The sequence below is a fragment of the Rhodopseudomonas pentothenatexigens genome (genome assembly GCF_900218015.1).
Taxonomy (GTDB): domain Bacteria; phylum Pseudomonadota; class Alphaproteobacteria; order Rhizobiales; family Xanthobacteraceae; genus Rhodopseudomonas; species Rhodopseudomonas pentothenatexigens.
The window spans coordinates 56,519-110,960 of the sequence record NZ_UFQQ01000004.1 but is presented as its reverse complement, the minus strand read 5'-3'; the positions used below and the strand labels follow the sequence as shown (position 1 = coordinate 110,960).

Genomic DNA, 54,442 nt, shown 5'->3' with positions numbered 1-54,442 from the left:
ATATCGGCTACCACGTCTGGCTTCCGCTTTCGTCCGCAGACGCCGAAGCGGTCGATGCCGCCGCCAAGGCGATCGGCATTGTGGTGACGCCGCCGTCCTCGACCTCGGTGGGCGGCATCAGCGCCGGCATTCGTCTTTGTATCGGCGCGCCGCCGCGGGCGGATCTCGAGAAAGCACTCGGCGCGATTAAGTCGATCATCGCGCGTATCGCCGCCCGCAGTGAAGATACCTCGTCGGCGCTCCGCTGAGTCCGACGCCGGCGTCGCCTAACTGCGTTGATCGAACGCCAGCCGCACCCCGAAGGCGATCAGCACCGAACCGGTGACGCCGTCGATCCCGCGGGTGAACGCCCGATTGCGGACCATCCTGGCGAGAGGCCGCGTCGCCGCAGTAATCGCAGCGAACCAGATCAGGCCCATCGCGGCGTGAATGCCGGCGAGGCCGACGCTGAAGGCGATCACCGGCGCGTCCTGCGGAATGAACTGCGGCAGGAAGCTGACGTAGAACACGCCGACTTTCGGATTGAGCAAGTTGGTCATCAGGCCGCGCACGAACCAGCCCGCCGAACGAGCAGCTGGCGGCTCAGGCAGCGCAGCATCCGCGGCCGAATCCGGCACCGCCGGCCGCAGCGCAGCGCGGACCATCTGGGCGCCGAGCCAGACCAGATAGGCGGCACCAACGTATTGCAGAATGCGATAGCCGATCTCGGAGACCGTGAGCACGGCGCCGAGACCGACCGATGCCAATAGTCCCCACGCCAGCACACCGCTCACGACGCCGGCACCGGCTTTCATCGCCGCCCCGCCGCCTTCGACCGTCGCGGTGCGCAGCACCAGTGCGGTGTCCAATCCCGGCGTGATCGTCAGCAGCGCGGCGGCGACGGAAAACGCGGCGATCGCAGACACCCAATCCATCTCAACCTCCGAGGCCGGCGCAGAATGCGTCGAACAGCGACCGGCCCTGCTGCCACTCACCGAGACCGCTTGCGCCGTTGATGTGGCCGTGAGCGCCGGCGATCACCAGACCGGTGTTCCATTCGCCGGCCCGTCGCCGCGCGTAGTCGAGCGAGCCGTAGGGATCGTCGCTGCTGGCGACGATCAGCGCCGGAAACGGCAGCGGCCGCGCCGGCGGATTGCAGAAGCTCGCAGCTTCGGCCGGAAACGCCGGAGCCTCCGGATCAGGCACCGCAACCAGAAAGGCGCCGCGCACGCGGTCCCGAATCTGCTCGGCCGCATGCGCGACCAGCAGGCAGGCCAGGCTGTGCGCCACCAGAACCGCCGGCCGCGGCGCATCGGCCAGCGCGGCGTGCAGCGCGGCTGTCCAGTCGGCGAGATCGGGCGCATCCCAATCCGCCGGACGAAACCGCGAAAACGAGGGGGAGGCGGACTGCCACAGACTTTGCCAATGCGTCTCTCCGGAGCCGCTGATACCCGGAAGGATGATCACTGGTGCCATGGTGCCCGCCTGAGGTTGATCATACGCAAGGTATCACTTTGCAAAACTGAAGCGATCTCATTCGAGCTGCAGCATTTCTCATCTGCTCGACGGGGCGCGAGAGGTCCTGCGGCTTGACATCGAGGTCACTGGTGGCGTCGATGCTGATCGACGACATGTCCGTTCCGGACAGATTATTCGATCAAGCACGCGTCGCTCGCATCCGCCGCGACGTGGTGCGGAGCGCACGATGACACACCTTCCCCGCTCGAAAACCGCCGTCGTGATTCGGCACGTCCTGTTCGAGGACCTCGGTTACTTCGCACCCGTACTCACCGCGGCCGGCTACGACATCCGCTATGTCGATCTCGATCAGGCTCCGCTTTCGGCCATCGATCCCGAACAGCCCGATCTGTTGATCGTGCTCGGCGGACCGATAGGCGTCTACGAAAGCGACGTTTATCCGTATCTGCTCGAGGAGCGCCGGATTCTAGCGGCGCGGCTGGCCGCGAATCGGCCGACCTTCGGCATCTGCCTCGGCGCCCAGCAGATCGCCGCGACGCTCGGCGCCGATGTCGCGCCGATGGGCCACAAGGAAATCGGATTCGGGCCGTTGACGCTGACCGATGCCGGCCGGCGCGGGCCGCTCCGGCATCTCGACGGCGTGCCGGTGCTGCATTGGCACGGCGACGCGTTCCAGATTCCCGCCGGCGCCGAGAATCTCGCCGCCACGGCGCTGTGCGCCACCCAGGGCTTCGCGATCGGCCGCACCGTTCTGGGCTTGCAGTTTCACCCGGAAGTCGAGGTCGAGAGCGGCATCGAGCGCTGGCTCACCGGACATGCGGCGGAGCTGTCGGCAGCCGGCATCGATCCGCGCGCATTGAGGGCGCAGGCGTCGACGATCCCACCTGAAGCACGCATCGCCGCGCAGCGGATGTTCGAGGAATGGCTGTCGCAGATCAATTGACGACCGAAGACATCACACGGTTCGGCAGCGATCCGGCGCGCATGTTCGCCGCCAACCTGCGGACCGTGCAGGAACGCATCGCGGCGGCCTGCCGTCGATCCGGCCGCCGGCCGGAAGACGTACGGCTGCTTCCCGTCACCAAGACCGTCCCGGCGCAGGTGCTGCGGCTGGCGTTTGCCGCGGGCATCACCGACTTCGGCGAGAACAAGCTGCAGGAGGCACGCGACAAGCGGGCCGCCCTCGCCGATCTGGCGATCCGCTGGAGCATCATCGGCCATCTGCAAACCAACAAGGTGAACTATCTGGTTCAGCTCGCGTCGGAGTTTCATGCGCTCCACAGCGTCCGGCTGGCCGAGGAGCTGAACCGCCGGCTCGACGCCCAGGGCCGCGATCTCGACGTCTTCGTCCAGGTCAACACCTCCGGCGAAGCCAGCAAATACGGCCTGCAGCCCGACGAGCTGATCCCGTTCGTCGAGCGCCTGCCGGACTACCCGCGGCTGAAGCCGCGCGGACTGATGACGCTGGCGATCCTGAGCCCCGATCCGCCGCGGGTGCGGAGCTGCTTCCGGTTGTTGCGCGAGCTGCGCGACCGCGCCGCGGCGGTCCATCCCGGCGTGACGCAGTTGTCGATGGGCATGACGGGCGACTACGAGACCGCGATCGAGGAAGGCGCCGACGTGGTGCGGGTCGGCCAGGCGATCTTCGGACCGCGCCCGACCAGCGATGCGTTGTATTGGCCGGACATCGGCAAGGCGCCGACCACGGACCCGCAAACCGGCTCAGCGTGAGGTCGCGCGATGAGGCCGCCCAATTTCCAAGCCTATCCGTCGAAATGGCGCGCCCGAAAGGATTCGAACCTCTGACCCCCAGATTCGTAGTCTGGTGCTCTATCCAGCTGAGCTACGGGCGCGTCTGCCGCGGGTCTCGTCGGGTCAAGCCCTGAGCCGCCGGCGGTCCGCAGCGGCGAAGCGCTGCGAAGGCCGCCATAGCTAGCGGCTCCGATCCGGATTGGCAAGCGCCGTGGCTGCTCTTTTCTGACGGATCGACGACGACGCCCGCCGCGTCGGGTTACCCGCGGGGATCAGCAGCCGGCATCGGCCCCGGGCGAGGCCAACCGATGCGCGGCGCGCCGGATCGCGGCGGCACAGCCCTGCCCGCGCCATCGGCCCGGATCCTGCGCGGAATCGGCGGCTCAATTCGAAAAGCCCAGGCCTTGGTCAGGCACGGGCGCGTTCGTTGCGCAGGCTGTGCAGGTCGACCGGGCGGTCGGGGATCGAGATCCGGAAAGTCGCGCCGATCGTGCCTTCGACCAGCTTGATGTCGCCGCCATGGGCCCGCACTAGCTCGGCCGCGATCGCGAGGCCGAGGCCGGAACCGCCGGCCCGGACCGAGCCTTGAAACGCCTCGAACAGGTGGTCGCGCGCCTTCTGCGGCACGCCAGGGCCGGTATCCGAGACCTCCAGCACCGTCACCGACCCTTCGCGGCGGCCAGTGATGCGGATCTGCTGCAGATTGGCGTCATTGCGCGGCTGGCCTTCCAGCGCCTGCGCAGCATTGCGCACCAGATTGAGCAGCACCCGGAACAGTTGGTCGGGGTCGGCGTCGATGGTGAGGCCGCGCTCGATCGCGCTGACCCAGGTGATCGACGCCTCGTCCGCCAGCCCGGCGGTCTCGCGGACGTCGTTGACCAGCGGCTCGATCAGGATGCTGCGCCGGTCCGGCGCCGCCTCCTGGGCGCGACCGTAGGACAGCGTCGACTGGCAGAACGCGATCGCCCGCTCCAGCGAGCGCACCAGCTTCGGCGCGAACCGCTGCACCCGCGGGTCCGGCACGCTGGAGAGCTGGTCGGACAGAAGTTGCGACGACGCCAGCAGATTGCGCAGATCGTGATTGATCTTGGACACCGCGAGGCCGAGCGCAGCGAGCCGGCTCTTCTGATGCAGCATCGACACCAGATCGCGCTGCATGTCGGAGAGCTCGCGCTCGGCGAGGCCGATCTCGTCGCCGCGCGGACCGGGCACCACGATCGAGGCCGGGCTTTCCGGATCGCGACGGAAGTTCACCATATTGGCGGTCAGCCGTCGCATCGGCCGCACGAACAGGAAGTGCAGCGCCAGATAGATCAGCGCCGTGGTCAGGCTGGTGATGGTCAGCGACACCAGCAACAGATTGCTGGAGAACCGGTACATCGCGTTGCGCAGCGGCGCGGCGTCGATCACCACCTCGATGAACTCGGCATTGCCCTCGGCCGGCCCCACCACCCGGATGCTCTGGTTGCCGCTCTCCAGCATCATCACGAAGGAATCCAGGATCGCGCCCCACGGCGTCACGTTGCGCATGTCGACGACGTGATCGATCTTGGTCGGGAGGTTCGAGCTGGCGAGCAGACGGCGCTGCTGTCCCATCTTGATCGCCACCGCGCGGGCTTCGATCGAATCCAGGATCTGCTGGGCCAGAGAATCGGGAACACGCCCCGACGGAGAGGCGTCCAGCACCAGCACGGCGGTGTTGGCGGCAGCGAGCCGATCGTTCAGCCGGTTCAGCCGGTAATTCGCGATCGAAGGGACGTAGATCAGGATTTCGGCGATCAGGATCAGCGGAATCGTCAGCAGCAGCAGCTTGCCGGACAGCCCGATCTTGGGCTCCAGGCCGCGCCGCCACGCCTGCGTTTCCGGCTGTCTGTCCGCTGTCTGCACCGCACCTCGCTTTCGGCCCTGCGCCTCGCCGGTCGCACCGTGCCGGATTCGCGACGATATCTAATGTCAAGATGCTCTTTTGCCAGAACCAGGTCAAATTACCGTTTTCTCATGCGTGATCTGCACATTGGCCGCGCGCGGTCAGGTGCGTTGCGGCGTGCGCTTCTGGCACGGCTGAAGCGGGCGCGGGCGCAATTGACGAAGCCAGGACGCTCCCGTATAAGCCGCGCCAACTGTCCGCGATGGCCCGGCTCTGCCCGGGGCGGTTCATTTTTGGGCTGCATCGGCTCAGCACTGAGCCGACATCTCCGGGCTTACCCACCAACTTATGAATAACTGACCCGGCAGCGGAGAACGACCCGTGAAGCGGACTTATCAACCCAGCAAACTGGTGCGCAAGCGCCGTCACGGCTTTCGTGCCCGTCTCGCCACCGCCGGTGGCCGCAAGGTGCTGGCGGCGCGCCGCGCCCGCGGACGCAAGCGCCTGAGCGCCTGAGTGGGCTTGCCCGAGATCCGTTGATGGAGCGGTTACGGCAGCGGGCGGATTTCATCGCCGTTGCCGGTGGGCCGCGGATCAACGGAGCTGCCTTCGTGCTGCAGAGCCGGCGCCGCGAGGACCAAGGTCCGATCCGGGTCGGCTTCACCGTGACAAAGAAAATCGGCACCGCGACCGAACGCAATCGAATTCGCCGCAGACTGCGCGAATTGGTGAAGCGGACGGATCGCGGTTTTCTGCTGCCGCACAGCGACTATGTGCTGATCGGACGCCGCGCGGCGCTGAGCCGCGACTTTGCCGTCATGCTCGGCGATCTGCGCACCGCGCTCGAGCGTCTGGCGCGGCGATCGCCCAACCCGCGTGAGTGACGAGACCCGACGATGTCCGACAACCGCAACACCATCCTCGCCGTCGTTCTGTCGGGCCTCGTGCTGCTCGGCTGGCAGTACTTCTTCAACATCCCGCAGATGGAGAAGCAGCGCGCCGCCCAGCAGGCGCAACAGCAGCAGGCCCAGACCACGACTCCTGGCGCCTCGCCTTCGGCGACGACTCCATCGGCGGCGCCCGCTCCAGGCGCCCCGGCGGCCCCGGGCGCACCGTCCCCCGCCAAGCCGAACACCGCTGCCGCTCCGGTGATCAGCCGCGAAGCGGCACTCGCCGCCGCGCCCCGGATCAAGGTCGAGACGCCACGGCTGTCCGGTTCGATCGCGCTCAAGGGCGCGCGGATCGACGATCTGGCGCTGACGCAGTATCGCGAGACGGTCGATCCGAAATCGCCGCCGATCGAACTGTTCTCGCCGTCGGGCAGCGCCAAGCCCTACTACGCCGAATTCGGCTGGGTCGGCGCCGCCGGCGCCAACGTCAAGCTGCCGGACCACAACACGGTGTGGGAACAGGAAGGCTCGGGCGCGCTGACCCCGACCAATCCCGTCACGCTGAAATGGGACAACGGCGAGGGCCTGACCTTCCGGCGCCAGATCGCCGTCGACGACCGTTATCTGTTCACCGTCAAGGACGACGTCACCAATACCGGCGGCGCGCCGGTGACGCTGTATCCGTTTGCGCTGATCTCGCGCCACGGCACCCCGCACGTCGAAGGCTACTACATCCTGCACGAAGGCCTGATCGGCTATCTCGGCGAGCACGGCCTGCAGGAATACAGCTACAGCAAGATCGACGAGGCGAAGTCGGTCGGCTTCAAGGCGACCAACGGCTGGCTCGGCATCACCGACAAATACTGGGCCTCGGCGCTGCTGCCCGACACCAACGCGCAGCTTCAGGCACGTTTCTCGGCCAACAAGACCGGCAACATCACCACCTACCAGACCGATTATCTCGAAGACGCCCGCACGGTCCCGATCGGCGGCACCGCCACTGCCAGCGCCCGGTTGTTCGCCGGCGCCAAGGAAGCGCGCGTGGTCGGCATCAACTTCCCGTTCGCCGGGCTCGGCGGCTACGACCGGCAGCTCGGGCTGAACCATTTCGACCTGCTGATCGACTGGGGCTGGTTCTACTTCATCACCAAGCCGATGTTCCTGGGCCTCGACTTCTTCTTCCATCTGGTGGGGAATTTCGGCGTCGCGATTCTGCTGGTGACGGTGCTGGTCAAGCTGATCTTCCTGCCGCTCGCCAACAAGTCCTACGCCTCGATGGCGAAGATGAAGGCGATCCAGCCGCAGCTGGCCGCGCTCAAGGAGCGCCACCCGGACGACAAGACGAAGCAGCAGCAGGAGATGATGGAGATCTACCGCAAGGAGAAGATCAATCCGGTCGCCGGCTGTCTTCCGATCCTGCTGCAGATCCCGGTGTTCTTCTCGCTGTACAAAGTGCTGTTCGTCACCATCGAAATGCGGCACGCGCCGTTCTTCGGCTGGATTCACGACCTGTCGGCGGCGGATCCGACCAATCTGTTCAACCTGTTCGGCTTGATCCCGTACGATCCGACCGCGATCCCGGTGCTCGGCCAGTATCTGGTGCTCGGCGCCTGGCCGCTGGTGATGGGCTTCACCATGTGGTTCCAGATGAAGCTCAATCCGCAGCCGCCGGATCCGACCCAGCAGATGATCTTCGCCTGGATGCCGGTGATCTTCACCTTCATGCTGGCGCACTTCCCGGCTGGTCTGGTGATCTACTGGGCCTGGAACAACCTGCTGTCGGTGATTCAGCAGGCCTACATCATGCGCCGCAACGGCGTGAAGGTCGAACTGTGGGACAATCTCAGATCGAGCTTCGCCAAGAAGAACAAGGCGACGTGACCTCCTGTCATTCCGGGATGCGCGCCGAATGCGGGCAGACCCGGAATCCAGAGGTTGTTGCGCACAGAGATTCCGGGTTCGCGCGCAAGGGCGCGCGCCCCGGAATGACGGCCGTGCCTGGGGCGCGGCCGGGTCTCTCTCGAACGTTAGCCCGATGACCGACACCATCGACCCGGACCTGATCGAACGCGGTCGCAAGATGTTTGCCGGCGACTGGCATTTCATCTGGGCGTCGCCGTCGATCGAAACGCTGCCGCCGATGGGCAGCGTCGAAATCGCCTTCGCGGGCCGATCGAATGTCGGCAAGTCCAGCCTGATCAACGCGCTGACCGGGCGCAACGCACTGGCCCGCACCTCCCATACGCCGGGCCGGACCCAGGAACTGATCTTCTTCGAAGGTCCGCCCAATGCCGGGCTGCGGCTGGTCGATATGCCGGGCTACGGCTATGCTGCAGCGTCGAAGGCCAAGGTCGCGTCCTGGACCTCGCTGATCCATCATTTCCTGCAGGGCCGCGCCACGCTGGCGCGGGTCTATGTGCTGATCGACGGCCGCCATGGACTGAAGGACGTCGACCTCGATATCCTGAAGACGCTCGACAAGGCCGCCGTCAGCTACCAGATCGTGCTGACCAAGGCCGACCAGGTCAAAGCCGCCGAGCTCGCCGAGCGGGTGACCGCGACGGTCGCGGCGCTGGCCAGGCACCCGGCCGCGTTTCCGGAGGTACTGACCACCTCTTCGCGCACCGGCGCCGGGATGCCGGAACTGCGCGCCGCGATGATCCGCCTGCTCGACGAGCGCCGCTGATGGCAGCCGCCCTGCGCCTCCTGATCGTAATCGCCGGCCTGTACGGGGCCGCGGGTGTGGCGCTCGCCGCCGCGGCCGCCCATGTGCCGGACGCCGGCCGGCTCGGTCCGGCGTCGTCGATGCTGCTGTTTCACGCCTGCGCGATCGCCGCCGCGGTGTTGCTGGTGGAGCGCGGCATCGCCCACCGGATTCCGGGACTGGCGGCGATCTTCGGCTTCGTGTTCGGCACGGCGCTGTTCGCCGGCGACCTGTCGCTGCGCCAGTTCACCAGTCACAGCCTGTTTCCGATGGCGGCGCCGACCGGCGGCTCGATCCTGATCGGGAGCTGGCTGCTGCTGACCGTCGCCGCGCTGTGGCCGCGACGCCGGTCCTGACCCGCAGCCGCGGCCTCTAGGATCGGCCGCGCCGAAATGCTAGCGATCTGTCCCGCCGCAACGGCCCCGGAATCGCCCGTCCAGACCGTCCCTTCAGCTCGAAAGACCGCTTCATGACCGACGTGCCCGTCATCAGCCCGCTCGATCAGGCCCGGATTCTGTCCGAGGCGCTGCCGCACATGCAGCGCTACGACGAAGAAACCATCGTCATCAAGTACGGCGGCCACGCCATGGGCGCCGAGGACACCGCCAAGGCGTTCGCCCGCGACATCGTGCTGCTGGAGCAGACCGCGGTGAACCCGGTGGTGGTGCACGGCGGCGGCCCGCAGATCGCCCAGATGCTCAAGCGCCTCGGCATCAAGTCGGAATTCGCCGCCGGTCTGCGCATCACCGACGCCGCCACCATCGAGATCGTCGAGATGGTGCTGGCCGGTTCGATCAACAAACAGCTGGTCGGCTACATCAACGAGGCCGGCGGCAAGGCGGTCGGGCTGTGCGGCAAGGACGGCAACATGGTGTCCGCCACCAAGGCGACCCGCACCATGGTCGATCCGGATTCGCGGATCGAGGAAGTGATCGATCTGGGTTTCGTCGGCGAGCCCGAGAAGGTCGACCTGACCCTGCTCAACCAGTTGATCGGCCACGAGCTGATCCCGGTGCTGGCGCCGCTGGCGACCTCGGCCTCGGGTCAGACCTTCAACGTCAATGCCGACACCTTCGCCGGTGCGGTCGCCGGCGCGCTGCGGGCCAAGCGCCTGCTGCTGCTGACCGACGTGCCCGGCGTGCTGGATCAGAACAAGAAGCTGATCCCCGAACTGTCGATCAAGGACGCCCGCAAGCTGATCGCCGACGGCACCATCTCGGGCGGCATGATCCCCAAGGTCGAGACCTGCATCTACGCGCTCGAACAGGGCGTCGAAGGCGTCGTCATCCTCGACGGCAAGGTCCCGCACGCGGTGCTGCTCGAACTGTTCACCAACCAGGGCACCGGCACGCTGATCCACAAGTGATGCGAGGCGGCGGCGACAACATCCGTCATGGCCGGGCTCGTCCCGGCCATCCACGTCTTTCCGGGGGCTTCCTCAGCAAGACGTGGATGCCCGGCACAAGGCCGGGCATGACGGGGTGGAGATCGCGCGCCCTCGCCACCATCGTCACCACTCTCTCCCTCACCTCCGCGGCTCACGCCGACCTCAAGCTGTGCAACCGCATGAGCTACGTGGTCGAGACGGCGATCGGGGTGGATTCGAGCGGCGCCACGGCAACGCGGGGCTGGCTGCGAATCGATCCGGCGCAATGCCGCGTCGTGGTGCAGGGTGCGCTGAACGCCGACCGCATCATGCTGAACGCCCGGGTGCTGCCGCTGTACGGCGCCTCGCCGCTGCCGCAGAACGGCACCGACCGGCTGTGCGTCGCCGACGACAATTTCGTCATCGCCGCGGCGCGGCAGTGCCGCGGCAACCAGACGCCGGCCGCCTTCACCGAGATCAAGCCCACCGACACCGAGGACGGCAACAAGATCGCGTATCTGGCCGAGGATTCCGGCTACGACGACGAGCAGGCCAAGCTCGCCGCGATCCAGCGGCTGCTGCTGATCGCCGGCTACGACGCCTCGCCGATCGACGGCGTCGACGGCCCCAAGACCCAGGCCGCGCTGTCCGCCTTCCTGAAGAGCCGCGGGCTGAAGCCGGAGATCGTCGACGCGCCGGATTTCTTCGACGTCATGATCAAGGCGGTGCAGCAGCCGACCGGAAGCGGCCTGACCTGGTGCAACGACACCAAGTACAAGATCATGGCGGCGGTCGGCGAGGACGATGGCAGGACGATCACCAGCCGCGGCTGGTACGGCGTCGCGCCCGGCCAGTGCCTGCGTCCAGACCTCGGCGCGCAGCCGAAGCGGGTGTTCAGCTTCGCCGAAGCGGTCGACGGCAACGGCCGCCCGGTCAGCATCAAGGGCCGCGCACTGAACTGGGGCGGCGGCACCGCGCTGTGCACGCGCGACAGCAGATTCGAGATCGGCGAACAGGGCGACTGCGCCGGCCGCGGCCTCGCCGCCACCGGCTTCGCCGCGGTCGATCTTTCCGACGGCAAGCCCCTCAGGTTCACGGCACCATGATGCAACTCGGCAAACGCGGCTTCGATCACGTCGAGACCTGGGTGTTCGACCTCGACAACACGCTGTATCCGCATCACCTCAATCTGTGGCAGCAGGTCGACGTTCGCATCCGCGACTTCGTCGCCGATTGGCTGAAGGTGTCGGCGGAGGAAGCCTTCCGCATCCAGAAGGATTACTACAAGCGCTACGGCACCACGATGCGAGGGATGATGACCGAGCACAGCGTCCACGCCGACGATTATCTCGCTTACGTCCACGCCATCGACCATTCGCCGCTCGAGCCGAACCCGGCGATGGGCGACGCGATCCAGCGGCTTCCGGGACGCAAGCTGATCCTGACCAACGGCTCGGTCGCGCATGCCGGCAAGGTGCTGGAGCGGCTCGGCATCGGCCATCATTTCGAGGCGGTGTTCGACATCGTCGCGGCCGAGCTCGAACCGAAGCCGGCGCCGCAGACCTACCGCCGCTTCCTCGACCGCCACGGCGTCGACCCGGCGCGCGCCGCGATGTTCGAAGACCTCGCCCGCAACCTCACCGTGCCGCACCAACTCGGCATGACCACCGTTTTGGTGGTGCCCGACGGCAGCCAGGAGGTGGTTCGCGAAGACTGGGAGCTCGAAGGCCGCGACGCCGCCCACGTCGACCATGTGACGGATGATCTGACGGGGTTTTTGAAGACGCTGAGCCCCGCGAAGTAAGGCACCGCGCCCTCCCCAGTAACGACGTCATCGCCCGCGCAGGCGGGCGAACCAGCATTCCAGAGAGGCCGCGACCTCCCCTCCTATGCTCTGGCATACTGGATCGCCCGGACAAGCCGGGCGACGACGTGGGAGAACGAAAGCCGGCGCCACTACATCCCCAACCGTCATCGCCCGCGAAGGCGGGCGATCCAGTATTCCAGAGCGCCGCTTAGGGCGGACCGGCGATCTCCGGGTACAGATCATTCCAATCCGGATTGTGCTCCTCGATCAGCCTGATCTTCCATTCGCGCGGCCACTTCTTCAGCCGCTTCTCGCGCCGGATCGCATTCTCGACATCGTCGTACACTTCGAAATACACCAGCCGATCGACGCCGTAGCGCAGCGTGAAACCCTCGACCTCTTTGGATTTGTGCTCGAATATGCGACGGACGAGATCATTGGTGACGCCGACGTAGATCGTCCCGCCGATCCGACTGGCCAGGATATAGACGTAGAACTGCCGCGGCATCGGCGGCCTCCCCAATAGTCCAACGCTCTAGGATACTAGATCGCCCGGACGAGCCGGGCGACGACGTGGGGGAATGGGAGCCGGCGTCGCCATATCCCCAATCGTCATCGCCCGCGCAGGCGGGCGAACCAGTATCGCAGAGCGCTCGCGATCTTCCATCCATCGCCCTTGAATACTGGATCGCCCGGACGAGCCGGGCGACGACGTGGGGGACGCGGCGGCGCCTTGACTCCGACCCGGCGAATCCGGACAAAGCCCCAACGTCCGCGTTGACAGTCAACGCCTTTCCGACACTCGCCAAGGACCCGTCGATGCCGCTCACTGCCCTGGAATCTACCATCAACGCCGCTTTCGAGGCGCGCGACACCGTTACGCCTGCGACCCAGGGTGAGGTTCGGGAGGCGGTCAACGATGCGCTCGATCTGCTCGACCAGGGCAAGGTGCGGGTGGCCCAGCGCGACGAATCCGGTGCCTGGACGGTCAATCAGTGGCTGAAGAAGGCGGTGCTGCTGTCGTTCCGGCTCAACGACATGGGCGTGATCGAAGGCGGCCCCGGCGGCGCCAACTGGTGGGACAAGGTGCCGTCGAAGTTCGAGGGCTGGGGCGAGAACCGCTTCCGTGAGGCCGGCTTCCGCGCGGTGCCGGGTGCGATCGTGCGCCGCTCCGCCTTCATCGCCAAGAACGCGGTGCTGATGCCGTCCTTCGTCAATCTCGGCGCCTATGTGGACGAATCCACCATGGTCGACACCTGGGCCACCGTCGGCTCCTGCGCTCAGATCGGCAAGCGCGTCCACATCTCCGGCGGCGCCGGTATCGGCGGCGTGCTCGAGCCGCTGCAGGCCGGCCCGGTGATCATCGAGGACGACTGCTTCATCGGCGCCCGCTCCGAGGTCGCCGAAGGCGTGATCGTGCGCAAGGGCGCAGTGCTGGCGATGGGCGTGTTCCTCGGCGCTTCGACCAAGATCGTCGACCGCGAGACCGGCGAGACCTTCATCGGCGAAGTACCCGAATACGCGGTGCTGGTGCCCGGCACGCTGCCCGGCAAGCCGATGAAGAACGGCGCGCCCGGCCCAGCCACCGCCTGCGCGGTGATTGTCAAGCGCGTCGACGAACGCACCCGGTCGAAGACCAGCATCAACGAATTGCTGCGCGACTGATCGCTGCCACGGGAGGCGACGATGGACTGGACCACGCTGCTGTTCAGCTTCCAGGGCCGGATCAACCGGGCCAAGTACTGGCTGGTCGCTCTGCTCAACATCGCCGCCTGGATCGTGTTCGGCAGCATCGCGCTGATCTGGCTCGGCGGCATCGATCCGGAGAACCTGTTTCGATTCGCCGGCGGCGCGCTGCTGATCTGGGTCGTGGCGATCGCACTCAGCATTGCCGGCACCTGGGCGTTTCTCGCCACCGGCGTGAAGCGCCTGCACGACCGAGACAAGAGCGGCTGGTGGATCCTGTTGTTCTGGTTCGGCCCGAGCCTGCTCGGCGGCTCCAACCAGACCATGGAGGACAGCCCCGTCAGCCTCGTGTTGGCGCTGATCGGGCTCGGTATCGCGATCTGGGGCTTCGTCGAACTCGGCTGCCTGCGCGGCACCCGCGGTCCTAACCAATACGGCCCCGACCCGCTGGAGCCGCAAGGCACGCTGACCTGATGATCTCGACTCCGACTGCTCTTTCGATCGCCCAAGAGCTGTTACGCTGCCCGTCGGTCACGCCGGCCGATGCCGGCGCGCTCGGCGTGCTGGAAACGCTGCTGAAGGCCGCCGGCTTCGAGGTGCACCGCGTCACCTTCTCGGAAGTCGGCACCGCCGACATCGACAATCTGTATGCGCGGATCGGCACCAGCGCGCCGCACATCTGCTTCGCCGGCCATACCGACGTGGTGCCGCCGGGGGATGACGGCGCCTGGACGCACGGCGCCTTCGACGGCGAGGTCGCGGATGGTCTGCTGTACGGCCGCGGTGCCGTCGACATGAAGGGCGGCATCGCCTGCGCGGTGGCGGCGACGCTGGACTATCTGGCTGCGAACGGCGGCCAGCCGCAACAATCCGGCAAAGGCTCGATCTCGTTCCTGATCACCGGCGACGAGGAAGACGTCGCCGTCAACGGCACCGTCAAGCTGCTGCAATGGGCGGCCGAACGCGGCGAGCAATTCGACCACTGCATCGTCGGCGAGCCGAGCAATGTCGAGGCGATCGGCGACACCATCAAGATCGGCCGGCGCGGCTCGCAATCCGGCGTGCTGATCGTCGACGGCACGCAGGGCCACGTCGCCTATCCGCACCGCGCCGCCAATCCGGTGCCGGACATCGCCAGACTGATCACCGCGCTGAACGACGAACCGCTCGACGCCGGCTCGGCGCAGTTCCAGCCATCCAATCTCGAATTCACGTCGGTCGACGTCGGCAATCCGGCCACCAACGTGATCCCGGCACAGGCGCGCGCCAAGTTCAACATCCGCTTCAACGATCACCACACCCAGGAGACGCTGAGGGCGCTGGTCGACCAGCGGCTGGCGGCGGCGTGCGGCAATCGCATTCGCGCCCGGATCGAATGGCTGCCGTCGAACGCCGACGTGTTCGTCACCAAGCCGGGCGCTTTCACCGATCTCGTGTCGGCGTCGATCGCCGAGGTGACCGGCCGCACACCAGATCTCAACACCGGCGGCGGCACCTCGGATGCCCGCTTCATCGCCAAATACTGCCCGGTGGTCGAGTTCGGCCTGGTCGGCCAAACCATGCACCAGATCGACGAACGCACCCCGGTGAGCGATCTCGACAAGCTGACCGCGATCTATCGCGGCGTGCTGGAGAGATATTTCGCCTGAAACTCCCCGTGTGGGCCGCGGCGCCTCCACACGCACAGCGCGCTCCCTCGCCCCGCTCTTGCGGGGAGAGGGGTGGGGTGAGGGGCACTTCAAGCACTGAAGCTCGGCTTCGCGGAGACGCCCCCTCACCCGCCCGGCTTCGCCGGTCGACCTCTCCCCGCACGCGGGGAGAGGTTAGGACGCGCCGCGCTTGCGGCGCTCAGTAATCCACTCGCACCAGATACAGCCCCTCCGGCGGCGCGACCGGGCCGCAGGCGGAGCGGCGGCGGGCGGCAAGCGCGGCGGCGAGATCATCGGCGCTCCAGCGGCCTTCGCCGACCCAGACCAGCGAGCCGACCATCGAGCGGACCTGGCTGTGCAGATAGGAGCGCGCATTCGTCACGATATCGACGGCGTCGCCGTCGCGGATCACGTCGAGCACGTCGAGGGTCTTCTCCGGCGAGGCGGCCTGGCACTCGGTGTCGCGGAAGGTTGTGAAGTCGTGCTTGCCGATCAGCACCTGCGCGGCATGGTGCATCGCGTCGGTGTCGAGCCGCTTCGGCACCCGCCACACCTTGCCGAGATCGAGCGCCAGGTTGGAGCGGCGGTTGGCGATGCGGTAGCGATAGTGCCGCCGCACTGCCGAGAACCGCGCCTCGAACGTGTCCGGCACGATCTCGGCCGCCAGCACCGCGATCGGGTTGGGCCGCAGATGGGCGTTCAGCGCATCGCGCAGTTTGTCGGCGCGGAACGGCTTGGCGATGTCGAGATGCGCGACCTGTCCCAGCGCGTGGACGCCCGCGTCGGTGCGCCCGGCGCCATGCACCCGCACCGCCTCCCCACACGTCGCCAGCGCTGCGGCCTCCAGGGCGCCCTGCACCGACGGCAGCGCCGGCTGCAGCTGCCAGCCGCAGAACGGCGCGCCGTCATATTCGATGGTGAGTTTGTAGCGGGGCATGCGGCTCATCTTTAGGGCGCGGCGCAGCCCCGAATTCTGTCGTCATCGCCCGGCTCGACCGGGCGACCCAGTATTACAGAGCGATGGTTATCAATCACGAGCGCTCTGGGATACTGGGCCGCCCGCTTTCGCGGGTGGTGACCGCCGAGGATGGGGTGACGCCCCTGCGACAACGCTGAGCGCAGGGTTCGTGCTTCAGCCCACCCGCACGCCCTTCGCGATCGGCGTGCCGCGCAGGAAATCCTCGGCGGTCATCGGCTGCTTCCCGGCGCGCTGCAGTTGCGTCACGCGGATCGCCCCATCTCCACACGCGATGGTGAGATCGTCGTCGATCACCTCGCCGGGCTCCCCATGACCGTCCGCGATCGCGCAGCGCAGCACCTTGAGCCGCACCGGCGCGCCGTCGATCGGCAATTCGCACCACGCCCCCGGGAACGGCGACAGGCCGTGAATGTGGCGCAGCACCGCGCGCGCCGGCTGGGCAAAATCGATCTTCGCCTCGGCCTTGTCGATCTTGGCCGCGTAGGTGACGCCGTCTTCGGGTTGCCTAGTGAGCTGCAACTGGTCGCGCTCCAGCGCCGCCATCGCCCGCACCATCAGATCGGCGCCGAGCCGCGCCAGCGCATCGTGCAACTCAGTGACGGTCATCGCGTCGGTGATGGCGATCCGTTCGGCCATCGCGACGTCGCCGGTGTCGAGGCCGATGTCCATCTTCATCACCATCACGCCGGACTCCGCGTCGCCCGCCATGATGGCGCGATTGAGGGGCGCCGCGCCGCGCCAGCGCGGCAGCAGCGAGCCGTGCAGATTGAAGCAGCCGAGCCGCGGCGCATCCAGAATCGGCTGCGGCAGGATCATGCCGTAGGCGACCACCACCGCGGCATCGGCCTCGTGGCTGCGGAACTCGGCCTGCGCGTCCTCAGTCTTCAGCGTCTTCGGCGTCAGCACCGGAATACCGAGCCGATGCGCGGCGAGCGCCACCGGCGTCTCCTGCAGCTTCATGCCACGGCCGGCCGGCTTCGGCTCGCGGGTATAGACCGCGGCGATGTCGTGCCCATAGGCCGACAGCGCCAGCAGCGTCGGCACCGCGAACTCGGGCGTGCCCATGAAGACGAGGCGAAGCGGCATGACATAAGTCCCGGACAGATCTGGCGATGGAGGCCGAGCGGCCGCAACGCGCCCGCCGGTCACCTGCGCGAGCGCTCAGACGTATTTGATGCCGCGCTTGGCAGCCTTCTCGAACTTCCGAATCACCATCGCGCGCTTCAGCTTCGACAAATGATCGACGAACAGCACGCCGTTGAGGTGATCGATCTCGTGCTGGATGCAGGTCGCGAACAGACCGTCGGCGTCCTCTTCCTTGACGTTGCCGTCGAGGTCGGTGTAGCGGATCCGGACCGTCTTCGGCCGTTCGACCTCGGCGTAGTATTCCGGAATCGACAGGCAGCCCTCCTCGTAGACGTTCATCTCCGAGGACGCGCCGACGATCTCAGGATTGATGAAGGCGCGCGGCTCGGTCTTGCCGTCGCCTTCTTTGCGCACCAGATCCATCGTGATCAGCCGCACCGGCTCGGCGATCTGGATCGCCGCCAGCCCGATGCCGGGCGCGTCGTACATGCTCTCGAACATATCGTCGGCGAGCTTGCGGATCTCGGTCGTCACCTCGGCGACGGGCTTGGAGATTTCACGTAGCCGCTTGTCGGGCAGGATGATGATTTCGCGCAGGGCCATGGCGGCGATTTAAGATGCGCCGACGTTGCGGTCAATCCGGGACCGAACGGAGCCTCTGCCACTTTCGGCGCGTTCGGGCTTAAAGGTCTGTTCAGCGCCCCGTTCTATCTTCGTTCCCCATGAGTGTGCAATCTGCGACACCGGCGGCGATGGATCAGATCCTGTTCAGGTTCGGCGACCTCCCGGTCAGCGTCGGAATGGCCGGCGGGGCTCTTGCAGTCGCGGCACTGGCGCTGCTCGCGATCATCGCCGTGCTGGTGGCCCGCGGCAGCGCCGCGCGGCGGACCGCAGAGATCGACCAGCGGCTGGCGCTGTTGATGCGGGCCCAGCACGAGGCCAACGGCCGGGTCGATGCGATGGGCCGGGCGCTCGCCGGCCGCCAGGCCGAGATGGCCCGGGCGATGAGCGAACGGCTCGACAGCGTCACCCACCGCTTCGGCCAGTCGCTGACCCAGTCGACCCGCTACACCATGCAGAGCCTGCAGGCGCTGCACGAGCGGCTCGGCATCATTGACCGTGCCCATGACAACCTCACCGAATTGACCGACCAGGTGACGACCCTGCGCGACGTACTCGCCAACAAGCAGGCGCGCGGCGCGTTCGGCCAGGCCAGGATGGAAACGATCGTGCAGGACGGGCTGCCGAAGGGCTCGTTCGCATTCCAATACACATTGTCGACCGGCAAGCGGCCGGACTGCGTGGTGCTGATGCCGGATCAGCCGCCGCTGTGCATCGACGCCAAGTTTCCGCTGGAGGCGGTCACCGCGCTGCGCGAGGCGCGGACCGACGAGGACAGGAAGTCGGCCTCGCAGCGGCTGCGCACCGACGTGATGCGCCATGTCGACGACATCGCGTCGAAGTACCTGATCCCGGGCGAGACCCAGGACACCGCGCTGATGTTCGTGCCGTCGGAGTCGGTCTATGCAGAAATTCACGACGGCTTCGACGACGTGATCCAGAAGGCCTACCGTGCCCGCGTCGTGCTGGTGTCGCCGTCGCTCTTGATGCTGGCGATCCAGGTGATGCAGCAGATCCTGAAGGACGCGCGGATGCGCGACGCAGCCGACCAGATCCGCACCGAAGTGCTCAGCCTGTCTGACGATCTGGCCCGGCTGCGCGAGCGCGTCGCCAAGCTCCAGACCCATTTCGGCCAGGTCAACGACGACGTCCGCCAGATCCTGATCTCGGCCGACAAGATCGAGCGCCGCGCCGCCCGGATCGAGGAACTGGACTTTGCGGCGCCCGAGGCCGCCCCGCCGATGGCGTCGGCCGAAGCGCGAACCTCGGCATCGAGCCACGAGGCGCCGCTGGCACCGGAGCGCACCGAACTGTTCGGCTCCGGCGCCTTCAAGATCGACGAGGTCACATCGGCCTGAGGACACGCCACGAACCCACCGTCATCGCCCGCGTATGCGGGCGACCCAGTATCCCAGAGCACCACCGATTTCGCCGCGACGCCCCCGCGCAACCTTCTCGCTTCATCACGCAGGGCGGTGAGTACTGGATCGCCCGCATACGCGGGCGATGACGTCTGGTTCGTGGTCACGGCTTCGAGCGACATGATGGCCATGATCCAAAAGCGCGGGCTCTCCGGCGGCATGCCCGCCCGCCGTCGAATCTGTTACCCCTTCGCCATGACCCCGTCCGACAGTCCACCGAACGCCTCACTCGCGCCGACCGCCCCCGCCAAGCCGAGCTGGCGCGAGGCGATGGCGGTGTACTTGCAGCCGCGGGTGCTGGTGGTGCTGTTTCTCGGTTTCGCGTCGGGGCTGCCGTTGGCGCTGTCTGGCTCGACGCTGCTGGTGTGGATGCGGGAGTCCGGTGTCGATCTCGGCACCATCGGGCTGTTCGCGCTGGTCGGCACCCCCTACACGCTGAAGTTCATCTGGGCGCCGCTGGTCGATGCGCTGCATGTGCCGCTGCTCACCCGCGCGTTCGGCCGCCGCCGCGGCTGGCTGGTGTTCGTGCAACTGCTGCTGATCGCCGCGATCCTGCTGCTGGCGCTCACCGATCCGGCGAAGTCGCCGCTGTATGTGGCGATCGGCGCGCTGCTGGTCGCTGCCGCCTCGGCGACCCAGGACATCGTCATCGACGCCTTCCGGGTCGAGAGCCTGCCGGAAGACGAACAGGCCGCCGGCATGGCGTCCTACGTCGCTGCCTACCGGATCGGCATGCTGATCTCGACCGCGGGCGTGCTGTTCCTGGTCAGCGCCTATGAGGGCACCGGACTGACACGCAGTACGGCGTGGATGTGGGGCTATGTGACGATGGCCGCGATGGTGCTGATCGGCACCGTCACCGCCCTGCTCGCCACCGAGCCGGAGCAGTCGCGCCGCGCCGAAGCAGCGACCAGCGGCGAAAGCGGATTCAAGCGGGTGGTTCACGCCGCGCTCGGGGCCTTCACCGAATTTCTCACCCGCAAGGATGCGCTCACAGTCCTGGCCTTCGTGGTGCTGTTCAAGTTCACCGATGCGTTCTCCGGCACCATGACGGCGCCGTTCGTGATCGATCTCGGCTATTCGCGCAACGACTACGCGGCGATCGTCAAGGGCGTCGGCCTCGCCGCAACGCTGATCGGCGGCTTCGCCGGCGGCTATCTGGCGCGGCGCTACTCGCTGGTCGCCAGCCTGTGGATCGGAGCGGTGCTGCAGGCGGTGTCGAATCTGGCGTTCGCCTGGCTGTCGACCGTCGGCGTCGATCAATGGGCGCTGGCGCTGGCGATCTCGGTGGAGAACTTCACCGGCGCGATCGGCACCGTGATCTTCGTCGCCTACCTGTCGGCGCTGTGCCAGAATCCGCTGCACACCGCGACCCAATACGCCCTGCTCACCGCACTCGCCGCGGTCGGCCGCACTTATTTGTCGGCGAGCGCCGGCTACGTGGCGCAAGCCACCGGCTGGCCGGCGTTCTTCATGATCAGCGTCGCGGTTGCGGCGCCCAGTCTGGTGCTGCTGGCCTTCTTGCAGCGCCGCGGCCATTTCGCCGCGCTCGGGCCGGTGAAAGTGTAGCTGGAGGCGACGCCCGCTTCTCGCAGCTGCAGCCCGTCGCTTACTTCACCAGACTCCATTTGGTCACCACCGCTTCGCTCATCTGGCCGGGCTCGTTGGCGCAGGAGACCGAGACGACCTTCAGCGCGACCTGCTTGCCGCGATGGGTCTTCAACTGCGCCGCCTGGGCGTCGTCAGCGGGAACGATCTGGAACGTCTCCGGGCCGTTCTCGAGATTGCACAGCCCGGACGGCGCCGGCAGCCGGCGCGGATCGCTGACGAGCTGATACACCGGGCCCTTGTTGCCCTTGGCCCGCGTCTTCAGCGCGTTGAGCTCGCCGCTGAGCACGTCGCCGACGCGCAGCGCGGTGGGCTTCGGCAGCGCCGCCTGCGCCGAATCTTGCGCCGACACTCCGGAGGCAGCGAGCGTCAGAGCGAGCGCAGCAATGGTCGAGAGCGGGAAGCGGTGTCGAGTCATCAGGTCCAATCCGATCGAGTCAGAACAAGGTGCGCTGGCGCATCGCCGCCGACAGCGTTCCTTCGTCGAGATAGTCGAGTTCACCGCCGACCGGCACGCCATGCGCGAGCCGGGTCACTTTGACATTGGCGTCCTGCAACAGGTCGGTGACGTAATGTGCGGTGGTCTGGCCGTCGACGGTGGCGTTGAGCGCCAGGATAATCTCGGTGACGCCGGGATCATGCGCCCGCTTCACCAGAGTGTCGATCGTCAGATCCTCGGGACCGACGCCGTCGAGCGGTGACAGCGTCGCCCCAAGCACGTGGTAGCGGCCGTTTGTGGCGGAGGCGCGTTCGAGCGCCCACAAATCCGCGACGTCGGCCACCACGACGATGATCGAGGAATCGCGGCGCGGATCGGTGCACACCGTGCACGGATTCTGCGAGTCGATGTTGCCGCAGGTGCTGCAGACTTCGATCTTGTCGATCGCGACCTGCAGCGCGGTGGCGAGCGGCGCCATCAGCGCATCGCGCTTCTTGATCAGGTGCAGCGCGGCACGCCGCGCCGAACGCGGACCCAATCCGGGCAGCCGCGCCAGCAATTGGACCAGACGTTCGATCTCGGGGCCTGCGACCGCACCGGCCATCGGGACTCCATCTTCCGTGGATTGATCAGACGCGACGAGGCAGCGTTGCCGCCGCCGAGGCGCGGCGCTCTGCCGCGAATCGAGAAGGCCGGAGAGACTAACCCAGGCCGAGCCCAGGCGGCAGGCCGAGGCCGCCGGTCAGCGCCTGCATCTTCTCCTGCATCGCGGCTTCGGCCTTGCGGTGCGCGTCGCCATGCGCCGCCACCAGCAGATCTTCGAGGACTTCGCGCTCGTCGGCCTTGATCAGCGACGGATCGATCGAGATGCCGCGCACCTCCATCTTGGCGCTCATCCGCACCTTGACGAGGCCGCCGCCGGACAGGCCTTCGACCTCGATTCCGTCGAGCTCGGCCTGCATCGCCTTCATCTTCGATTGCAGCTGGGCCGCTTGCTTCATCATGCCGAGAAAATCAGCCATGATCGGTTTCCTTTCAGATCGCTAATCGTCGTCGATTTGCTCGGAGGGATCGTCCATTTCAGACTCGATCTCCACCGGCTCGGAGGCGAGCCGCCGTACCGTCAGCTTGGCGCCGGGAAAGCGAGCCAGCACTTCCTGCACCCGCGGATCGTTCTCCGCGGCGCGCTCGCGCTCGTTCTGCTGCGCCATGTTCTGCTGGCGCAGGGTCGGCTGGCCGGGCTCGTTGGACACGATCACGGTCCAGCGCCGCCCGGTCCATTGCTCCAGCTTGCGGCCGAGTTCGTTGATCAGGCTGCGCGACGCGGTCGGCTCCAGCGCCAGTTCGAGCCGTCCGTCCTCGATTCGCACCAGCCGCACGTCGGCTTCGAGCGCCAGCCGGGTCATCACGTCGCGCTTCTCCGACGCCAGCGCGACGAGCTGCGGAAACGTGGTGACCTTCAGCGCCGGCGGTTCGGGTTCGGGCGGCGGCGCGCTGACCGGCGAGCGGGCGGCACCATCGAGACCGCCGCGCAGCATGGTCGGCGCAGGTGCGGTGCTCATGGTCGGCGCGCTGCGCAGCATTGCCGCACTGGGAGCGGACAAGACCGGGGCGGACGCCAGCGCAGCAGATGCACCGCCGCGGCCGCTGCTGCCGCCACCGCCCGGGCTCGCCGGCGCATCGCCGCCGCCGCTCTGCTGCAGCATCCGCAGCGCTTCGTCCGGGGTCGGCAGATCGGCCGCATAGGCGATCCGCACCAGCACCATCTCGGCCGCCGCGGCCGGGCGGGTCGCGCCCTGTACCTCGGCGATGCCCTTCAGCAGCATCTGCCACATCCGCGACAGCACCCGCATCGACAGCTTGGTGGCGAATTCGCGGCCGCGCAGCCGCTCGGCCTCGCCGAACGCGACGTTGTCGGCGATCGCCGGCACGATCTTCACCCGCGTGACGAAATTCACGAACTCCGCGAGATCGGACAGCACCACCACCGGATCGGCGCCGGTGTCGTATTGGTCGCGGAATTCGGCGAATGCCGCGGCGATATCGCCGCGCGCCAGCGCGTCGAACAGCTCGATCACCCGGGTGCGATCGGCAAGCCCGAGCATCTGCCGCACCGCGTCGGCGCGCACTTCACCCGCGGCATGCGCGATCGCCTGGTCGAACAGCGACAGCGAATCACGCACCGAGCCTTCGGCCGCGCGGGCGATGATGCCGAGCGCTTCCGGCTCGACTTCGACGCCTTCCTTCTGGGCGATGTTCGACAGATGGTTCATCAGCACGTCGGCCTCGACCCGGCGCAGGTCGAAGCGCTGGCAGCGCGACAGCACCGTCACCGGCACTTTCCGGATCTCGGTGGTGGCGAACACGAATTTGGCGTGCTCCGGCGGCTCCTCCAGCGTCTTCAGAAAGGCATTGAACGCCGCCGTCGACAGCATGTGGACTTCGTCGATGATGTAGACCTTGTAGCGGGCCGATGCCGGGGCATAGCGCACGCTGTCGTTGATCTGGCGGACGTCGTCGACGCCGGTGTGCGAGGCGGCGTCCATCTCCAGCACGTCCATGTGCCGGCTTTCCATGATCGCCTTGCAGTGCACGCCGTGCACCGGCATGTGGATGCTCGGCCCCTTCACCGAGCCGTCCGGCAATTCGTAGTTCAGCGCCCGCGCCAGGATGCGCGCCGTGGTGGTCTTGCCGACGCCGCGGACGCCGGTGAGAATCCAGGCCTGCGGAATCCGGCCCGTATCGAACGCATTGGAGACGGTGCGCACCACCGCCTCCTGGCCGATCAGATCGTCGAAGCTGCTCGGGCGATATTTCCGCGCCAGCACCCGATAGGCGCCGGCCGGCGCGCTCATGCTGCCCGGCTGCTCGGGGGCAGCGTTCGGTGTCGCGGAAAGGCCAGAGTCACTCATCGGTCGGTCCGCAATGCTGCGTCAGTGGGGCGGGCTTGCGGAAGGGAGCGGGGCGCGCGCGACGGGGCAGGATCATGTGGCTGGCCCGGAACACCCTCACACCGGACCGGCATCTGCCGATCCTGATCCACCTTCGTCCGGCCGCGGGCCCCGAAGCCGGGGGCAGTGCGGCCGAAAAATGAAGTAGGAGACTGACGAGCGACCCGATCCAGACCTCGTTAGGGCTGCTTCCTTCCGGACCTGACCCGGTTGGCGAGAGGCTCGTCCACCGCCAATCTCCCGGTGCCTATTTGGCGCCAAACCGAACCGAATGCAAGTCGCCGGTCGCGGCCTTGGACCTTCGGCTAGGTGGCGCTTCCGCCGGTCCGGGCGGCTTGGTATGACTGCGGGGCGGCCGTGCGCCGTCCCGCCACAGACAAGAGCCCACGCTCCCGCAACGGGCCGATGGAACCGCAATGTCCTCCTCCGACTGGTCGCTGAGCCCACGGCTCGAACAAGACACCATCAACATCGGCGACCTGCCGCTCAGCCGCGTGCTCGTGATCAAGGACGCGCATTATCCGTGGCTGCTGCTGGTGCCGCGCCGGTCCGGCGCGAGCGAGATCATCGACCTCGACGAGGTGGCGCAGGCGCAGCTGATGACCGAGATCGCGCGCGTGAGCCGGGCGCTGAAGGAGGTCACCCAATGCGACAAGCTCAATGTCGCGGCGCTCGGCAATCTGGTGCCGCAGCTTCACGTCCACATCATCGCCCGCCGTTCCAGCGACGCCGCCTGGCCGCGGCCGGTGTGGGGCGTGATGCCGCCACTGGCGCACGATGCCGAAGAGGTGCAGCAGTTCATCAACCTGCTCCGCCGCAAGATCTGGCTGAGCTGAGCCGATGAGCACGCCTTTCCCGCTCGGCCGGCCCGCTTTCGTCACCGATGTGCTCGACCGCGCCGCGCATCTGCGCGGCAACGACGCCAGGCTGATGGCGCTGGAGGAGCGCGGCGACACCCGCGCTTACGTGGTGCATCGCGATTCGCTGCTGGTGAAGCATGAACCCAACGGCCCGCGCGCCGAACTGACCATCAAGGAAGCGCTGGCGCTCGGCGCCAATGCCGGTACGATCTTCCTCGGCCTGCGCGGCGGCGCGGCGGTGTTCGGGATGGGGATCGGCGCCCCGGCGGCCGACAAGCTGGCCGGCCGGCCGGATGCCGGACTCGCCGAGCTGCGCGGCCTCGCGATGCAGGGCGTGCTGCCGGTCGAGCAGCTCTCGGCGATCGCGATGGCGAAATCGCTGGTCAACTGGCATCAGCGCCACGGCTATTGCGCCAATTGCGGCGCCCGAACCGCGATGGCGCAAGGCGGCTGGAAGCGCGATTGCCCGTCGTGCAAGGCCGAGCACTTCCCGCGCACCGATCCGGTGGTGATCATGCTGGTCACCGACGGCGAGCGCTGTCTGCTCGGCCGCCAGAAGCAGTTTCCGGCCGGGATGTATTCGTGCCTCGCCGGCTTCGTCGAGGCGGCCGAGACGATCGAAGACGCGGTTCGCCGCGAGATCGTCGAGGAGTCCGGCATTCTGTGCACCGACGTGCGTTACTACATGACGCAGCCGTGGCCGTATCCTTCGTCGCTGATGATCGCCTGCACGGCGACCGCCACCACCGACGCCATCACCGTGGATCGGACGGAACTTGAAGACGCGCGGTGGTTTTCCCGTGACGAGGCGGCGCAGATGCTGAAGCGCGAGCATCCCGACGGATTGTTCGGGCCGCATCCGTTTGCGATCGCGCACCATCTGCTCGGCCGCTGGCTGGAGGACGTGACATGAGCCAAACTGCCAAGCGCAAGCCGCGCGTGCTGTGCATCGGGATTCCGGTGCGCGACCTCACCTTCCGGATCGAGGCGGTGCCGGGCCGCGGCAACAAGGTGCCGGCGAGCTCGTTCGGCGAAATCTGCGGCGGCAATGCGCTGAACGCCGCGATCGGGATCGCCCGGCTCGGCGGCGAGGCTCAGATGTGCGGCCCGATGGGCGACGCCGACGAGGCCGCGGCGCGATTCATCTTCGACAAGCTCGGCGAGGAAGGCATCGGCTCGAACCACCTCGTCCACATGCCTGGGCTGGTGACGCCGATCTCGGCGGTGCTGGTCGATCCGACCGGCGAACGCACCATCGTCACCTTCCGCGATCCCGGGCTGTGGAAGGTCACGCTGCCGGACGCCGAGACGCTGCTGAAGGACTGCGACGCGATCCTCACCGAAAGCCGCTGCTCCAGCTTCGCGACGCCACTGTGCGCCGAGGCGACGCGGCGCGGCATCCCGGTGGTGGTCGACGTCGACAACGCGATGGCGATGAACGAGGGCCTGCTGACCGCGGCTTCGCACCTGATCTGTTCGGCCGAGGCGCTGCACGCCACTGCCGGCACCGACGACGACGCTGCGGCGTTGAAGAAGCTGGCGACCCTCACCCACGCCTTCGTGGCGGTGACGCGCGGCCCGAAGGGCACGCTCTGGCTCGACGACAAGCAGCAGTTCCGCGAGACCCCGGCGTTCCCGGTGCATTCGGTCGACACCCTCGGTGCCGGCGACATCTTCCACGGCGGCTTCACGGTGGCGTTCGGCGAAGGCCAGGACATCGCCCACGCGCTGCGCTTCGCCTCCGCCGCCGCAGCGCTGAAATGCACCCGCCCCGGTGGCGCCTTTGCCTGCCCAACCCGCGCCGAGGTCGACGACCTGCTGGCGAAATCGCCGGTGGGTGCGCTGTAACCAGACACCATAGGCCGCTGGCGCCTTCAAATTTTTGTCGCCAGGCCGATGTCGTTAACGATATTTTCCAGTGCTTAGCAGAGCATGCGGACCGCGGCGGCTTGCAGACCGATTCGGCACATGCGATGGTTCGAGGAACAAATCGGGTCCAAAGCGCATTTCCTGGGTCGTTGGGAGAGTTGGATGCTCGTCACCATGAAAAGCTCGGAACTTTTCGACCAGCTGGTCGAGATCGCCGATGGTGACGCTCGCCTTGTCGAGGATGCGGTTCGAAACTGCGCCTCGGGGCCCAGCGGCGAGGCCGATTTGAAAGACGTGGTTCAGTACATTCTGGATCACCTTCCAGAGCCACTGGCGGCGTAAGGCCGCAATTGCACAATGACTGCGATCTGGACGACCGCAGCCATTGTCGCCCTGCTGCTACCCGGCATATTCTTTTTCATTGGCGTCGCGAGCTACGAACGGGTCTCCCGTGAGGTCATTCGAAGCGGAGCGGTGAGCGAACTCGCTCTCGCGATGCTGTTCTCGATCGGAATCCACGTCGTCCTTCTCTCCACGTTGAGCGCTTTTGGATTCCGCTTGAGCGCCTTCATCGCTCCGTTGGCTCAATACGCCGACATCTCGCACGTCGAGCTGGTCGATCGCGTGACCAGCAAATTGCTGCCTACCGCGCTGTATCTCATCGCCTCCACATTATGCGGGGGCGCACTCGGCGTTCTGGTGGCGGTCGGAATCGTGAGCGGACCGCTACGCGGCCTCGTCAAACACAAATGGGTTTACGACCTGATCGACCGAGATCGGCGGCGCGGGATCACGACTGTCTACGTGATGACCACGACACAGGAAGACAACAAGGTCCTGATGTATCGCGGACGGCTGCACGAGTTCTTCATGCTCGAAGGCGGCAAGATTTCTTACGTCATCCTCAAGGACTGCGCGCGGTACTACATGAATTTCGCAGACGTCGACCTTCCCACCGGGCAGCAGCTTGATATCTTTCGCGGCACCCCCGCGCAGCGCCGCGTCTGGGACTACCTGATGATCGACGGCGGCAACATCGCCAACATCCTGTTCGACCCGAGCGCGCAAACCATCAAGGCGACCGAAGAAGGAACGAAAGCCCTGCGCGCCGCCGTCAAGGCTCGCCGAGAGGCTTCAGAAAAGGCAGGGAATACTGTTTCCCCGCCCTCTTCCACCACGACGAAGCCAGAACCGCCAACTTAGCCGGGAAGGCATCGACAACGACGGAGTCGCGACCAGCGCGCACGATGGACGACGTGAGATGTTGGCGACCGCCGTGACTTCATGTCGCCGGCTCCCAACCCGGCGGCGCCAGTTCGAAGCCGGCGAAATCGAAGCCCGGAGCGACGGTGCAGCCGACCAACGTCCAGTCTCCGGTGGACGATGCCGCCTGCCAGGCGTGCGGCGGCACGATCGCTTGCGGCTGCTGCCCGGCGCCGAGATCGGCGCCGAGCATCACCACGCGAGCACCGTCGTCGGCGGCGATCTGCAGCGTGAGCGCCGCGCCCGCGTAGTAGTGCCAGACCTCGACCGCGTCGATCCGGTGCCAGTGCGAGCGTTCGCCCGCACGCAGCAGGAAGTGAATCGCCGTCGAGTAGCTGCGGCCGCCGGCGTCGCAGCGGGGATCACGGAACGTCTCGCGATAGTGCCCGCCTTCCGGATGCGGCTGCAGACCAAAACGCGCGATCACCTCGGCAGCGCTGAGCGACATCGCGTTCATCCGTTGTTCTTGCGCTCGCGCAGCTCGCCGAACACGTCGGCCGCGGGCGAACCCGACAGACCGACCGCATCGGCGACCGACGGCACGTCGGCGCGCAGGAACACGTTGGCCTGCTTCTCCTCGCCCAGAGTCACCGGGATCGTCGGCTTGCCCTCGGCGCGCAGCGTTTCGACCTGCTTGGCGCGGGCCTGCAGGGCGGCGTTGCCGGGCTCGATGCCGAGCGCGAATTTGACGTTGGAGGCGGTGTATTCGTGGCCGCAATACAGCCTGAAGTCGTCTGGCAGCGCCCGCAGCTTCAAAAGCGATTCCCACATCATCGGGTAGGTGCCCTCGAACACCCGGCCGCAGCCGATCGAGAACAGCGTGTCGGCCGCGAACAGCGCGCGATCGTCCTCGAACACATAGGAAATGTGGTCGAGGGTATGGCCGGGCGTTTCCAGCACCCGCACAGTGAGATCGCCGATCCGGACGAAATCGCCCTCCTGCAGCCGGACGTCGACGTCGGCGATCTTGGCGTTGGCGTCGTGCGGCGCATGGACGCGGCACTGATACTTGGCCTTCAACGCGGCGATGCCGCCGACGTGATCGCCGTGATGATGCGTGACCAGGATGTCGGTCAGCTTCCAGCCTTCTTTGTCGAGCGCCGCGATCAGCGGGCCCGCTTCCGGCGCGTCGATCGAGGCGGTGGCACCGGTGGCCGGATCGTGGACCAGATAGCCGAAATTGTCGGTAAGGCACGGAACGATGCGGATGTCGGCGGGCATGAGATCTCCGGAAAACTGGAAGCGGCAGGAGCGTGCCCGGCGCCGTGTCTGTCGCCGGCGTCACGCAGAGCGAAATCCTAACATGGGGCGGACCGAGACGAAATGAAGCGGTCACAGCCTCGTAAACCAAGCAGGGGGCAGCTTTGCCGGACCGTACGGCGCCATGATAAACAATCATCATGACCATCGACGTCGTCGACCTGCGGGAGTTCTACAGTAGCCGGCTCGGCATCGTGGCACGACGGCTGATCAATCGCGGCATCCAGTCTCGTTGGCCGGATGCGCGCGGCGATCGCGTGCTCGGCTTCGGCTATCCGACGCCGTATCTCGGCCTGTTCCGCGACCGCTGCGAGCGCTGCATCGCCTTCATGCCGGCTGCCCAGGGTGTGCTGAAATGGCCGACTGCGCGGTCGACGCTCTCCAGCCTGGTCGACGAGCACGCGCTGCCGCTGCCGGACGCCGCGCTCGACCGCATCCTGCTGGTGCACGCGCTGGAGATGTCGGACGATCCCGAGCGTCTCTTGCGGGAGGTGTGGCGGGTGCTGGCGCCGACCGGGCGACTGCTGGCGGTGGTGCCCAATCGCCGCGGCGTCTGGGCGCGGCTCGACAACAATCCGTTCGGACACGGCCGCCCCTATTCGCGCTCGCAGGTCGCCGACCTGTTGCGGCGGACTTGGTTCACACCCACCGCCTGGAGCGAGGCGCTGTTCGTGCCGCCGCTGGCACAGGGCTGGCTGCTGCGTTCGGCACCGGCCTGGGAGCGGATCGGCGCGGCCACTTCCCTGCCGTTCGCCGGCGTGCATGTGGTCGAAGCCACCAAGCAGGTGGTGCGGGCCCAGCCGGTCAAGCGCGAACGGATCCGGCTGATCCCATCTCTTGAGCCGTCGCTGGTGCCGTCCCCGACGCCGCTGCAGGCCGATCAGCCGGATGCGCCGCCGGTACTGCGTCCCTGAACCCGACAAGGCGCCCGGAACGACGAAGGCCGCACCCATGGCGCGGCCTCATCTGACGTGATCGAGCTTCGATGACCGTTCGCGGCGGCTTACTCGCCGGCGCCGGCATCCTCACCCGACGGCGCCGGGGCGGCGGCCTGTGCCGCGGCGGGCTCGCCGCGCGGACGGCGCCGACGGCGCGGCGGAAACCGCTCGCCGCCGCCATTGGCATCGAAAGCGTTGGGGCCGAGCGCCGGCTGCGGCCCGGTGATGAAGGACGGCAGGCGGTCGACGCCCTCCGCGATCGGCTGCGGCTGCTCGCGCGGAACGAATTGCGGCTGGGGGCGATGCTCGCGCGGCTGCGGCTGCTCGCGCGGCTGGTAAGGCTGCGGCTGCTCGCGCGGTTGAAACGGTTGCGCCTGCTGCACCGGCACCAAGCCGGGCTCGGCGCCGAAATTGGAAAACTCGCCGTCTTCGCCGTCGTCGGTGTCCAGCGTGTCGTTGTCAATCCGCGGCTGCGGCTGATTCTGCCGAAACTGCTCCTGGGCCGCTGCGATCAGCCGAAAGTAGTGCTCGGCGTGCTGATAGTAGTTTTCAGCCGCGACAGGATCGCCCGAGGAGCGGGCGTCGCGGGCGAGCTGGACGTATTTCTCGGCGATGTGAGAAGCGGTGCCGCGGATCTTGATATCGGGACCGTTCGATTCGAACACCCGGGTCATCGGATTCTGGCCGCGTCGATTGTTGTTGTTATTGCCGCCGTTATTCCGGTTACGCAGCCGCTTATTGTTCTGCCCGTTTCTCATGTCCTACCTTCTTACCGAACCTCTTTTGCAAGGCATGGCTGCGCCTGACGCAGGTCACACTACGCCTCTTCGAACAGTCCTTCAGTCTGTGGTCGCTTAGTGCCGTATGTCGCGCTCAACAAAGACGCGTTCCCCAACTCCGGCGGGCCGTCGTGCCGCGCCCAGCCAGACCAACTCAATGAGCCTGTGCAACGAGGCTCAGCTTCTCGCGCGTGAGGTCTTCAAGCGTGAATCGTTCAGGCTTTCGTTCGCTTTGCGGTCGAAAGCTGCGCGGCTACCGGCCTATCGCGCTTGATCGAAACCGCACTATGGAACCCTTTCGGTCAGGGGCTCTCGTAGAGAACAACAGATCCCCGCTGCACCGCGGGGCCAGCCGCTCTGACCGATATCTGGTGCGGAACGTAGTCGCTCTCGGTCGATATTCCAAGCGGTTTTTTGCAATTTGTTCCGATATCACGCGACTGCGAGACGCCCGGTCACGGACCGGAAAATCCCTGACAAATCAGCCCGGAACGGGTCGGAGACGGTTAACCCCGCAGCCTGCATCAGGGCGCTCACGTCGGCCTCCTGGCCCTGTCCGATTTCAACCGTCAGCGCGCCGTCTGGTTGCAGCAGCCGGACCGATTCGGGGATGATTTTCCGGTAGGCGTCCAGCCCGTCGGCGCCGCCGTCCAGCGCCCGGCGCGGATCGTGCTCCCGCACCTCGCGGTCGAGCGCCGCAATCTCAGTACCTGGAATATACGGCGGATTGGAGACGATCAGGTCGAAAGGGCCGCGCAGCGCCGCAGTGTAGTCGCAGGCGACGAAGCAGACGCGATCGGCAAGACCGAGGCGCTGCGCGTTGCAGCGTGCAGTGCGAAGCGCGCCAAGGCTGATGTCGGTCGCGACGCCGACGGCATCGGGCCGTTCGTAGAGCAGCGCCAGCAGGATCGCGCCGCTGCCGGTGCCGATATCGAGAATCCGCGGCGCGGCTGCACCTCGTTCGGCGAGAAAAGCGAGTGTTGCCTCGACCACCGTCTCGGTGTCCGGCCGCGGCACCAACGTGTCGGCCGACAACTCGAACGGCAGTCCCCAGAACTCGCGCATCCCGAGGATGCGGGCCACCGGCTCGCCGCCAAGCCGCCGGGCTGCGAACGACTGCAGCCGCTCGATCTGCTGATGCGTCAGTACGCGGTCGGCTTGCGTAATCAGCCCGGTGAGATCGAGCCCGGTGACCTCGCCGACCAATAACCTGGCATCGAGCGCAGCGGACTCGATCGCCGCGTCCTGAAACTGCCGGGCGAGACGACGACGCGCGGACGCGACCGTCGGCGCGTCGCTCACGCTGCGTTGCCCTGCTCGGCGAGCTGCGCTGCCTGGTGCTCGGTGGTGAGCGCGTCGATCAGTTCGCCCAATGCTTCGCCGGCGATCACTTGCGGCAGCTTGTACAACGTCAGATTGATCCGGTGATCGGTGACGCGGCCCTGCGGGAAGTTGTAGGTGCGGATGCGTTCGGAGCGATCGCCGGAGCCGACCTTCGCCTTGCGCTCGGCGGACCGCGCCGCGTCGAGCCGTTGCTGTTCGGCGTCGTAAATCCGCGACCGCAGGATGTTCATCGCCGAGGCGCGGTTCTTGTGCTGGGATCGGCTGTCCTGCATCATCACCACGATGCCGGTCGGCAGATGGGTGATCCGGATCGCCGATTCGGTCTTGTTGACGTGCTGACCGCCGGCGCCCTGCGCCCGCATCGTCTCGATCCGCAGGTCCTCCTGCTTGATGTCGACGTCGACGTCCTCGACCTCCGGCAGCACCGCGACGGTCGCGGCCGAGGTGTGGATGCGCCCCTGCGTTTCGGTGTCGGGCACGCGCTGAACCCGATGCACGCCGGATTCGAACTTCAGCTTGGCGAACGCGCCGCGGCCCTTCACCTCGGCGATGATTTCCTTGAAACCGCCCACCGTGCCTTCGCTCGCCGAGATCACCTCGACGCTCCAGCCCTGCAAGCCCGCGAACTTCTCGTACATCCGGAACAGGTCGCCGGCGAACAAAGACGCCTCGTCGCCGCCGGTGCCGGCGCGGATTTCCAGCATCACGTTACGCTCGTCCATCGCGTCCTTCGGCAGCAGCGCGATGCGGATCTGCTGGATCAGTTCGTCGCGATGGGCGTCGAGCGCATCGCGCTCGGCCTCGGCCATGGTCCGCATCTCCGGCTCGGTCGCCGGATCCTCCAGCAGTTCATCGATCTCGCCGAGCTCGTCGCGGACCTGGCGATAGCTCTTCACCGCCTCGACCAGCGGATTCAGCTCCGACAACTCGCGGGTGATGCGGACGTAGTCCTCGGCGCCGACCTGGCCCATCAACTGCGCTTCGAGCGCGGCGTGATGCGCGAGGAGGATGTCGAGCTTGGCTTCGGGCAGTGTGGACATGGACGATCTCGGATCAACGCGGAAACGGCGAAGCGGGCAACAGCAGCCGCGTCGCTACAAGGCGAGCTGATGCGCCTCGGCGAATGCGGTCAGCTGATCGCGGATCGACACGCTGCCGGCCGGCGCGTCGAGCAGCGGGCCGATCATCGCCTCGGCCTTGGCGAGGTCGAGACCGAGAATCATCGCCTTCACCGGACCATGCGCCAGCGCCGAGACCGACAGCGAGCGGTAGCCGATCGCGATCAGCGCCAGCGCCGCCAGCGGTTGCGACGCCATCTCGCCGCACAGCGACAGCGAGCGCTTCGCCGCCCGCGCTTTGCGGACAATGTCGCGCAGCGCCCGCAGGATCGGCGCCGACAGCGTGTCGAACCGCTCTGACACTTTCGAGTTGCCGCGATCGACCGCGAACAGGAACTGGAACAGGTCGTTGGAGCCGACCGAGACGAAGTCGGCACGCTTGAACAGCTCGTCGAGCTGATACAGCAGCGCCGGCACTTCCAGCATGGTGCCGACGTCGACCCGTTCCGGAAGGGTGTGGCCGTGCTGGCGCAGATAGGTCAGCTCGCGTTCGACGATGGTCTTGGCGGCGTCGAACTCGGCAACCTCCGAGATCATCGGAAACATCACCCGCAGGTAGCGCCCGGCGGCGGCGCGCAGCAGCGCGCGGATCTGGCTGCGCAGCAGGCCGGGCCGGTCGAGCCCGAGCCGGATCGCGCGCCAGCCCAGCGCCGGATTCTCCTCGACCACCGTCTCCATATAGGGCAGCGCCTTGTCGCCGCCGATGTCGAGGGTGCGGAAGGTCACCGGCTTGCTGCCGGCAGCGTCGAGCACGGCGCGATACAGCGCCAGCTGATCGGACGAGCGCGGCAGGCTCTGCCCGACCATGAATTGCAGTTCGGTTCGGAACAGGCCGATGCCGGACGAGCCGGTGTCTTCGATATGCGGCAGGTCGATGGTCAGGCCGGCATTGATCATCAGGTCGATCGGCTGACCGTCCTTGGTGACGCAAGGCAGGTCGCGCAGCGCCGAATATTGAGCCTGACGCCGGGCGCGGAACCGCACCCGCTCGGCATAGGCCGATTCGATCTCCGCCGACGGCCGCACATAGATCGAGCCCGAGGTGGCGTCGACGATGATGGCGTCGCCCGGATCGGCGATGCCTGGCGCGTTCGGCACCTCGCCGACCGCGGCGATTCCAAGCGCCCGCGCCACGATCGAGACGTGGGAATTGGCGGTGCCTTCCTCCAGCACCAGGCCGCGCAGCCGCTTGCGGTCGTAGTCGAGCAGCGCCGCCGGGCCCATCGAGCGGGCGATCAGGATGGCGTTGTCGGGCAGCTGCTCGCGCGACGGCGCATGATCCTGGCCGACCAGCTGGCGCATCAGCCGGTGGCCGAGGTCTTCGAGATCGTGCAGCCGGTCGCGCAAATACGGATCGGTCGAGCGCAGCATCCGCGCCCTGGTGTCAGACTGCACGCGCTCGACCGCGGCTTCGGCGGTGAGACCGGTGGCGACCGCCTCGTGCAGCTTGTGCGACCAGCCGTGGTCGTTGGCGAACATCCGATAGGCTTCGAGGACGTCGCGATGTTCGCCGCCTTCGGCGAAGTCGCCGCGCTCCAGCATCCGGTCGAGGTCGGCGCGCAGCTTCGCCAGCGCGGTGTCGAGCCGCTTGATTTCCTTCGGCAGGTCTTCGGCAATGTAATTGGTGATGACGACGCGCGGCTCGTGCAGCACGACATGGCCGAGCGCGATGCCGTCCGATAGCACCGCGCCGGTCTTGTGGATCGAGTGCCGCGCCGCCGGCTCGGCGCCGGGCTGCGCCAGCGCCGACAATTCGCCCGAGGCGATCATCTCGGCGAGCACCATCGCGGTGGTCTGCAGCGCCTCGACTTCTTCCTCGACATAGGTGCGCTTGGCGCGGTTCTGCACCACAAGCACACCGAGCGTATTGCCGGCGCGGAGAATCGGCACGCCGAGGAACGAGTGGTAGATTTCTTCGCCGGTCTCGGGCCGGAATGAAAACGCCGGATGGCTTTGCGCATCCGACAGGTTCAGCGGCGTCGCCTCCGAGGCGACCAGACCGACCAGGCCTTCATGCGCGTTCAGCACGGTGCGGTGCACCGCCTCGCGATTCAGGCCTTCGGTGGCGTAGAGCTCGAGGGTGTTGTCGATCCGCAGCACATAGACCGAGCACACCTCGGCCACCATGTTGGCAGCGATCAGCACCACGATCTTGTCGAGGCGCTCCTGCGCGGAGACCTGCTCCGCCATGGTTTCGCGGAGCCGTCTCAGCAAGACGCGGGGGCCGCCCGACGTGCTCCGCATGGGTCGCAATCTCCTCTGCGAGCCTTGCCCTCGGGCGCGCCGCAGCGCCAGCGGAAAAGCTCTAAAAACCTTCACGGTTCGGCGTTGATCCGAACCCGAGCCGAGGGCTCGGCACGGCGGGCTTCGCGCACCTACGAGCGGCAGCACGAGGCCTCGAATGTCCCTAGCCGAACCTTCGCGACGCAACAAAGCCGGCATTGCCAGCCGGCCGGCCGGCACGTCCCGCCGCTCAGGCCGTATAGCGAATTGAGGCTTGATTTGCCAAGCAAAACGCCTGCCAGCCGAGCTGGCGTCGGCCGCCGCGCGCGATCTCAAATCACCGAAAAATTGTTCTAAACTTGATCCAGCCCATAGAGCGTATGCAGCGTCCGCACCGCGAGTTCGGTGTAGGCCGCATCGATCAGCACCGAGAACTTGATTTCCGAGGTGGTGATGGCGCGGATGTTGATGTTGCGCGCCGCGAGCGCGGCGAAAGCCTGGGCGGCGACGCCGGCGTGGCTGCGCATCCCCGAGCCGATCACCGACACCTTGGCGACGTCGGTCTCGCTGTCGAAGCGGGCATAGCCGATCTTGTCCTGCGCCGAGGTGATGGTCTGCTTGGCGCGGGCGAAGTCGGCGGCCGGCACCGTAAAGGTCAGGTCGGTGGTCTTGCCGTCTTCGGAGACGTTCTGCACGATCATGTCGACGTTGATGTTGGCATCCGCCAGCGGCCCGAAGATCGACGCCGCCACGCCCGGCTTGTCCTCGATCCGGCGCACCGAAATCTGCGCCTCGTCCTTGGAAAAGGCGATGCCGGTGACGACGTGGTTCTCCATGGAGTCCTCCTCGCTGCTGATCAGCGTGCCCGGCGGCGTGCCGTGCGGATCGATATCTTCGGGCTTGTCGAAACTGGAGCGGACGAAGATCGGCATGTTGTGGACCATGCCGAGTTCGACCGAGCGGACCTGCAGCACCTTGGCGCCGAGCGAGGCCAGCTCCAGCATCTCCTCGAACGACACCTTGTCGAGCCGGCGCGCCTTCGGCACCACCCGCGGATCGGTCGTATAGACGCCGTCGACATCGGTGTAGATGTCGCAGCGATCGGCCCTCAGCGCCGCCGCGATCGCCACCGCCGAAGTGTCGGAGCCGCCACGGCCGAGCGTGGTGATCCGGCCGGTCTCGGCATGGATGCCCTGGAAACCGGCGATCACCGCCACTTCCTTGCGCTCGGCGAAGCGCTTGATGATTTCGCTGCCGTCGATCTCGACGATCCGGGCCGAGGCATGGGCGTCGCTGGTGCGGATCGGGATCTGCCAGCCCTGCCAGGACCGGGCCTGAATACCGAGCGATTGCAGCGCAATTGCAAGAAGCCCCGACGTCACCTGTTCGCCGGACGCCACGACCGCGTCGTATTCGCGGGCGTCGTGCAGCGGCGAGGCTTCGGTGCACCAGGCCACCAGCTCGTTGGTCTTGCCGGACATCGCCGACACCACCACGGCCACCTCGTGGCCGGCGTCGACCTCGCGTTTGACATGGCGCGCGACGTTCTGGATGCGCTCGATATTGGCGACGGACGTGCCGCCGAATTTCATCACCAGCCGGCCCATGACGAATAGTGCAATCCTTGGAGACAACGAGTATTGATGGCGCGGAATCCGTCAGGCGGGAGCCGCGTGGCGCGTATACACAGCGTCGCGGTTTCGGGCAAGCAAGGGCGTTACGGCTGCGGAACTGGCGCAACCCGCCCGTCGCTCGCCGGGCGGAGAGGCAAGGACATTGAGGAGCACCGCTCACCCCATGGCACTGCAACCCGAGTCCCCGAGCCAGCCGGCCTCGACCGTCGATCCGGCCGAGATCGCGAAATTTTCCAAACTGTCGGCCGAGTGGTGGGACCCCACGGGGCGGATGGCGCCGCTGCACCGGATCAACCCGCTGCGGATCAGCTTCATCCGCGATGCCGCCTGCCGCAAATTCGAGCGAAATGCCAAGAGCCTGAGCTGCCTCGAAGGTCTGCGGATGCTGGATATCGGCTGCGGCGCCGGCCTGCTGTGCGAGCCGTTCACCCGGCTCGGCGCCCAGGTGATCGGAATCGACCCCTCCGCCACCAACATTGCGGCCGCCAAGCTGCACGCCGACAAGTCGCATCTGTCGATCGACTACCGCAACGTCATGGTCGAGGAGATCGACCCGCGTGAGCGGTTCGACATCGTGCTGGCGATGGAGGTGATCGAGCACGTCACCGACGTCGGCGCGTTCCTGTCGCGCTGCGCGGCGCTGATGAAGCCCACCGGCATGATGGTTGTGGCGACTCTGAACCGCAATTGGAAGAGCTTCGCGCTCGCCATCGTCGGCGCCGAATATGTGATGCGCTGGCTGCCGCGCGGCACCCATCAATGGGACAAGTTCGTCACCCCGGCCGAGCTCGAGCAGCACCTCAACCGGCTCAAGCTCACCGTCACCGAGCAGTCCGGCCTGGTGTTCAATCCGCTCGCCGACCGCTGGAAGCTGTCACCCGACATGGACGTCAACTACATGATGGTCGCCGAGCCGGCGCCGTAGAAATCCGTGGAATGGGTTAGCGCTCAGCGCGTAACCCACCGATTCCACATCGCGGTTCCGAAGATGGTGGGTTACGGCGCTACGCGCCTGACCCACCCTACGATCCTCACACACCCTTCAAAATGATCACCGTCGGCACGCTCGGCAGAGCGTCGCGCGAGATCCGCAAGCTGCGCTCGCTGCGTTGATCGATCGCGAAGGACGCGCCGATCCGCTGCATGAAATCCTCCAGCGGCGTCATGAAGCGGTGCATCGGCAACACTACCGATGCGCGCAGGCGCCGGGTGATATCCGACATGCCTTCGAGCGACAGCGTGTAGCTGCCGTCGATCGGCACCATCACGATGTCGAGCCGGCCGATCGCGGCGATGTGGCTGTCGTCGAGCGTAGTGTGCAGATGGCCGAGATGGCCGATGCACAGCCCGGCGACCTCGAAGATGAAGATCGAATTGCCGTCCTTGATCATGCCGCCGGAACCGTCGTCGAAGCGGAAACGGCGGATGTCGGTGGTCACGTTGCGGATCATCGCGTCGCCGACCCGCAACCGGACGCGCGCCGCCTCGCCGTTCTCGCCCCAGCCGTGCAGCACGTGGGCGATCGCCGGATCGGGGGCCAGCGTGTAGTGGGTGGAATGCGCCCGGTTCATGGTGACGACGTCGGGAACGCGGCCGGTTTCGTAGCTGCCGCTGTAGTCGGTGGCGATCATCACGCCACCCGGGGTTTCGATCGTGTAGGTGGAGTGGCCGCGATAGGTGATCAGCACCTGCTCGGTCGCGGCGGTCCGGCGCAGGCTGACCGGCGTCGCCCGGGGCGGTGCGCTGGCCATCGCCAGACATTCGCTGCCGCGGAAGCCGTCCTGCGCCGATGCCGCCGCTGCCGATCCCACCGCGGCAACCACCACCGCCACGATCCACTTCAAGGTCCGCGCCATGCGATGCTCCCTCGGAAGCCGTTGCGACGATCATCCGTGCGACCTGCTCGCAGAGTGTAGCGGCAAACCGGCATCCCGCAATGCAGGCATGAGCCGGTTCCGGTTGACCGCGGCGGACCCGATCGCCGAGGGTGCGGCGTCCCTTCTGCCACCCGTGCCATGTTCACCGTCGCCTCACTCTGGATTCCCTTCACGCTCGTCGCTGCGCTCGGCCAGGTCGCGCGCAACGCGATGCAGCGTTCGCTGACCGGACCTCTCGGCACCTGGGGCGCCACCAATATCCGGTTCCTGTTCGGCTTCCCGTTCTCGCTGCTGTTCTTCGCCGGCGTGATCGCGGCGACCGGGGACAGCGTAACTTGGCCGGGTCTCGAATTCTGGCCGTGGCTGCTGCTCGGCGCGCTGTCGCAGATCGCCGCCACCGGGATGATGCTGGCGGCGATGAACGAACGCTCGTTCGTCGTCACCACCGCGTATCTGAAGACCGAGGCGATCCAGACCGCGATCTTCGGCTTCGTGTTTCTCGGCGATCACCTGAACCTGTGGAAGGTCGTGGCGATCCTGATCGCGACCGTCGGCGTCGTCGTCACAGCGCTGCGCCCGGGCGCCGCCCGCGGCCTCGTCAGCCTCCGGCCGACGCTGCTGGGCCTTGGCGCCGCCGCGGCCTTTGCGCTGTCGGCGGTCGGGTTTCGCGGCGCGATCATCGTGGTGCCGGACGTGACCTTCGTCACCGCCGCGACCTTCACCCTGGTGTTCGCGCTCGGAGTGCAGACTCTGGTCCTGACGATCTATCTGCTGGCGCGGGCGCCGCAGGTGCTGCGCGACATCCTGCGGCTATGGCGACCGTCGATGCTGGCCGGCTTCATTGGCGCGGCGGCATCGCAGTTCTGGTTCCTGGCGTTTGCGCTCACTGCCGCCGCCAATGTCCGCACTTTGGCGCTGATCGAGGTGCTGTTCGCGCAGGCCGTAGCCTACTACTCGTTCAAGCAGCCGGTGGCGCCACGCGAGATCATCGGCATCGTCCTGATCGTGCTCGGCGTCGCGCTGCTGGTCGCGGTGTGATTACTTCAGCGCGATGATCACCGCGCCGGCGGCGATCAGCGCGATGCCGATCCACTCCGTACCCGACGGCCGCTCGCCGAGAAACAGCACGCCGAACACCACCACCAGCACCACGCTGAGCTTGTCGATCGGCGCCACCAGGCTGGCCGGCCCGAGCTTCAGCGCCCGGAAGTAACACAGCCACGACGCCCCGGTGCACAGCCCGGACAGGATCAGGAACAGCCAGGTCTTGCCGCTGATCGGCCCGTCCGTGACCAGCTTTCCGGTCGCCGCCAGCAACCCGCCGAGCGCCACGAGCACCACCACGGTCCGGATGAAAGTGGCGAGATCCGAATTGATGTCCGTCACGCCGACCTTGGCAAAGATCGCCGTCAGCGCCGCGAACACCGCCGACAGCACCGCCCAGAATTGCCAAGTGAGCAGGGTATCTGGGTTCACAGTGGCGTCTCCAGCGAGCTACTTGGCACCCAAACCTCTCGCTCGTCGTTCCGGGGCGCGCGAAGCGCGAACCCGGAACCCATAACCCCTGAGCCCGCTTCGTGGACGAAGTAACAGCCGCCTCGCGTCACAACCGACGCTGCGGCGTATGGATTCCGGGCTCGCGCTTCGCGCGCCCCGGAATGACAAAAGAAAGCATGAGGCTAGCTACAACCAAGAGGTCAATTCCGATCGTCCGGCAGCACCGGCAGCGGCGCCACTTCGATGCCTTCTTCGATCAGCGCCTTGGCTTCGGTCGGCGAGGCTTCGCCGTAGATCGGACGGTGCTCGATATCGCCGTAGTGCATGGCGCGCGCCTGATCGGGGAAGCGTTCGCCGACATTGTCGGCGGTCTTGACGATGTGGTCGCGCAGTTCCTTGAGCTTGGCGCGCAGCTCGCGCTCCTGCGCCATCAGCAGCGACGTCGACGAATCTGCGGACGCGGTCTCGACCGGGAGGTTGGCCGCGGCAGGTTCGGCGGCGACCGGCTCGGGCGCGCGGCCACGGCCCTTCTTGCCGACGATCTGCGGCGCCATGATCGCCTTTTCGACCTTCACCGAATTGCATTGCGGGCAGCTCACGAGCTTGCGCCGGACCTGGGACTCGTAGGCCGATGAGCTCTGAAACCAGCTCTCGAACAGGTGGCCTTTGTCGCAGCGCAGGCTGTAGCGAATCATGACGGCCGGACCAGATGCAGATGTCCGGCGCCGGCTTTCGGATCAGCGACGGTGAAGCGGCGGCCGTGCTGCAGCGACGGGATCTTGCCGCGTGCTTTCGCCACCTCGTCCGGCTCGATCCGCGCCATGATGAAGCCGGGCTCGATGCCGCCCTCGGCCAGCACCTTGCCCCATGGATCGATGATCAGCGAATGGCCGAAGGTCTCGCGCTTGTTCTCGTGCAGGCCGCCCTGCGCCGCGGCGAACACGAAGCAGCCGTTCTCGATCGCACGGGCACGCAGCAGCACGTGCCAATGCGCCTCGCCGGTCGGCTTGGTGAACGCCGCCGGCACCGCCAGGAACGACGCGCCGGCTTCGGCGAGCGCCCGGTACAGCGCCGGAAACCGCAAGTCGTAGCAGATCGTCAATCCGATCCGGCCCCACGGCAGATCGGAGATCACCGCGGTCTCACCCGGCTGGTAGCTCGCCGACTCCCGGTAGCTCTCACCGTTGCCGAGATCGATGTCGAACATGTGGATCTTGTCGTAGCTCGCCAGGATCGTGCCGTCGGGGCCGATCAGGAACGAGCGGTTGACCGCGCGCTCCGGCGAGGCGCGCAGCGCCAGCGAGCCGATGTGCAGATGGATGTTCAGGTCGCGCGCCAGCTCGCGATACGCCTTCAACGAAGCGTCGCTGTCTTCATCGGCGAGCTGGGCGAACAGCGCTTGGCGGTTGAGCTGCATCATGTTGCTCACCTCGGGGGTGAGCACGTAGTCGGCGCCGGCCGCGGCCGCCTCCCGGATCAGCCGGATGCCCTGCTCGAGGTTGGGCTCCGGCGCCAGACCGCTGCGCATCTGCACCAGGGCGGCATTGAACGGCACCGCGCCGGTCATGACGCCGCCTTCTCGCCGGCGAGCAGCGCGTCGAGCTTGCCCTCGCGGTCGAGCGCATAGAGATCGTCGCAGCCGCCGACGTGGTAATCGCCGATGAAGATCTGCGGATAGGTGGCGCCGGGGCCGACGCGCTCGTCCATCTTCACCCGATAGCCCGGATCGACATAGACGTCGTATTCGGTGAACGTCGCCTTTTTGCGGTTCAGCAACGATTTCGCGGCGCTGCAATAGCCGCAGCCGGGGCGGGTGAAGATTTCGATCGCTGCGGGCATTCAGGCTCCGTTTGGTTGCCGGGGATGGGCGCAAGGAGCGGATTATATGGGGGATTTCAGCGCATCGACAACCCGCGCGAAGACCAGCACGTCGACCGAGACCGCTCGCGCCCGCAGCAGCGCACGGGCGCAGGCATCGACGGTGGCACCCGAGGTCAGCACGTCGTCGATCAGAACGATCCGCCGTCCCTGGATCTCGGCCTTGCGGTCCGCCGGAACCTTGAACGCCCCCTGCACATTGGCGGCCCGCTCGGACCGCGACAACCCGATCTGATGTGCGGTCGGCCGCACCCGCTGCAAAGCCTCGACGGCGACCGGCAGCTTGGCCTGCCTGCCGATCACCCTGGCCAGCGCGCCGGACTGGTTATAGCGGCGCGAGAAACCGCGGCGCCAATGCAGCGGCACCGGTACGAGCAGGTCGGCGTCGGCCAGCAGCGGCCGCCCGGCATGGGCCATCCAACGCCCCATCGTCGGGGCCAGATCGGTGCGGTCGTGGAACTTCAGGCCGTGCACCAGCGCCTTGGCGATGTCGTCGTAGCGGACCGCGGCGCGGGCGCGGGCGTAGGCCGGCGGGTCGGCGATCGCCTGCATCGACAGCATCCCGGGCCCGGGATCATAGACGAACGGGATTCCGAGCTTCTCGCAATAGGGCGGCGCGATGAACGACAGTTGCGCCCAGCAGCGCGCACACAGGCCGTCGCCGGCGACCGGCTCGCGGCAGGCGACGCACAGCGTCGGCAGCGCCAGATCGAGCGCAGCCCGGACGGCGCGCGACCACATCCGGCGCAGCCCCCGGGTTGCGGCGATATAGCCACCCAGCCCCCGGACCCGATCGATCGCGTCTGCACGCATAACGCGAAACTAGCGCACACATCACAACCGTCAAGGCCAATAACCCTGTAGTGCCAGCCGCCGAAAAAGCGCACAACACCCGGCGAATCCTCATTCGGGAGATCGCCGTGTCCGAGCCCACCGACAAGTCCGCCGACATCACCTATCTGGACATTCCGACCGCGCCGCACGTGTATTTCGACATCGCCCCGGCGCACGGGGTGATCGCCAACGGCGTCGAAGTCGAGCTGGCGGCGCGCACCCTGAATCCGCTGACGGACGGCTCGGTCGAGGTCAAGTTCGTCACCACCGCGCGGCTGCGCTGCAGCCAGGCCGGCGCGCTGCACTTGCGCAACGCGCTGGATGCGGTGCTGAAGATGTTCGAAGCCTCGCAGCAGAGCCCCGCCGCGGCCTCCAAGCTGAACTGATCGCGGCTCGACGATTTGATCTGCCATGCCTGACTTGACGCCGATCCTGTTCGAGCGCCGCGTGCTGGCGGCCCGGCTGCAGCGCGCCGCGGCGCTCGGGCCGGTGCGCTTCCTGCTCGACCGCGTTGCCGACGAGATGGACGAACGGCTGCACGCGGTGCTGCGCGAGTTCACCGCCACCGCCGATCTTTGGACGCCCGGCGAACTGACGCTGCAGCGGTTTCCCGACCTCGTTCACGTCGCCATCGACCCGTCCGGCAGCGAAGCGCTGCCGTTCGCGCCGGACTCGCTCGACCTCGTGGTATCGGCGCTGGCGCTGCAATTCGCCAACGACCTGCCGGGCGTACTGGCGCAGCTTCGCCGTGCGCTGAAGCCGGACGGCCTGTTCCTCGCCGCGCTGACCGGCGGCGACACCCTGACCGAGCTGCGCCAGGCGTTCGCCGCAGCCGAGGCCGAGATCGAAGGCGGGGTGTCGCCGCGGGTCGCGCCGGCCGCGGATTTGCGCGATCTCGGCGCACTGCTGCAGCGCGCCGGCTTCGCGCTGCCGGTCACCGACGTCGACCGCGTCGTGGTGCGCTACGACCATGCGTTCGCACTGATGCAGGATCTGCGGCGGATGGGCGCCACCAACGTGCTGATCGAACGCCGCAAGACGCCGCTGCGCCGCGCCACGCTAAGCCGCATGGCCCAGATTTACGCCGACCGCTTCAGCGACCCCGACGGCCGCATCCGCGCCACCTTCGAGATCGTATGGCTGTCCGGCTGGTCCCCGCACGAAAGCCAGCAGCAGCCGCTGAAGCGCGGCTCGGCGAAGGTGAGTTTGGAAGAGGCGGTGAAGGGAAAGCGCTGAACAGCCTGCCCCCGTTTCAGGCTCTTGCTTTTGTCTATCTCGGTCATCGCCGGGCTCGACCCGGCGATCCATCCCTCTTCGCAAGATGATGGATGCGCGGGTCAAGCCCGCGCATGACTCCTCGGATTTTACATCAGCAATTCGATCAGCGGCGGGATCAGCGGCAGGTCCGCCGGTGGCATCGGGTAGTCGCGCAGCTTGTTGGCCCGGACCCAGGCGAGCTCCTGGCCCTCGCGCGGCATCGCCAGGCCTTCCCAGCGCCGGCAGACATACAGCGGCATCAGCAGGTGAAAGTCCTCGTAGGCATGGCTGGCGAAGGTCAGCGGCGCGAGGCACGCTTCTTTCACGGTGATGCCGAGCTCTTCGTCGAGCTCGCGGATCAGCGCCGCCTCCGGGCGCTCGCCGGGATCGAGCTTGCCGCCGGGAAACTCCCACAAGCCGCCGAGCTGCTTGTGCTTCGGCCGCTGCGCGATCAGCACGCGATTGTCGGCATCGATCAGCGCCACGGCGACGACGAGCAGGAGGTTCATGCCGCGCCCCCGATGGGACGCACGACGCCGACAACACTCCCGGCGTCATGCCCCGCGAAGGCGGGGCATCCAGTATTCCAGAGCGCTTGCGAAAAACCACGAGCGGCACGGCGTACTGGGTCGCCCGCCTGCGCGGGCGATGACGGCTGGAGGTGTGGCGACGCCGCTTTCACATTGGACCGCCTGAAGGCCCCGCCGATCACGACCGGTAGTCGCCGTTGATCGCGACGTATTCCTTGGTGAGGTCGCAGGTCAGCACCCGGTCGCGGCCTTTGCCGAGGCCGAGGGCGACCTTGATCTGAATCACCGGCTTCTTCATCTCGGCCGAGACTTCCTTCTCGTTGTAGGACGGATCGCGCGCGCCGGCTTTCGCCACGCGGATACCGTTGAACGAGATCGACAGCTTGTCGCGATCGGCCGGCTCGCCGGCTTTGCCGACCGCCATCACCACCCGGCCCCAATTGGCGTCCTCACCGGCGATCGCGGTCTTGACCAGCGGCGAATTGGCGATCGACAGCGCGATCTTGCGGGCCGAGACCTTGGTCTTGGCGCCTTCGACGATGATCTCGACCAGCTTGCGGGCGCCTTCGCCGTCGCGCGCCACCTGCTCGGCGAGATCGGCCAGCACCGCGTTGAACGCCTTGACGAACGCCTTCAGCCGCGGATCGGAGGCGCGCGAAATCTTCGGCGCGCCGTTTTCGGCGGCCGCGCCGGTGGCGAACGCCAACAGCGTGTCGGAGGTCGAGGTGTCACCGTCGATGGTGACGGCATTGAAGGTGTCGGTGACGCCGGCCTTGAGCAGCGCCTGCAGGCAGGACGCCGACAGCGGCGCGTCGGTGAAGATGAACGACAGCATCGTCGCCATGTCGGGCGCGATCATGCCGGCGCCCTTGGCCATGCCGTTGATCGTCACCTTGGCCTTGCCGAGCTTGACGGTGGCGGTCGCGACCTTCGGGAAGGTGTCGGTGGTCATGATCGCCTTGGCGGCGTCCATCCAGCCGTCCGGGCCGGCATCGAGCGCCAGCGCGTCGAGCACGCCGTCGAACTTGGTGGCGTCGATCGGCTCGCCGATCACCCCGGTCGAGGCCAGGAACACTTCGGCCGGCTTGCAGCCGACCGCCTTGGCGGCGAGCTGCGCGGTCAGCGCGGTCGCCTGCTTGCCGGACTTGCCGGTGAACGCGTTGGCGTTGCCGGAGTTGACCACCAGGGCCCGGGCGCTACCGCCCTTCAGCTTGTCGCGGCACCATTCCACCGGAGCCGAGGCGCATTTCGAGGTGGTGAACACCCCGGCGACCGTGGTGCCCTTCTCCATCTCGACCAGCAGCACGTCAGTGCGGCCCTTGTAGCGGATGCCGGCCGCGGCGGTCGCGAGGCGCACGCCGGCGATCATCGGCATGGCGGGAACGTCGGTGGGAGCGAGCGGGGAGACTTTGCTGGACATCGTGCGCTTTCGGCAGGTTGTACCCCGCCGGCGCGGGAGCGGCGTTCCCCTCTCTCACAAGCTCGCGAAGATGAGAAGGAGAATTCGCGAAACCTGACGAAAATCCCATCGTCACAATCCGTTGCAGGCGCCTATGCTGGCGGGGCCGGGTGGTGCCGCCGCTCGCCCGCACGCGGAATTCCGTGACAGCAGCGGTGCCGTCCGATATCCGGAAACAGCTATGGACAAAGTCGTGTCACCTTCCCGCCCCGCCGCCGACGAGCGTTTCGACAGCGCCCGGGTCGCCGCCGAGATCGCCGCGCTGGCCGAGAAACACGCCGGCAACGACGCGGCGTTCCGCACTGCGTTGGCAATGCTGATGAAGGCGGAACTGGCGAAAGCCCGCGCCGAGGCCGAGGCGCAGTTGCTGCGCGATCGCCACGGCCGGCGCTGCGCCGAGCGACTGTGTTTCGTCCAGGACACGATCATCCGGCTACTGTTCAACGCCGCAACTGAGTACCTTTACAACTCCCCGACGCCATCCAGCTCCGAACGCATGACGGTGGTGGCGACCGGCGGCTACGGCCGCGGCCTGATGGCGCCGGAGAGCGACATCGATCTCTTGTTCATCCTGCCCTACAAGCAGACCGCCTGGGGCGAGCAGGTCGCCGAAGTCATCCTGTACTGTCTGTGGGACATCGGCCTGAAGGTCGGCCACGCCACCCGTTCGGTCGACGAGTGCATCCGCCAGGCGCGCGCCGACATGACGATCCGCACCGCGATCCTGGAGACGCGGTTCCTGGCCGGCGACGAGGCGCTGTACGCCGAGCTGGTCGAGCGCTTCGACAAGGACGTGGTCGAGGGCACTGCGGCCGAATTCGTCGCCGCCAAGCTGGCCGAGCGCGAGGAGCGCCACCGCCGCTCCGGCCAGTCGCGCTATCTGGTCGAGCCCAACGTCAAGGACGGCAAAGGCGGGCTGCGCGACCTGCACACGCTGTTCTGGATCGCCAAATACGTCTACCGGGTGCGCGAGACCAGCGAGCTGTCGGAGCGCGGCGTGTTCGATCCCGCCGAACTCCGGACCTTCCGCCGCTGCGAAGACTTCCTGTGGTCGGTCCGCTGCAACATCCACTTCGTGACCAAGCGCGCCGAAGACCGGCTGTCGTTCGACCTGCAGCGCGAGATCGGGGTGCGGCTCGGCTACACCTCGCATCCGGGGATGCAGGACGTCGAGCGCTTCATGAAGCACTACTTCCTGATCGCCAAGGAAGTCGGCAACCTGACCGCGATCCTGTGCGCCAAGCTGGAGGATCAGCAGGCCAAGGCGGCGCCGGCGCTGACCCGGATGATGGCGCGGCTGCGGCCCGCCGCCAAGCGCCGCCGGGTGCCGGAGAGCGACGACTTCGTCATCGACAACAACCGAATCAATCTGGCGGTGCCGGACGTGTTCAAGCACGATCCGGTCAATCTCATCCGGATTTTCCGGCTGGCGCAGAAGAACAGCCTCGCCTTCCACCCCGACGCGATGCGGATCGTGACGCGCTCGCTGTCGCTGATCACGCCGCAGCTCCGCGACAATCCCGAAGCCAACCGGCTGTTCGTCGAGATCCTGACCTCCGACAACGCCGAGCCGGTGCTGCGGCGAATGAACGAGACCGGCGTGCTCGGCCGCTTCATCCGCGCCTTCGGCCGCATCGTGTCGATGATGCAGTTCAACATGTACCACAGCTACACGGTGGACGAGCACCTGCTGCGCTGCGTCGGCAATCTTCAGGAGATCGAGCGCGGCGGCAACGACGAGTTCATGCTGTCGTCCGAACTGATGCGCAAGATCCGCCCCGATCATCGCGCGGTGCTGTACGTCGCGGTGCTGCTGCACGACATCGCCAAGGGCCAGCCCGAGGATCACTCCACCGCCGGCGCCAAGGTGGCGCGGCGGCTGTGCCCACGATTCGGATTCAGCGCCGCCGACACCGAGCTGGTGGCGTGGCTGATCGAGCAGCATCTCGTGATGTCGACGGTGGCGCAGTCGCGCGATCTGTCCGACCGCAAGACCATCGAGAACTTCGCCGCGGTGGTCGAGACCGTGGAGCAGATGAAGCTGCTTACCATCCTCACCACCGCAGACATCCGCGGCGTCGGTCCGGGGGTGTGGAACGGCTGGAAGGCGCAGCTGATCCGCACCTTGTACTACGAGACCGAGCCGGTGCTGACCGGGGGCTTCTCGGAAGTGAACCGCGCCGAGCGGATCCGCGCCGCCCAGGCCGAATTCCGCGCCGCTTTCACCGAATGGTCGGAGGCGGAACTCAACGCCTATGTGGCGCGGCACTACCCGGCGTATTGGCTGAAGGTCGACCTGCAGCGCAAGATCCGCCACGCCCGGTTCCTGCGCGCCTCCGAACAGGCCGGCCACAAGCTCGCGATCAATGTCGGCTTCGACGAAGCCAGAGGCGTCACCGAGCTGACGATCCTCGCCGTCGACCATCCGTGGCTGCTGTCGGTGATCGCCGGCGCCTGCGCGTCCGCCGGCGCCAACATCGTCGACGCTCAGATCTACACCACCACCGACGGCCGCGCGCTCGACACCATCTCGATCAGCCGCGAATACGACCGCGACGAGGACGAAGGCCGCCGGGCCACCCGGATCGGCGAAACCATCGAAGAAGTGCTGGAAGGCAAGCTGCGGTTGCCCGAAGCGGTGGCCCGCCGCGCCACCAGCGGCAGCAAGGCCAAGCTGCGCGCCTTCGTGGTCGAGCCCGAAGTCGAGATCAACAACAACTGGTCGGACCGCTACACCGTGATCGAAGTCAGCGGCCTCGACCGCCCCGGCCTTTTGTATCAGCTCACGACCGCGATTTCGAAGCTCAACCTCAACATCGCCTCGGCGCATGTCGCGACCTTCGGCGAACGCGCCCGCGACGTGTTCTACGTGACCGATTTGTTAGGTGCGCAGATCACCGCCCCGACCCGGCAGGCGGCGATCAAGCGTGCGCTGGTGCACCTGCTCGCCAACGGCGACGCCGAACAGAAGCCGGCGGCGTGACCGCTCATGGCGCCTTGATCGCGCCCGCTTCGCGCGTATCTGATCAGGCGTCCTATCCGGGCGCCGGTGTCCCCCTCGCAGGAACCGATCGCGGCCGCGGTCGGTTCTGGTTCCGCAACGTCAAGGCGGCCGTCATCCGCCCATTCATATGAGTTCGCCCATGCGCAAAGTCGTCGTTCGCTCCCTTGCCGTTCTCGGCATCGTCGCGGTTCCCGTGGTCTCCGCGCTCGCGTTGCAGCGCGAGCAGACCGCGCCCGCCGACCTCGACCTGATCGGCGGCGTGATCCAGCTGGTGCAGCGTGCCTACGTCCATCCGATCGCCTCGGACGCGCTGACCAAGGATGCGCTGAAGGGCATGCTGAACCGGCTCGATCCGCATTCGGACTACATGGACGAGAAGGAATTCAAGGACATGCAGACCGACATGTCGGGCCAGTTCGGCGGCCTCGGCATGCAGATTTCGGCTCAGGGCGGGATTCCGCGGGTGGTGTCGCCGATCGACGGCACCCCGGCGGCGCGCGCCAAGCTGGAGCCGGGCGACCTGATCATCAAGGTCGGCACCGCCAGCACACAGGGCATGAGCCTGCGCAACGTCGTCGACATGCTGCGCGGCTCACCCGGCACCAAGGTCACCATCACCATCCTGCGCGGCAAGGACGATCCGTTCGACGTCACCCTGACCCGCGAAATCATCAAGGTCGCCTCGGTGAAGTCGGAGATGAAGCCGGACGGTATCGGCTATGTCCGGATCAGCCAGTTCGGCCAGGACACCTCCGACGGTTTCACCGCCGCGCTCAAGAAGCTCAAGAGCGACGCCAAGGACGGCCTCAAGGGCCTGGTGATCGACCTGCGCAACGACCCGGGCGGGCTGCTCAATGCCGCGGTCTCGGTCGCCGGCGACCTGCTCGACGGCGGCACCGTGGTGTCGATCCGCGGCCGCCAGTCCGACGACCAGCGGGTATTCTCGGCGCCGTCGCGGGGCGACAAGCTGCCCGGCGTGCCGATCGTGGTGCTGATCAACGGTGCCTCGGCGTCGGCCTCGGAAATCGTCGCCGGCGCGCTGCAGGACCGCAAGCGCGCCACCGTGATGGGCACCACCAGCTTCGGCAAGGGTTCGGTGCAGACCGTGATCCCGATCAAGGGCCACGGCGCGGTGCGGCTGACCACGGCGCTGTACTACACGCCGGCGGGCCGCTCGATCCAGGACGAGGGCATCGTGCCGGACGTGATCCAGGAAGCACCGAAGGATCAGCAGATCAGCGGCGGCCCGCTGATCCGCGAAAGCGCGCTGCACGGCGCGATCGCCAATCCGGGCCAGCTCGGCAAGCCGGACGCCGGCGCCACCAAGGCGACGCCGAAGACCGGCGAAGCGAGCGACGACAAGATCAAGGCCGCGACTTCGGCCCCGATCAAGGCCGACCTGATCGGCAAGCCCGACGACGCCCAGCTCAATGCCGCATTCGCCTATCTGAAGAAGGATTCGCCGTCGAAGTAAGGAACGGCACCCTCGCGACGTCACCTCGCGCACCCTCATGGTGAGGAGGCGCGGAGCGCCGTCTCGAACCATACGCCGCAGGCGATGCGGCTTCTCATCCTTCAAGACGCCCGGCTACGCCGGGCTCTTGAGAATGAGGACTCAGTACCGTTGAGAACGAGAGCGGCAGACAACCCCTGCTTTCGTTTCCGCCGACAGTCACCGCGGCCGTGCGCGGTCGATGATCGCGGCGAAGTTGATGCCCTTGGGCAGCGCGCCGTAATGATGTGCGCCGCGCTGCGCCAGACGTGATGCGCAATACGCTTCGGCGACCTCTTCCGGGGCATGCCGGATCAGCACGCTGGCCTGCAGCCCGACAGCGAGCCGGTCGACCAGATCGCGGGCGCGCTCCTCGAAGTCCGACGCATCACGCATGTCGTCCTTCAGCGCGGCGATGTGACGATCGAACGCGACGTCGGCGCCCTTGGCCTGCTCGACCTCGGCGAAATACGCCTCGAGCGTCTCCGGCGTCCGGGTCATCGCCCGCAGCACGTCGAGGCACTGCACGTTGCCGGAGCCTTCCCAGATCGCATTGACCGGACTTTCGCGGAAGTGACGCGGCATCGGCCCGTCTTCCATCACGCCGGAGCCGCCGATGCACTCCATCGCCTCGGCAGTGACGCCGGGCGTGCGCTTGCAGATCCAGTACTTGCCGATCGCCGACCCGATCCGGATCAGATGCGCCTCGTGCTCCTCGGCGCGGTGATCGAGCGCGCGGGCGATCCGCATCGTCAGCGCCAGCGCGGCCTCGGTTTCGATCGCGAGATCCGCCAGCACGTTTTGCATGATCGGCTGATCGATCAGCAGGCGGCCGAACGCCGCGCGCTGCCGGCAATGATCGATCGCCTGCGACAGCGCCGCCCGCATGATCGCCGACGAGCCGATCATGCAGTCGAACCTGGTCATCGCCACCATCTCGATGATAGTGGCGACGCCGCGACCTTCCGGCCCGATCATCCAGCCGAACGCGCCGCGCAGCTCGGTTTCGCTGGAGGCGTTGGAGGCGTTGCCCATCTTCTTTTTCAGCCGCAGCACCTGCAGCGGGTTCTTGGCTCCGTCCGGCTTCCAGCGCGGCACCAGGAAGCACGACAGCCCGCCCGGCGCCTGCGCCAGCACCAGGAAGGCATCGCACATCGGCGCCGAGACGAAGAACTTGTGGCCGACCAATTCGTATTCGCCGCCCGGGCCGCCGGCGCCGACCGGGATCGCCCGGGTGGTGTTGGCGCGGACGTCCGAGCCGCCCTGCTTCTCGGTCATCGCCATGCCGATGGTGACGCCCTGCTTCTGCTCGGCCGGCACGTTGCGCGCATCGTAACTGCGCGCCAAAATCTTCGGCAGCCACTGCTTGGCGACGTCGGGTTGCAGGCTGATGCATGGCACAGCCGCGAACGTCATGCTGATCGGGCAGCCGTGGCCGGCCTCGATCTGGCTGTGCAGATAGAACCGCGCGGCGCGGGCGACATGCGCACCGTTGCGCGGATCGGTCCACGGCGAGGAATGCAAGCCCTGCTCGATCGAGGTCTGCATCAGCCGGTGATAGGCGGGGTGGAAGCGCACCAGATCGGTGCGGCGGCCATAGCGGTCGTGGGTGTCGAATTCCGGCAGATGCCGGTTGGCGAGCGCGCCGAGTTCGAGATAGTCGGCGGCTCCGATCCGGGCGCCGAAATCGGCGATATCGTTGGCGGCCCATTCGGCGCCTTCGCGGGTCACCGCTTCGACCAATGGCCGGTCGGCGCTGAACAGATTGTAGTTGGCGAGTTCGACCGGCTGGTTGATCACCTCATGGGTGACGGCGCCGTAGCTGTCGGTGGTGGCGGCGTTGAGCATTTGGGTCCTCCCGGGACGGCGCCTCTGGCGCTTGCGATGGTTCGGCAGGCATCATAGGCAAGCCGCATCGGACAGGTGTTCGGATTGGGCCTGGATGGCGAAGCGCGCGGAAACCTCAGCAAAATCACGGCGAAGGCCGGTGCAGCCGCGCTCGCACGAAACCTCGCGGGCAATCCGCGACGCATTTGTTCGGCTTCTCGACGAAAAGCCGTTCAGTGAGGTGACGATCCGCGAGATCGTGCTGGTCGCCGGCGTCGGGCTCGGCACCTTTTACGAATATTTCTCCAGCAAGGACGAGCTGGCACGCGCCTGCGTGCATCTGCGGACCAAGGATCTGTTGCTGGCGCTGCGCCGCCGCCGCACCGCGCTCGGCAGCTACGACCTCGCCACCGGCGTCAGGGCTGCGATAACCGCGCAGGCCGAAATCTATGCGCAAGCGCCGCGCGAATGGATGCAGCATTTCATGCTGGAACGGCACAAGAGCGAACGCAGCCACTATCTCGAAGCCTACGACTCGTTCCTGAAGGAATGGCAGGCGCTGCTCGAAGGCGCCTCCGACTGGCCCGCCGGCCGCTCCGCCGCCGAAACCGCGCTGCCGGTGTTCACCCTGCTGTACGGCATGTTCGCCCACGCTTTGATCCGTGGCATGCCGCGCGCCGGCTTTGCGGTGTACCGCGACGAGCTGGTGCGGGCGGCGCTCGGCTGTCTGGCGGCGATGAGGTCGCCGCAGGCGAGCGCCGGCGCGATGGAACCGGGCGACCCTCGCCGCGCTTGAGATCGAGCGGGTTCCGCCGCGGGCAAGGGGGTTCGAGAGTGGCCGAGATCTGGACGCGTAAATCGCTGAGCAGCCTGCAGATCGAGGCTGCGGCCGGGGACAGCGGCGACGGCGAGGTCCGCCATCTGAAGCGGTCGCTGTCGGCGACCAACCTCGTCGCTCTTGGCGTCGGCGGCATCATCGGCGCCGGCATCTTCGTGCTGACCGGCCATGCCGCCGCCGCCAATGCCGGACCGGCGGTCTCGCTGTCGTTCGTGCTCGGCGCTGTCGCCTGCGCGTTCGCCGGGCTGTGCTACGCCGAGATGGCCTCGACCGTGCCGGTATCGGGCAGCGCCTACACCTATGCGTATGCGACCATCGGCGAGCTGGTGGCCTGGATCATCGGCTGGGACCTGATCCTGGAATACGCGGTCGGCGCC

The 54,442-nt window shown here is 67.0% G+C and carries 57 protein-coding genes, 1 tRNA gene and 1 other RNA gene (2 of these 59 cut by a window edge); 30 read left to right on the top strand and 29 right to left on the bottom strand.

What is annotated here, in order from left to right:
- On the top strand, positions 1-248 hold the end of the coding sequence (locus DWA33_RS04695; protein ID WP_114356936.1) for an aminotransferase-like domain-containing protein. It extends 1,126 nt beyond the left edge of the window; only the last 248 of its 1,374 coding nucleotides appear in the window; the start codon falls outside the window, past its left edge; it ends in the stop codon at positions 246-248.
- A gap of 18 nt (positions 249-266) precedes the next feature.
- Here the strand turns inward: DWA33_RS04695 and DWA33_RS04690 are convergent, their stop codons facing one another.
- Positions 267-914, bottom strand: a complete 648-nt coding sequence (locus tag DWA33_RS04690) for a LysE family translocator (protein ID WP_114356935.1) — start codon at positions 912-914, stop codon at positions 267-269.
- A gap of 1 nt (position 915) precedes the next feature.
- Positions 916-1,455 (bottom strand): RBBP9/YdeN family alpha/beta hydrolase, encoded by a 540-nt coding sequence (locus DWA33_RS04685; protein ID WP_114356934.1) that lies wholly within the window; start codon positions 1,453-1,455, stop codon positions 916-918.
- Positions 1,456-1,684: 229 nt separating this feature from the next.
- Between DWA33_RS04685 and DWA33_RS04680 the strand changes: the two genes are divergently transcribed.
- Both DWA33_RS04680 and DWA33_RS04675 read left to right on the top strand, forming a co-directional pair.
- Complete coding sequence (locus DWA33_RS04680; protein ID WP_114356933.1) at positions 1,685-2,401, top strand: glutamine amidotransferase; 717 nt, start codon at positions 1,685-1,687, stop codon at positions 2,399-2,401.
- Positions 2,380-3,189 carry a YggS family pyridoxal phosphate-dependent enzyme gene (locus DWA33_RS04675; RefSeq protein WP_114356932.1) on the top strand — a complete coding sequence of 270 codons (810 nt, stop codon included), beginning with the start codon at positions 2,380-2,382 and terminating at the stop codon, positions 3,187-3,189. Before DWA33_RS04680 ends, DWA33_RS04675 begins: the two co-directional genes overlap by 22 nt.
- A 45-nt stretch (positions 3,190-3,234) precedes the next feature.
- Here DWA33_RS04675 and DWA33_RS04670 read toward each other — a convergent pair.
- Together DWA33_RS04670 and DWA33_RS04665 are read right to left on the bottom strand one after the other, a co-directional pair.
- Positions 3,235-3,311: transfer RNA gene (locus tag DWA33_RS04670), tRNA-Arg, on the bottom strand.
- A gap of 307 nt (positions 3,312-3,618) precedes the next feature.
- Positions 3,619-5,097, bottom strand: coding sequence for an ATP-binding protein (locus DWA33_RS04665; protein ID WP_114356931.1), 1,479 nt, complete (start codon positions 5,095-5,097; stop codon positions 3,619-3,621).
- A 361-nt stretch (positions 5,098-5,458) separates the two neighbouring features.
- Here DWA33_RS04665 and rpmH point away from each other — a divergent pair, with 361 nt between their 5' ends.
- From rpmH to DWA33_RS04625, 8 genes are all read left to right on the top strand, one after another.
- Positions 5,459-5,593: a 50S ribosomal protein L34 gene (rpmH, locus tag DWA33_RS04660; RefSeq protein ID WP_008542748.1), complete on the top strand. Its 135-nt coding sequence runs from the start codon at positions 5,459-5,461 to the stop codon at positions 5,591-5,593.
- 23 nt (positions 5,594-5,616) lie between these two features.
- Positions 5,617-5,961 carry a ribonuclease P protein component gene (gene rnpA / locus DWA33_RS04655; RefSeq protein ID WP_114356930.1) on the top strand — a complete coding sequence of 115 codons (345 nt, stop codon included), beginning with the start codon at positions 5,617-5,619 and terminating at the stop codon, positions 5,959-5,961.
- 12 nt (positions 5,962-5,973) lie between these two features.
- Positions 5,974-7,848, top strand: a complete 1,875-nt coding sequence (gene yidC, locus DWA33_RS04650; protein ID WP_114356929.1) for a membrane protein insertase YidC — start codon at positions 5,974-5,976, stop codon at positions 7,846-7,848.
- A gap of 154 nt (positions 7,849-8,002) precedes the next feature.
- Positions 8,003-8,653: a ribosome biogenesis GTP-binding protein YihA/YsxC gene (yihA, locus tag DWA33_RS04645; protein WP_114356928.1), complete on the top strand. Its 651-nt coding sequence runs from the start codon at positions 8,003-8,005 to the stop codon at positions 8,651-8,653.
- A complete protein-coding gene (locus DWA33_RS04640) occupies positions 8,653-9,027 on the top strand; it encodes a DUF423 domain-containing protein (protein WP_114356927.1) in 375 nt (124 codons plus the stop codon). The genes yihA and DWA33_RS04640 overlap by 1 nt, the downstream gene beginning before the upstream one ends.
- A 113-nt stretch (positions 9,028-9,140) precedes the next feature.
- Complete coding sequence (gene argB, locus DWA33_RS04635; protein WP_107342826.1) at positions 9,141-10,037, top strand: acetylglutamate kinase; 897 nt, start codon at positions 9,141-9,143, stop codon at positions 10,035-10,037.
- An 86-nt stretch (positions 10,038-10,123) separates the two neighbouring features.
- Complete coding sequence (locus tag DWA33_RS04630; protein ID WP_114356926.1) at positions 10,124-11,143, top strand: DUF1036 domain-containing protein; 1,020 nt, start codon at positions 10,124-10,126, stop codon at positions 11,141-11,143.
- A complete protein-coding gene (locus DWA33_RS04625) occupies positions 11,140-11,841 on the top strand; it encodes a pyrimidine 5'-nucleotidase (RefSeq protein WP_114356925.1) in 702 nt (233 codons plus the stop codon). The genes DWA33_RS04630 and DWA33_RS04625 overlap by 4 nt, the downstream gene beginning before the upstream one ends.
- Positions 11,842-12,052: 211 nt before the next feature.
- Here DWA33_RS04625 and DWA33_RS04620 read toward each other — a convergent pair whose 3' ends face one another.
- Positions 12,053-12,352: a GIY-YIG nuclease family protein gene (locus DWA33_RS04620; RefSeq protein ID WP_114356924.1), complete on the bottom strand. Its 300-nt coding sequence runs from the start codon at positions 12,350-12,352 to the stop codon at positions 12,053-12,055.
- Positions 12,353-12,663: 311 nt separating this feature from the next.
- Between DWA33_RS04620 and dapD the strand changes: the two genes are divergently transcribed.
- Genes dapD through dapE form a run of 3 tightly spaced genes read left to right on the top strand, consistent with a single transcriptional unit; the run spans position 12,664 to position 15,179 of the window.
- Positions 12,664-13,509, top strand: coding sequence for a 2,3,4,5-tetrahydropyridine-2,6-dicarboxylate N-succinyltransferase (dapD, locus tag DWA33_RS04615; protein ID WP_114357062.1), 846 nt, complete (start codon positions 12,664-12,666; stop codon positions 13,507-13,509).
- Between the two features lie 21 nt (positions 13,510-13,530).
- Positions 13,531-14,004, top strand: a complete 474-nt coding sequence (locus DWA33_RS04610) for a DUF805 domain-containing protein (RefSeq protein ID WP_114356923.1) — start codon at positions 13,531-13,533, stop codon at positions 14,002-14,004.
- Positions 14,004-15,179, top strand: a complete 1,176-nt coding sequence (dapE, locus tag DWA33_RS04605) for a succinyl-diaminopimelate desuccinylase (protein ID WP_114356922.1) — start codon at positions 14,004-14,006, stop codon at positions 15,177-15,179. Before DWA33_RS04610 ends, dapE begins: the two co-directional genes overlap by 1 nt.
- 199 nt (positions 15,180-15,378) lie before the next feature.
- Here dapE and truA read toward each other — a convergent pair whose 3' ends face one another.
- The 3 genes from truA to def form a co-directional block, all read right to left on the bottom strand.
- Positions 15,379-16,116, bottom strand: a complete 738-nt coding sequence (gene truA, locus DWA33_RS04600; protein WP_114356921.1) for a tRNA pseudouridine(38-40) synthase TruA — start codon at positions 16,114-16,116, stop codon at positions 15,379-15,381.
- A 195-nt stretch (positions 16,117-16,311) separates the two neighbouring features.
- Positions 16,312-17,244, bottom strand: coding sequence for a methionyl-tRNA formyltransferase (gene fmt, locus DWA33_RS04595; protein ID WP_114356920.1), 933 nt, complete (start codon positions 17,242-17,244; stop codon positions 16,312-16,314).
- A gap of 75 nt (positions 17,245-17,319) precedes the next feature.
- The gene (gene def / locus DWA33_RS04590; protein ID WP_114356919.1) at positions 17,320-17,847 is read right to left on the bottom strand and encodes a peptide deformylase; all 528 of its coding nucleotides are present in this window, start codon (positions 17,845-17,847) and stop codon (positions 17,320-17,322) included.
- Between the two features lie 149 nt (positions 17,848-17,996).
- Here def and DWA33_RS04585 point away from each other — a divergent pair, with 149 nt between their 5' ends.
- Together DWA33_RS04585 and DWA33_RS04580 are read left to right on the top strand one after the other, a co-directional pair.
- Positions 17,997-19,223, top strand: a complete 1,227-nt coding sequence (locus DWA33_RS04585; protein WP_114356918.1) for a DNA recombination protein RmuC — start codon at positions 17,997-17,999, stop codon at positions 19,221-19,223.
- A gap of 258 nt (positions 19,224-19,481) precedes the next feature.
- Positions 19,482-20,855, top strand: a complete 1,374-nt coding sequence (locus DWA33_RS04580) for an AmpG family muropeptide MFS transporter (RefSeq protein WP_114357061.1) — start codon at positions 19,482-19,484, stop codon at positions 20,853-20,855.
- A 40-nt stretch (positions 20,856-20,895) separates the two neighbouring features.
- Here DWA33_RS04580 and DWA33_RS04575 read toward each other — a convergent pair whose 3' ends face one another.
- From DWA33_RS04575 to ffs, 5 genes are all read right to left on the bottom strand, one after another.
- The gene (locus DWA33_RS04575; RefSeq protein ID WP_114357060.1) at positions 20,896-21,312 is read right to left on the bottom strand and encodes a hypothetical protein; all 417 of its coding nucleotides are present in this window, start codon (positions 21,310-21,312) and stop codon (positions 20,896-20,898) included.
- Positions 21,313-21,331: 19 nt separating this feature from the next.
- A complete protein-coding gene (gene recR, locus DWA33_RS04570; protein WP_114356917.1) occupies positions 21,332-21,937 on the bottom strand; it encodes a recombination mediator RecR in 606 nt (201 codons plus the stop codon).
- Positions 21,938-22,034: 97 nt separating this feature from the next.
- Entirely contained in the window at positions 22,035-22,355 is a 321-nt protein-coding gene (locus tag DWA33_RS04565; protein WP_114356916.1) for a YbaB/EbfC family nucleoid-associated protein, read from the bottom strand.
- Between the two features lie 21 nt (positions 22,356-22,376).
- Positions 22,377-24,245 (bottom strand): DNA polymerase III subunit gamma/tau, encoded by a 1,869-nt coding sequence (locus DWA33_RS04560; protein ID WP_114356915.1) that lies wholly within the window; start codon positions 24,243-24,245, stop codon positions 22,377-22,379.
- A 183-nt stretch (positions 24,246-24,428) separates the two neighbouring features.
- Positions 24,429-24,525, bottom strand: an RNA gene (gene ffs / locus DWA33_RS04555) — signal recognition particle sRNA small type.
- A 175-nt stretch (positions 24,526-24,700) separates the two neighbouring features.
- On the opposite strand from ffs, the gene DWA33_RS04550 reads away from it, so the two are divergent.
- From DWA33_RS04550 to DWA33_RS04530, 5 genes are all read left to right on the top strand, one after another.
- Positions 24,701-25,120: an HIT domain-containing protein gene (locus tag DWA33_RS04550; protein WP_114356914.1), complete on the top strand. Its 420-nt coding sequence runs from the start codon at positions 24,701-24,703 to the stop codon at positions 25,118-25,120.
- A 4-nt stretch (positions 25,121-25,124) separates the two neighbouring features.
- Positions 25,125-26,057, top strand: a complete 933-nt coding sequence (gene nudC / locus DWA33_RS04545; protein WP_114356913.1) for an NAD(+) diphosphatase — start codon at positions 25,125-25,127, stop codon at positions 26,055-26,057.
- Positions 26,054-26,992 carry a sugar kinase gene (locus DWA33_RS04540; RefSeq protein WP_114356912.1) on the top strand — a complete coding sequence of 313 codons (939 nt, stop codon included), beginning with the start codon at positions 26,054-26,056 and terminating at the stop codon, positions 26,990-26,992. The genes nudC and DWA33_RS04540 overlap by 4 nt, the downstream gene beginning before the upstream one ends.
- 183 nt (positions 26,993-27,175) lie before the next feature.
- Entirely contained in the window at positions 27,176-27,355 is a 180-nt protein-coding gene (locus tag DWA33_RS04535) for a hypothetical protein (RefSeq protein WP_147270220.1), read from the top strand.
- 15 nt (positions 27,356-27,370) lie between these two features.
- Positions 27,371-28,216: a hypothetical protein gene (locus tag DWA33_RS04530; protein WP_114356910.1), complete on the top strand. Its 846-nt coding sequence runs from the start codon at positions 27,371-27,373 to the stop codon at positions 28,214-28,216.
- A gap of 79 nt (positions 28,217-28,295) precedes the next feature.
- On the opposite strand, the gene DWA33_RS04525 is transcribed toward DWA33_RS04530, so the two are convergent.
- Positions 28,296-28,733, bottom strand: a complete 438-nt coding sequence (locus DWA33_RS04525) for a cupin domain-containing protein (RefSeq protein ID WP_114356909.1) — start codon at positions 28,731-28,733, stop codon at positions 28,296-28,298.
- Positions 28,730-29,497 carry a hydroxyacylglutathione hydrolase gene (gene gloB / locus DWA33_RS04520; protein ID WP_114356908.1) on the bottom strand — a complete coding sequence of 256 codons (768 nt, stop codon included), beginning with the start codon at positions 29,495-29,497 and terminating at the stop codon, positions 28,730-28,732. The genes DWA33_RS04525 and gloB overlap by 4 nt, the downstream gene beginning before the upstream one ends.
- A 179-nt stretch (positions 29,498-29,676) precedes the next feature.
- On the opposite strand from gloB, the gene DWA33_RS04515 reads away from it, so the two are divergent.
- Positions 29,677-30,450 carry a class I SAM-dependent methyltransferase gene (locus DWA33_RS04515; protein ID WP_114356907.1) on the top strand — a complete coding sequence of 258 codons (774 nt, stop codon included), beginning with the start codon at positions 29,677-29,679 and terminating at the stop codon, positions 30,448-30,450.
- Between the two features lie 89 nt (positions 30,451-30,539).
- Here DWA33_RS04515 and DWA33_RS04510 read toward each other — a convergent pair whose 3' ends face one another.
- From DWA33_RS04510 to DWA33_RS04490, 5 genes are all read right to left on the bottom strand, one after another.
- The gene (locus DWA33_RS04510) at positions 30,540-31,232 is read right to left on the bottom strand and encodes a DUF4167 domain-containing protein (protein WP_114356906.1); all 693 of its coding nucleotides are present in this window, start codon (positions 31,230-31,232) and stop codon (positions 30,540-30,542) included.
- 453 nt (positions 31,233-31,685) lie between these two features.
- Positions 31,686-32,555: a peptide chain release factor N(5)-glutamine methyltransferase gene (gene prmC / locus DWA33_RS04505; protein ID WP_114356905.1), complete on the bottom strand. Its 870-nt coding sequence runs from the start codon at positions 32,553-32,555 to the stop codon at positions 31,686-31,688.
- On the bottom strand, positions 32,552-33,637 hold the full coding sequence (gene prfA / locus DWA33_RS04500) for a peptide chain release factor 1 (protein WP_114356904.1): 1,086 nt from the start codon (positions 33,635-33,637) through the stop codon (positions 32,552-32,554). The genes prmC and prfA overlap by 4 nt, the downstream gene beginning before the upstream one ends.
- Before the next feature lie 54 nt (positions 33,638-33,691).
- A complete protein-coding gene (gene ptsP, locus DWA33_RS04495; RefSeq protein ID WP_114356903.1) occupies positions 33,692-35,959 on the bottom strand; it encodes a phosphoenolpyruvate--protein phosphotransferase in 2,268 nt (755 codons plus the stop codon).
- A 332-nt stretch (positions 35,960-36,291) separates the two neighbouring features.
- Complete coding sequence (locus DWA33_RS04490; RefSeq protein WP_114356902.1) at positions 36,292-37,545, bottom strand: aspartate kinase; 1,254 nt, start codon at positions 37,543-37,545, stop codon at positions 36,292-36,294.
- 190 nt (positions 37,546-37,735) lie between these two features.
- Here DWA33_RS04490 and ubiG point away from each other — a divergent pair, with 190 nt between their 5' ends.
- Positions 37,736-38,497: a bifunctional 2-polyprenyl-6-hydroxyphenol methylase/3-demethylubiquinol 3-O-methyltransferase UbiG gene (gene ubiG, locus DWA33_RS04485; protein WP_114356901.1), complete on the top strand. Its 762-nt coding sequence runs from the start codon at positions 37,736-37,738 to the stop codon at positions 38,495-38,497.
- A gap of 106 nt (positions 38,498-38,603) precedes the next feature.
- Here ubiG and DWA33_RS04480 read toward each other — a convergent pair whose 3' ends face one another.
- Entirely contained in the window at positions 38,604-39,428 is an 825-nt protein-coding gene (locus tag DWA33_RS04480; protein ID WP_114356900.1) for an MBL fold metallo-hydrolase, read from the bottom strand.
- A 159-nt stretch (positions 39,429-39,587) separates the two neighbouring features.
- Between DWA33_RS04480 and DWA33_RS04475 the strand changes: the two genes are divergently transcribed.
- The gene (locus DWA33_RS04475) at positions 39,588-40,487 is read left to right on the top strand and encodes an EamA family transporter (protein WP_114356899.1); all 900 of its coding nucleotides are present in this window, start codon (positions 39,588-39,590) and stop codon (positions 40,485-40,487) included.
- On the opposite strand, the gene DWA33_RS04470 is transcribed toward DWA33_RS04475, so the two are convergent.
- The 5 genes from DWA33_RS04470 to DWA33_RS04450 all read right to left on the bottom strand — a co-directional run bounded on the left by DWA33_RS04470 (position 40,488) and on the right by DWA33_RS04450 (position 43,637).
- Complete coding sequence (locus DWA33_RS04470; protein ID WP_114356898.1) at positions 40,488-40,925, bottom strand: EamA family transporter; 438 nt, start codon at positions 40,923-40,925, stop codon at positions 40,488-40,490. It lies immediately after the preceding gene.
- A 221-nt stretch (positions 40,926-41,146) separates the two neighbouring features.
- Positions 41,147-41,641, bottom strand: coding sequence for a DUF1178 family protein (locus tag DWA33_RS04465; RefSeq protein WP_114356897.1), 495 nt, complete (start codon positions 41,639-41,641; stop codon positions 41,147-41,149).
- Entirely contained in the window at positions 41,638-42,513 is an 876-nt protein-coding gene (locus DWA33_RS04460; protein WP_114356896.1) for a carbon-nitrogen hydrolase family protein, read from the bottom strand. Before DWA33_RS04460 ends, DWA33_RS04465 begins: the two co-directional genes overlap by 4 nt.
- Positions 42,510-42,785 carry a glutaredoxin 3 gene (gene grxC / locus DWA33_RS04455; protein ID WP_114356895.1) on the bottom strand — a complete coding sequence of 92 codons (276 nt, stop codon included), beginning with the start codon at positions 42,783-42,785 and terminating at the stop codon, positions 42,510-42,512. Before grxC ends, DWA33_RS04460 begins: the two co-directional genes overlap by 4 nt.
- 42 nt (positions 42,786-42,827) lie before the next feature.
- Complete coding sequence (locus DWA33_RS04450) at positions 42,828-43,637, bottom strand: ComF family protein (RefSeq protein ID WP_114356894.1); 810 nt, start codon at positions 43,635-43,637, stop codon at positions 42,828-42,830.
- A gap of 107 nt (positions 43,638-43,744) precedes the next feature.
- On the opposite strand from DWA33_RS04450, the gene DWA33_RS04445 reads away from it, so the two are divergent.
- Entirely contained in the window at positions 43,745-44,044 is a 300-nt protein-coding gene (locus DWA33_RS04445; protein ID WP_114357059.1) for a hypothetical protein, read from the top strand.
- Positions 44,045-44,069: 25 nt separating this feature from the next.
- Positions 44,070-44,894 carry a methyltransferase domain-containing protein gene (locus DWA33_RS04440; RefSeq protein ID WP_114356893.1) on the top strand — a complete coding sequence of 275 codons (825 nt, stop codon included), beginning with the start codon at positions 44,070-44,072 and terminating at the stop codon, positions 44,892-44,894.
- A gap of 128 nt (positions 44,895-45,022) precedes the next feature.
- Here DWA33_RS04440 and DWA33_RS04435 read toward each other — a convergent pair whose 3' ends face one another.
- Positions 45,023-45,424, bottom strand: a complete 402-nt coding sequence (locus tag DWA33_RS04435; RefSeq protein WP_011156162.1) for a (deoxy)nucleoside triphosphate pyrophosphohydrolase — start codon at positions 45,422-45,424, stop codon at positions 45,023-45,025.
- Positions 45,425-45,623: 199 nt separating this feature from the next.
- Positions 45,624-46,865 (bottom strand): bifunctional glutamate N-acetyltransferase/amino-acid acetyltransferase ArgJ, encoded by a 1,242-nt coding sequence (gene argJ / locus DWA33_RS04430; RefSeq protein ID WP_114356892.1) that lies wholly within the window; start codon positions 46,863-46,865, stop codon positions 45,624-45,626.
- Between the two features lie 220 nt (positions 46,866-47,085).
- Here argJ and DWA33_RS04425 point away from each other — a divergent pair, with 220 nt between their 5' ends.
- Positions 47,086-49,887 carry a [protein-PII] uridylyltransferase gene (locus DWA33_RS04425; protein ID WP_114356891.1) on the top strand — a complete coding sequence of 934 codons (2,802 nt, stop codon included), beginning with the start codon at positions 47,086-47,088 and terminating at the stop codon, positions 49,885-49,887.
- A gap of 160 nt (positions 49,888-50,047) precedes the next feature.
- Positions 50,048-51,382, top strand: a complete 1,335-nt coding sequence (locus DWA33_RS04420) for a S41 family peptidase (protein ID WP_114356890.1) — start codon at positions 50,048-50,050, stop codon at positions 51,380-51,382.
- A 198-nt stretch (positions 51,383-51,580) separates the two neighbouring features.
- Here the strand turns inward: DWA33_RS04420 and DWA33_RS04415 are convergent, their stop codons facing one another.
- Entirely contained in the window at positions 51,581-53,248 is a 1,668-nt protein-coding gene (locus DWA33_RS04415; RefSeq protein WP_114356889.1) for an isovaleryl-CoA dehydrogenase, read from the bottom strand.
- Between the two features lie 139 nt (positions 53,249-53,387).
- Here DWA33_RS04415 and DWA33_RS04410 point away from each other — a divergent pair, with 139 nt between their 5' ends.
- Together DWA33_RS04410 and DWA33_RS04405 are read left to right on the top strand one after the other, a co-directional pair.
- Positions 53,388-54,023, top strand: coding sequence for a TetR/AcrR family transcriptional regulator (locus DWA33_RS04410; protein WP_244601199.1), 636 nt, complete (start codon positions 53,388-53,390; stop codon positions 54,021-54,023).
- 38 nt (positions 54,024-54,061) lie between these two features.
- Positions 54,062-54,442, top strand: the 5' portion of a protein-coding gene (locus DWA33_RS04405; protein ID WP_114356887.1) for an amino acid permease. 1,101 nt of this gene lie beyond the right edge of the window; the window shows 381 of its 1,482 coding nt (coding positions 1-381); it begins with the start codon at positions 54,062-54,064; the stop codon falls past the right edge of the window.

What these genes read in the sequence shown, in the direction of transcription:
- DWA33_RS04580 (WP_114357061.1), top strand. Translation starts at nt 19,482, where the DNA reads ATGACCCCGTCCGACAGTCCACCGAACGCCTCACTCGCGCCGACCGCC.
- yidC (WP_114356929.1), top strand. Translation starts at nt 5,974, where the DNA reads ATGTCCGACAACCGCAACACCATCCTCGCCGTCGTTCTGTCGGGCCTC.
- DWA33_RS04550 (WP_114356914.1), top strand. Translation starts at nt 24,701, where the DNA reads ATGTCCTCCTCCGACTGGTCGCTGAGCCCACGGCTCGAACAAGACACC.
- ubiG (WP_114356901.1), top strand. Translation starts at nt 37,736, where the DNA reads ATGGCACTGCAACCCGAGTCCCCGAGCCAGCCGGCCTCGACCGTCGAT.
- truA (WP_114356921.1), bottom strand. Translation starts at nt 16,116, where the DNA reads ATGCCCCGCTACAAACTCACCATCGAATATGACGGCGCGCCGTTCTGC.
- rnpA (WP_114356930.1), top strand. Translation starts at nt 5,617, where the DNA reads ATGGAGCGGTTACGGCAGCGGGCGGATTTCATCGCCGTTGCCGGTGGG.
- DWA33_RS04610 (WP_114356923.1), top strand. Translation starts at nt 13,531, where the DNA reads ATGGACTGGACCACGCTGCTGTTCAGCTTCCAGGGCCGGATCAACCGG.
- DWA33_RS04525 (WP_114356909.1), bottom strand. Translation starts at nt 28,733, where the DNA reads ATGAACGCGATGTCGCTCAGCGCTGCCGAGGTGATCGCGCGTTTTGGT.
- DWA33_RS04690 (WP_114356935.1), bottom strand. Translation starts at nt 914, where the DNA reads ATGGATTGGGTGTCTGCGATCGCCGCGTTTTCCGTCGCCGCCGCGCTG.
- DWA33_RS04685 (WP_114356934.1), bottom strand. Translation starts at nt 1,455, where the DNA reads ATGGCACCAGTGATCATCCTTCCGGGTATCAGCGGCTCCGGAGAGACG.
- DWA33_RS04565 (WP_114356916.1), bottom strand. Translation starts at nt 22,355, where the DNA reads ATGGCTGATTTTCTCGGCATGATGAAGCAAGCGGCCCAGCTGCAATCG.
- grxC (WP_114356895.1), bottom strand. Translation starts at nt 42,785, where the DNA reads ATGCCCGCAGCGATCGAAATCTTCACCCGCCCCGGCTGCGGCTATTGC.
- DWA33_RS04435 (WP_011156162.1), bottom strand. Translation starts at nt 45,424, where the DNA reads ATGAACCTCCTGCTCGTCGTCGCCGTGGCGCTGATCGATGCCGACAAT.
- DWA33_RS04425 (WP_114356891.1), top strand. Translation starts at nt 47,086, where the DNA reads ATGGACAAAGTCGTGTCACCTTCCCGCCCCGCCGCCGACGAGCGTTTC.
- DWA33_RS04460 (WP_114356896.1), bottom strand. Translation starts at nt 42,513, where the DNA reads ATGACCGGCGCGGTGCCGTTCAATGCCGCCCTGGTGCAGATGCGCAGC.
- argJ (WP_114356892.1), bottom strand. Translation starts at nt 46,865, where the DNA reads ATGTCCAGCAAAGTCTCCCCGCTCGCTCCCACCGACGTTCCCGCCATG.
- DWA33_RS04465 (WP_114356897.1), bottom strand. Translation starts at nt 41,641, where the DNA reads ATGATTCGCTACAGCCTGCGCTGCGACAAAGGCCACCTGTTCGAGAGC.
- DWA33_RS04490 (WP_114356902.1), bottom strand. Translation starts at nt 37,545, where the DNA reads ATGGGCCGGCTGGTGATGAAATTCGGCGGCACGTCCGTCGCCAATATC.
- DWA33_RS04620 (WP_114356924.1), bottom strand. Translation starts at nt 12,352, where the DNA reads ATGCCGCGGCAGTTCTACGTCTATATCCTGGCCAGTCGGATCGGCGGG.
- DWA33_RS04630 (WP_114356926.1), top strand. Translation starts at nt 10,124, where the DNA reads ATGCCCGGCACAAGGCCGGGCATGACGGGGTGGAGATCGCGCGCCCTC.
- DWA33_RS04450 (WP_114356894.1), bottom strand. Translation starts at nt 43,637, where the DNA reads ATGCGTGCAGACGCGATCGATCGGGTCCGGGGGCTGGGTGGCTATATC.
- DWA33_RS04680 (WP_114356933.1), top strand. Translation starts at nt 1,685, where the DNA reads ATGACACACCTTCCCCGCTCGAAAACCGCCGTCGTGATTCGGCACGTC.
- dapE (WP_114356922.1), top strand. Translation starts at nt 14,004, where the DNA reads ATGATCTCGACTCCGACTGCTCTTTCGATCGCCCAAGAGCTGTTACGC.
- DWA33_RS04575 (WP_114357060.1), bottom strand. Translation starts at nt 21,312, where the DNA reads ATGACTCGACACCGCTTCCCGCTCTCGACCATTGCTGCGCTCGCTCTG.
- ptsP (WP_114356903.1), bottom strand. Translation starts at nt 35,959, where the DNA reads ATGCGGAGCACGTCGGGCGGCCCCCGCGTCTTGCTGAGACGGCTCCGC.
- DWA33_RS04415 (WP_114356889.1), bottom strand. Translation starts at nt 53,248, where the DNA reads ATGCTCAACGCCGCCACCACCGACAGCTACGGCGCCGTCACCCATGAG.
- DWA33_RS04535 (WP_147270220.1), top strand. Translation starts at nt 27,176, where the DNA reads ATGCTCGTCACCATGAAAAGCTCGGAACTTTTCGACCAGCTGGTCGAG.
- DWA33_RS04480 (WP_114356900.1), bottom strand. Translation starts at nt 39,428, where the DNA reads ATGGCGCGGACCTTGAAGTGGATCGTGGCGGTGGTGGTTGCCGCGGTG.
- DWA33_RS04585 (WP_114356918.1), top strand. Translation starts at nt 17,997, where the DNA reads ATGGATCAGATCCTGTTCAGGTTCGGCGACCTCCCGGTCAGCGTCGGA.
- DWA33_RS04560 (WP_114356915.1), bottom strand. Translation starts at nt 24,245, where the DNA reads ATGAGTGACTCTGGCCTTTCCGCGACACCGAACGCTGCCCCCGAGCAG.
- recR (WP_114356917.1), bottom strand. Translation starts at nt 21,937, where the DNA reads ATGGCCGGTGCGGTCGCAGGCCCCGAGATCGAACGTCTGGTCCAATTG.
- DWA33_RS04530 (WP_114356910.1), top strand. Translation starts at nt 27,371, where the DNA reads ATGACTGCGATCTGGACGACCGCAGCCATTGTCGCCCTGCTGCTACCC.
- yihA (WP_114356928.1), top strand. Translation starts at nt 8,003, where the DNA reads ATGACCGACACCATCGACCCGGACCTGATCGAACGCGGTCGCAAGATG.
- DWA33_RS04475 (WP_114356899.1), top strand. Translation starts at nt 39,588, where the DNA reads ATGTTCACCGTCGCCTCACTCTGGATTCCCTTCACGCTCGTCGCTGCG.
- DWA33_RS04510 (WP_114356906.1), bottom strand. Translation starts at nt 31,232, where the DNA reads ATGAGAAACGGGCAGAACAATAAGCGGCTGCGTAACCGGAATAACGGC.
- DWA33_RS04420 (WP_114356890.1), top strand. Translation starts at nt 50,048, where the DNA reads ATGCGCAAAGTCGTCGTTCGCTCCCTTGCCGTTCTCGGCATCGTCGCG.
- DWA33_RS04625 (WP_114356925.1), top strand. Translation starts at nt 11,140, where the DNA reads ATGATGCAACTCGGCAAACGCGGCTTCGATCACGTCGAGACCTGGGTG.
- argB (WP_107342826.1), top strand. Translation starts at nt 9,141, where the DNA reads ATGACCGACGTGCCCGTCATCAGCCCGCTCGATCAGGCCCGGATTCTG.
- DWA33_RS04640 (WP_114356927.1), top strand. Translation starts at nt 8,653, where the DNA reads ATGGCAGCCGCCCTGCGCCTCCTGATCGTAATCGCCGGCCTGTACGGG.
- prfA (WP_114356904.1), bottom strand. Translation starts at nt 33,637, where the DNA reads ATGTCCACACTGCCCGAAGCCAAGCTCGACATCCTCCTCGCGCATCAC.
- DWA33_RS04675 (WP_114356932.1), top strand. Translation starts at nt 2,380, where the DNA reads ATGGCTGTCGCAGATCAATTGACGACCGAAGACATCACACGGTTCGGC.
- dapD (WP_114357062.1), top strand. Translation starts at nt 12,664, where the DNA reads ATGCCGCTCACTGCCCTGGAATCTACCATCAACGCCGCTTTCGAGGCG.
- nudC (WP_114356913.1), top strand. Translation starts at nt 25,125, where the DNA reads ATGAGCACGCCTTTCCCGCTCGGCCGGCCCGCTTTCGTCACCGATGTG.
- fmt (WP_114356920.1), bottom strand. Translation starts at nt 17,244, where the DNA reads ATGCCGCTTCGCCTCGTCTTCATGGGCACGCCCGAGTTCGCGGTGCCG.
- DWA33_RS04540 (WP_114356912.1), top strand. Translation starts at nt 26,054, where the DNA reads ATGAGCCAAACTGCCAAGCGCAAGCCGCGCGTGCTGTGCATCGGGATT.
- DWA33_RS04440 (WP_114356893.1), top strand. Translation starts at nt 44,070, where the DNA reads ATGCCTGACTTGACGCCGATCCTGTTCGAGCGCCGCGTGCTGGCGGCC.
- gloB (WP_114356908.1), bottom strand. Translation starts at nt 29,497, where the DNA reads ATGCCCGCCGACATCCGCATCGTTCCGTGCCTTACCGACAATTTCGGC.
- def (WP_114356919.1), bottom strand. Translation starts at nt 17,847, where the DNA reads ATGGCCCTGCGCGAAATCATCATCCTGCCCGACAAGCGGCTACGTGAA.
- DWA33_RS04515 (WP_114356907.1), top strand. Translation starts at nt 29,677, where the DNA reads ATGACCATCGACGTCGTCGACCTGCGGGAGTTCTACAGTAGCCGGCTC.